The organism is Spirosoma arcticum (assembly GCF_054779955.1).
The window spans coordinates 346028-403698 of record NZ_BAAGXG010000003.1; the positions used below are offsets into that span (position 1 = coordinate 346028).

Genomic DNA, 57671 nt, shown 5'->3' on the forward strand with positions numbered 1-57671 from the left:
ATCATTGGAACAGGTTCGAACCGGTGATGTAATCACTCATCAAATTGTGAAAATAAGTCTCCTAATCTTCTTCGCCATCCTCTCCCTGCCGACGCTGGCCCAGTTCCGATACGCGCCCGACAAACCGCAGGTCGGTCAGACGGTTTCGTTTACCTACACGCCCCAGGGTACGCCCCTCGCTGCCGACAGCACCATTGAGGGTCGCTACGTGCGTTACGGAGCACCGGCGATGATGCACCTGAGCCGCCCAACCACGGCTACGTTGGTGCGGCAGGGCAACGACTTCGTTGGTGAACTGTATATCCCCAAAAAAGACGTGGCCGGTACGATGCTGCTTTTTCGGAACAGCAAACAACCGAAGCGTCTTGATCTGAACAAGAATCAATTGTACGTTATACCGATCTGCGATGCGACGGGCAAGTTAGTACCCCATGCATCGGGCGGACAGGCGTCGGTGTTCACGAGAACCAATTTCCTGTATGAAGCAGGAAGCCGCCCGGACCCGAACCGGGTTGTCGCCCTTTATGAGCAGGAACTCAAAGACAATCCTGACGGGCGACCGCTCTACTGGTCCGATTACCTCGCGGCACAGATCCGGCAGCGGAAACCGGGCTACGGACCAAAAGTCAAAGCAGGCATCGAATCGTATTTAGCATCGCGCCCAACGCCGACGGCCGCCGAACTGGCCGCAGCCGCTCAACTTTACGAAAGCATGGGCGACTTTGCCAAAGCCAACGTGCAGCGCGAACGGATGAAAACGCTTGACCCGGCCGGTTCATTGGTGCAGAAAGACCGCGCCATGGCCGTTCGCAGCCAACCCGACTGGACCCGAAAAAAAACCCTTTATCAAGCGTTCATCACCGAATTTCCCAACTCCTCGCACCTGCCCCTGCTGGCGGTGGGGATGACCGATGGCTATTTCAAGAGTAATGATATCCAGGGGTTGGTCGCCTTTGTTGAGCCGCAACCGGCTGCGCACATCGACGTGCTGATGCTGAACACAATGGCGTTTCAATTAGCCGACGAAAAGCGGTCGCTGCCCGAAGCCGAGAAATTGGTCAGCAAAGCCATGACCGTGCTGAAAACACAGTCCAAGCCGCGTGACGTAACGGGCAACTGGGATGAGGAAAAACAATCCCGGCAGCGGCAATTGATGAACACGCTCGCCCGGACGCTGGAGCAGCAGGGCAAATATCCGGAGGCCTACACCGCCTATCAGGCATTCATGAATCCCGACGATGTGGACAATAGCGACCCGCGCGTCAACGAGCGTTACTACTTTTGCGCCCTGCGCACCAACCACGCTACCGACGCGCAACCAATGGCCGAGGCCGCCGTTCAGGTGGGCAAAGCAACACCCCGCCTGAAAGCCGCCCTCCGCGAGTGGTACGCCAAACAACCCGGCCAAACCGACGCCAAAGCCGACGCGTACCTGACCGACCTTGAAGCGGACCTGCGGGCCGAGCAAAGCGACGAACTGCGTAAAATTCTTATTAACGAACCCGCTCCGGCCTTCTCACTCACCGACTTACAGGGTCGGACAATCTCATCGTCGGCGTTGAAAGGAAAGGTCGTCGTTGTTGATTTCTGGGCAACCTGGTGCGGGCCGTGCATCGCGTCATTTCCGGCCATGCAGCAGGCCCAAACGCGGTTTCAGAACGACCCGAACGTGCGGTTCCTGTTTGTGAATACCCGCGAAGGTGGCCCGTTGCAACGCGTCCATAATTTTATGGCGAAAAACACGTATCCGTTCGTTGTGCCCCTCGACACTCAGCAGCGCATGTCGAAAGCTTACAAAGTGCAGGGCATTCCTACAAAAGTCGTGATCGACGCCAAGGGGCGCGTCCGGTACCGCGCCATCGGCTACAACGGCAATCCCGAAACCACGGTCAACGAATTGACGCTGGTGGTGGAGATGCTGAAGCAGGGGATGTAGAGACGCATATTTGCGTCTCTACCCCTGCCCTTCCTTCTTACTCGCTTTGTTCGCTTGCTTAATGGTTTCGCCGATCATGTCCCACTGCTCCGGCGTGACGCTTTCGAGGTGACTGAACTCACCAGCCGCGAGCACTTCGCCCCCGTCGATGGTGATGCTCTCGCCGGTGATGTAGCCCGAATAATCCGACAACAGATAAGCGGCCAGGTTCGCTAATTCGCCGTGTTCACCAACGCGCTTGAGCGGAATGCGGCTCGTGGGGTCCATCATGCTGGCTAACGGTTCGGGAAAGAGCCGGTCCCACGCGCCCTTGGTCGGGAACGGGCCGGGTGCAATGGCGTTGAGCCGGATGCCGTACTTACCCCATTCAGCCGCCAGTGACTTGGTCATAATCAGGGCTCCCCCTTTGGCTACCGCACTCGGCACTACGTAGCCCGAACCGGTTGTGGCGTAGGTCGTGGAGATGTTCAGGACCGTACCTTTGATCTTGTTCTCGATCCAGTATTTGCCTACCGCCAGCGTGAAGTAGTACGTGCCGCGCAGTACAATGTCCACAATGGTATCGAAGGCTTTGTACGACAGCCGCTCGGTGGGGCTGATGAAGTTACCCGCCGAATTGTTTAGTAGACCATCAACCCGCCCGAATTTGGCAATGGTTTCGGCCAGCACATTCTCGATCTCCACCGGGTTACGCACGTCGCAGGCCACGGCCAGCACGGTTCCGCCAGTTACGGCCATCAACTCCTTCGCCGTTTCGTCGATGACAGCCTGACGGCGGCTGCAAATAGTGACGTTAGCCCCCAGTTCAAGCAGGTAGTGACTGATGGATTTACCGAGGCCCGTGCCCCCGCCCGTAACAATGATGGTCTTCCCCTTAAGCGCGTCCTCGCGCAGCATTCCCGTTGTCATGTGAAAAATTAGTGAAAGAGTGAATGAGCGAAAGAGTGAATGAGTGCTGTGTCAGCCGGTATGCCGGGCCACCGCTCTTTCGCTCATTCACTCTTTCGCTCATTAGTTTAATAGCCCCGATTCGTTTTCTTATTGAACTCAGCTTTGCGCCGTTCGAGCGTGGCCTGCATGGCTTCGCCGAAATCGACGGATTGCATTTGGCTGGAGTTCCAGACGGCTACGTACTGCATTCCGTCGTCAAGGTCTTTACCGATGCCGTAATTAAGCACTTCTTTGGCACCCTGCACGGCCGGGGCGGGGTTGTCGGCAATTTGCCGGGCCAGCGCGTGAGCCGCGTCGAACAGAGCGCCGGGCGTGTCGTAGACGTGGTTGACCAGGCCGGTTCGTTCGGCAAAAGCGGCATCGTAATCGCCACCGGTAAAGGCCATTTCGCGAGTGAAGCCTTGCCCAATGATGTGGGGTAAAAACTGTAGCCCGCCAATGTCGGGCGTGATGGCTAATTTGGCCTCGCGCAGACTGAATTTGGCCTCGCGCGAGCACAGCCGGATGTCGGCGGCAGCAATCATGTTCAGGCCACCCCCAATGCACCAGCCGTGCACGGCCGCGATAACGGGTTTCGGCGATTGGTGCATTTTCACGAAACCCGACTGCATGAACCGAATCTGCGCCATGAGTCGTCGGCGTTCGTCGGCCATTGGGTTTCCGGAGGCCATGCTGGCGATGCGGGGCAGCATCCGCGCCACGTCGAGACCGTAGCTGAAATGGTCACCACTGCCCCGAAACACAAGGCACCGAACGTCGGGCATTCGGTCGATTTCATCCATCAGAACCGGCAACTCGTCCCAGAACTCCGGTCCCATTGCGTTGCCCTTGCCGGGGCCAAGCAGCGATACAGTCACTACGCCATCGGCGGCATCAACAGCAAGGGATTGATAAGTGCGTTCCATAACAATAGTATGCCTGCATACGGTTTTCGTAAAGGTAGTAGAAAACCGGCCGTCAACGCAACTCTTCGAAAGAACTCACCCCGTCATCTGAATGGTGTACGGCCCGGTAAATTTAATTGTGCCTTCCAACCGAATTTTTTTCACCGTTACCGGCTGATTCACCGTCAGGGTGTGTCCGGCGTTGATTTTCACAGTTTCCGTAGCGAACGGCACCCGCCCCACCGTCCACAAATTACCGTTCATCCAGTCGCCGGAGGCCGTTGTTTCCACCGTGTCAGTGAACAGGGACACCGTTGGGAAGCGACGGAACAGCACCGCATTAGTCGTGCTTGGGGCCGTACCAAACCAGTCGTTGAGCACATCGGTATACACCCGCCGGAAGTCGATCTGCATCCCTACTTCTTTGTTGCCGTTTTGTCCCGTCAGGTTGCTCAAATCGGAATTTCGGCCGATGGTTCGGTGTTTAAGGTTGTTGCCGAACACAAACATCGGAGCCGCCACCCCGTGATCGGTGCCCCTGGAGTTGTTGGAGTTGGCACGTCGGCCAAATTCAGAAAATGTCATGCCAACTACGTTATCCGCAATGCCCTGCAAGGTCAGATCCCGCTGAAACGTGTCGAGCGCCGTCGAGAGTTTACCCAGTAAAGTAGCATGGCTCCCCACCGTGGTATCGGTGCTGTCGACCTGGCTGGCGTGCGTGTCGAACCCGGTCAGAGACACAAAATAGATTTTGGTTTTCAACCCACCGTGAATGAGCCGGGCCACAATCTTCAACTGGTCGGCCAGGGTGTTTCTATCGGTGGAGCCGGGGTAAGTCGCCAGGTTTCTACCCGCATCGGCGGCCCGCTTGATTTCGGTTGCGTACCCCACCGACAGGGACTGTTGCTCCCGGATGTAGGCAATCAGATCACCGGCATCGCAGCAGGGCAAATCCGTGGGCGAGGAGATGTCGCCCGACCCAACCAACTGATAAAAACTGTTCGGGTCATTCAGTGCAATTCCCATCGACTGCTGGCTGCCGAGCAGGGCCGTTGAGGTCAGGTACCCAATCTGAATGGCCAGCGGATCTTCCATCTGCTCGTTGGGGTAGCCAGTTGGGTAGCCTGGAAACCGGTCTTCAAGGTATCGCCCGGTCCAGCCCGACTCAACCGTCTTGTCCGCGTCGACGGCCGTCATCCAGATGTCCGTCGAGCGGTAGTGCGACTGGTCGGGGTTGGGGTAGGATACGGAGTGAATAATCGACAGCTTACCGGTGTTGTAGAGATCGCGCATACCGGTCATAGCCGGGTGCAAACCCGTTGCGGGGTTGCCGTCTAACCCCAGAATTTTGTTTTGCGGGATGGCGATATTGCTGCGCAGGGTGTTGTAGGCCGATAGCTGGTCGAGCGGAATAACGGTGTTTAGCCCATCGTTCCCCCCATTCAGGTAGACAATCACCAGCACCCGGTCGCTGTTGAGCGCCGTCGTGTTGAGCAACGACTGCACCAGGGCCGACTGCCGGTTCATGGCTTTCAGCCCAAAGCCCTCCAGCATAACGGGCAGCACACTTGCCGAAGCGGCCCGTAAAAAATCTCTGCGTTTCATGAAGTAAGCGGTGTAACTAATCAAAAAATGTGGTACTCGGCCATGCGGAGCATGTACTTCATCAGGTTCTGCAATCGGGCGGTTACCGCATTTTTCCGGTTGGCACTGGTTGGCGTAGTGCGGTACGCGTTCCACTCAACGGTCCAGGAACTGCGCGGAACGCCCTGCATCATAATCGTGTCGATCAGGAAATCCTTCTGCGACTGAAACAACTCGTTGGCGAACAGATTCTTGGCGAATTCATTCTGCACGTCGACGCAGGAGATGGCGGGTGTTCCGGTCACGTCCGAAAAGTTCGGTTGTAAGGCCGTTGCCCAGGCCAGGACGTCGATGCCCAATCGGTAATCGGGCTTAATCATGGTATATCGCCAGACGAGGATATCCGTGAAATCGTTTCGGAAGGCCATGGTCGTGTTGTTCACCCATATTTTTGAGTAGCCCGTCTGGTAATACGGCTCGTAGCCAAACACGCTTGGCTGCTCAATCAGGTCCATTTGCAGATCGCGCATCCGGTAATACACGAAATTGAAGTAGGCTTTGAATGCTGCGGAGTCCGTCGCCATATCGGGTACGGGCTGGTTAAAAAATCGCAGCGTTCCCACGGCCAGGTCAGCGGGCGATTTAATGATGGCGCCGATGTTGTGCTCAGCGAAGAAAACCTGGCTCGTCAGTAGTTTAACGATGACCGGCTCAATCGTGTAGTTAACGGCCGCGCTCGAAAACAACTGCGCCAGCGGCCCAATTACATTTTCTTCGATGTCTTGGGTCACGTTCGGATTAACGTACCAGCGGTAGAGCTTCCGGCAGATAAAGCGGGGCGTCTGGGGATGGTTGAGCAGCATCGTTACCAGGCTGTCCAACTCAGCCTGACCGGTGGTTGTCCCGGCCGGCAAGGTGCCCGCAGCGGGGGTTTTGATGAGGGTGTTGTTGTAATGAGCCGAAAACTGTTTGTCGGTTTTATCGTGCTTGCTGTCGGTAAACGTCGGGGCAATGCTGGTTGACCCATTTATGTAGTAGTTTGTGTATTTCCAGCCAGTCAGCACTTTTGCGGCCGCTTTTACGTCGTCTTCGGTGTAGTTTTTGTTACCCGCAAAATCAAACGCCCCCACCGCAAACAGCTCCTGAAGCTCACGGCCGTAGTTTTCGTTGGGTTTGCCCACCTCGTTTTCGTTGCCATTCAGGTAGCGCAGCATCGCTGGTTCTTTGGTGATCTCGGTCACCAGCGTCCGGAAACTACCCAGCGCGTTGTTGCGCAGCAGAAACAAATACTGGGTAATAAAACGATGGTCACTAACAGCCTCTCGGGTTGTCACGAAATGATTCTGCCAGAACAACGTCAGCTTGTCGAGCAGACTGGGCGGGGCCGTTTGGGAGGTCATCAAAGCTAACCACCAATAGCGCAGGTAATGACTGAATTCAGAACTACGGTCGCCACTAAACGGTTTGTCCAGATAAGGTTGTCCGAGGGTTGGTTTGGTTTCATTCAACTCAACCGGGGGCGGGGGTGCGTAATTGGCATTGTTGATGAGCTGCCTGACCGCCTGAGTAGCCGTTTGACCGGTGAAGTTGGTTATCTCCGTTTGGGTCGGGCCAAACGTAGCCCGGCGAAGCAGGTGGGCGGCCATTCGGGCCGTTAACGGTTGAGTATATAAATCTAAGTAAGGCATCGGGAAGACTACACCACAAAAACAGCGCTAAACGTGTTTCTGAGAGGCTGTTGCTCAACTGGATTTAATTTAATTGACTAATATCGAGTTGTAATTAAACTTTAGATATATAATTGATCGTCTATTTGTCGATTATAGTTCACTGTTGATGGTATGGCAGACAAGTCAATTTTCATGCCTATTTTTAGCACTCGCTACACCTTTGACAATCGGCTAACCCATCGGTTTTCAACTACGCATGCACTTCGATACCCTCGCCCTCCGCGCCACCCACCAGCCCGACTCCGTTACCGGAGCCGTTGTGCCACCCATTCACCTCGCCACCACGTTCGAGCGCAACAGGGCGAACGAACTGCCCGGCGATTACCTCTATGCCCGACCCAATAATCCCACCCGCGACGGTTTGGAACGTGCGCTTGCGATGCTCGAAGGTGGCGCGGTGGGTATGGCGTTTGGCTCCGGCCAAGCTGCGGCCATGACGCTGTTTCAGGCGTTGCGTCCGGGCGATCACGTGCTGCTTTCCACCGATGCATATTACGGGACGCCCGCTCTGCTCGAACAGGTGTTTCACCCGTGGGGGCTGACTTATTCCCGCGTCGACATGACCGACCTCAACGCCGTAGAATCGTCGCTTCACGAAAATACCCGCATCGTCTGGTGCGAAACGCCCTCCAACCCCATGCTCGCCATCACCGACCTGCTCACGGTGTCGCGGCTGGCCCACGAGGCCGGGGCTATCTGCGTCTGCGACAATACGTGGGCGACGCCCGTGTTACAGCGCCCCCTCGACCTCAACTGCGACGTAGTCATGCACTCAACCACGAAGTACATCAGCGGCCACAGCGACGTGCTGGGGGGTGCCCTGATTTTTAGGCGAAACGACGCGCTTGCGGAACGCGTCCGGGCCTTACAGGGATTGTCGGGTGCGGTGCCGTCACCATTCGATTGCTGGTTAGTGAGCCGGGGCATCAAAACGCTGGGCGTCCGAATGCGGGCGCAAATGGCTACCGCGCAGGCCGTTGCGGAGTTCTTAGACGGTCATCCCGCCGTTGACCAGGTGCATTATCCGGGATTAGCCAACCACCCCGACCGCGTCCTGATTCAGCAGCAAATGAACGGGCCGGGGGCCATGCTGTCGGTACAGGTAGCTGGTAGCTCGGCCGAAGCGCTCGGGTTTATCGGTAAACTAAACCTGTTCACACGAGCCACCAGCCTGGGTGGGGTCGAAAGCCTGATTGAACACCGGGCGAGTGTAGAGGGACCCACATCCGTGACGCCACAGAATCTGCTGCGCGTGTCCATTGGGTTGGAACACGCCGAGGATTTGATTGCCGATCTGGCGCAGGCGTTGGGGTGATTTCGCCCGTTGGATGCGTTTGGCTGACGCTCACTGGCCTGCTACCGGCTACGAAACTAAACCCTACAACCCGTGGTTTTGGAGCTATATTGAATCGACCAGCCATCATGAATATTGCCTTAATTTCAACTTCATCGCGCTCAACCAGCAACTCCCTGCGTTTTGTCAAGTACCTGAAACACGTATTGGCGGAGAGTGGTCAGCATGAGGTTTCTATTGTCACGTTTGAGCACTACGACATCCCGTTCGTGGGGCAAGGCTCCGTTAAGAAGGACAGCCTGACCGCTTTTCAGCAGGAACTCATCGGCGCGTGGGAAACCGCCGACCTGGTATTCTTTGCCATGCCCGAATACAACTGGACGGCTCCTCCGCAAGCGGCCAATACTATCCACCAACTCGGCGGACCGGCGTTCAAGCACCTGTTTGAAAACAAAGTTTTCGCGATGGTGGGCGTTTCCAACGGACGCGGTGGCCGCCAGCCAGCCCTGGATATGACGACTGTTTTGAACAAGATTATCAGTTTCACCAACAGCTACTCGATCATTTCGCCGAAGTTGTACGAATCCCACGAAACCGATAAAAACGTAGATGAAAATGGCCAGTTCATCGGCCACGAAGTTTACGAACGCACCGCCCGCGCTTTTGTCGATTACACGCTGAACGTAGCGCAACGGTGGACACAGCCGAGTTTAGTGGAAGCTAAATAGCGTTCTGCTCTATTTAAATTACAAAGCCCGAAGTTGACGCTTCGGGCTTTTTGCGTTATTTGCTCACTACACTACGGATTTTTACAACCCAATAACTATTGGCACTTTATGAAAAACGGCTTACTCTTCTTGTTGCTTTTCTTTATTCACCTATCCCTAAACGCCCAGGTCATCAGTGACTCCATGCTGATTGAGGAGCACTACCGGGTGTTTCATTTTAATAAGCCTCCTCAATCGTTGCGCCGTCCCAGTTTGATTTTCGTTCTCCACGGATCGGGCGGGAATGGCGCAGGCATGATGAACAGCACGCAGAAGATGGAACAACAGGCCGCTGCTCAAAACGCCCTGATTGTTTACCCAGACGGGTACAAGAAGTATTGGAACGAGTGCCGTAAATCCTCTCCGGCGCAGGCGAATACGGAAAACATAAATGAGCAGGCGTTTTTCAACGAATTAATCGGATACTTCAAAAAGCGATATCAAATCGACGATACCCGCGTGTTTGCCGTCGGCACGTCGGGAGGGGGACACATGGCCTATAAGCTTGGCCTGACAATGCCGACTACGTTTAAAGCCATTACGGCGATCATCGCCAATCTGCCCGACAGCACGAATATGGACTGTGCTCCATCGGGAAAACCCGTTGCCATCATGATTATCAACGGCACAGAAGATCCCATCAATCCATACAACGGCGGCATGGTTAAGCTGGGGAAAAACATGAGCATGGGCGTTGTGCAATCCACCGACCAGACACTCACGTATTGGGCAGGGCTGGCTCGCTATCAGGGTAAGCCTGCTCAGCAAAATCTGCCCGACACGGACCCGAATGATGGAAAACGAATTGAACGCTACACCTACCAGGCGGAGGGGAAACCTGAAGTCGTACTGCTGAAGGTGACTGGTGGCAAGCACGACTACCCCAATGATATTGATGTTCACGTGGAAGCGCTGACTTTTTTCATGCGGCAGATTAAGAATTGACACTGACCTTCTCCTGCGGCTCAATTTTCAAAAAATGCCGGGTAATCTATTCAGCAGAGAACTTGTAGCGTCGTCACCTTGCCGACCCAGTGGATTGACGGTGAACCAATTTGTCAACGTCAATGCTGAGCAAGGCCGACACTGTCCTAAACGAGGGGACGGTGTCGGCCTTGCTCAGCATTTGGGTTGCGGCTCTTTTGCAACTTACGCCAACGTCTTTCGGGCTTCGCGGTCAGGGTCGTTAGCCAGCGCGGGGGCGTCATCCAGAACCATCGTTTCCCCGTTTTGGGTGGTGTAGGGCTTCCAGTTGGGTAAACCACCCCCGTTGGGATTGCCGGTTTTGACGAAACTCAGAAAGGACTTAGCCATCTTTTCCGACAGAGCGCGGGGCCGTTTGCCGCCACCCGTGTGGGTCAGCATCAGATCGGTGTTGTAGAACCAGAAACAAATATCGTCGCAGTGGAAAGCCCGCATCCGGCCGTCGAACAGGGGCGGCTGCCAGCCAAACCAGGCTACGTACACGGGCGCTTTTTGCTGCGCGGCCTTTGCGTCGGCGGCTGCAACGGCATTCTTTCGGTTGGAAACAATCAACGCCCAAAGCTCGATGGGACGGGCCTTCGGGAAATTCTTCGCGTACGCATCCACGATATCACCGGCTTTTTCGCCAAAGCGGGGCTTGACTTTTTCTTTCACTTCGGCCAGCGAAATACTTTCTAAGGCCGCATCGGTCCGGCTGGGGCTTTGCTCATGGAAGGTCGAGCAGATCATCAGCGGAATGTCTGCCGAGAAGTGCGTAGCATCCTTGAAGAAAGCGCCCTCGTTCAGCGTTACGCCGTCGGCGACGGGGGCGTATCCACCGCGTTGCATGTTGAGCCGTTTGGCTTCGTCGGCCATTTTGTCGACGGCCCGGTTGGCAATGTCGATGTACTGTCGCCACGGAATCTGCTGGAGCTTGTCGATTTCACCGGGCTTCAGGCCCGCTTCTTCCATAACTTTTAACCCTAATTTTTCGGCGTATTCCCTGTTGGTCCCGGCCAGCGAACTGCCACTCAACGCCACCGCCTTATGAAACAGCCCTTTGGCCGATGGCATATTCATCAGAGTAGTCACTTTAGCTCCACCCCCCGACTGCCCGATGATGGTTACGTTATTCGGGTCCCCGCCAAAATTGGCAATATTGTTCTTGACCCATTCGAGAGCCGCTACCATGTCCAGATTGCCGACGTTGCCCGATGCAGCGTGGCCACCAGCTGCTTTCAGATGGGTATAGCCCAGCGAACCGAGCCGGTGATTGAGGGAGCAGAAAACGACATTACCCAGCCGGGACAGGTTTTCGCCGTGGTACCCATCCTGTTCAATCCCATTACCATTGGTGAATCCGCCCCCGTGCAGCCAAACGACTACCGGACGCTTTTGCGAATCCAAGGCGGGCGTCCAGACGTTGATTTTCAGGCAGTCCTCCGACACGTCGTCGTAGTTCCAATGGTCAACAAACGAGGCATAGGGATTGGCATAGCGCTTTTCCATAATCTGGGGCGCGGAGTTTCCCCACCACAGGGCGGGACGAACGTCAGTCCAGGCAGTGGGTTTTTGGGGCGGCATGAACCGGTTCTTCCCCGACGTATCAGCTCCGTACGGAATGCCTAAGAACTGATGAATACCCCGCAGAATAAAACCCCTAACCTTTCCATGTTCCGTGTTGGCAATGGCGATAGTATCGCCCACGAACAATTGTTGCTCGTCGCCGGTTGGCTTTGCCGCTTTAGGGGGGCGCGAATCAGCAGCGGTAGATGGGTGCGCCACGCTCAGACCGGCCACGCCAACGCCCAGTGATTGTAAGAAATTACGTCTTGACGGTTTCATTGTTGAAATATGATTAAAGGTTGAATAGCCCCAACCCCCTAAAGGGGGCTTACTCCGACAGTGAGCGAAGCCCCCTTCAGGGGGTTGGGGGTAAGGATGAAGACATGTTAATCCTGTCGAAAAAACAGTAAAAGACACTTACGTCAGCTTCTCCTTGAAAAAGTCAACCGTACGTTTCCAGGCAAGTTCGGCAGCGGCTTTGTCATACCGGGGGGTTGTATCGTTATGGAAGCCGTGATTTGCCTTGGCATACATGTGGGCCGTATATTCTTTCTTGTTCGCTTTCAGAGCCGCTTCATACGCTGGCCAACCCTCGTTAACCCGAGTATCCAATTCGGCGTAGTGCAACAGCAGCGGAGCCTTGATTTTGGGCACATCGTCGATGGCTGGCTGGCCGCCATAAAACGGAACCGAGGCCGCTAAATCGGGAATCCGCACGGCCATCATGTTGGCAATCCCCCCGCCAAAGCAAAACCCGACAACGCCAATTTTACCGTTGCAATCCTTATGCCCTTTCAAGTAATCGTAGGCCGCGATGAAATCCTCTGACATTTCATTTTTGTCCCGTTTGCTTTGCAACTCACGGCCTGCATCGTCCGTACCAGGATAGCCGCCCAGGGGGCTTAATGCGTCCGGCGCAATGGAAATAAATCCGGCCAGCGCGGCTCGCCGGGCCACATCAGCAATGTGCGGATTTAAGCCCCGGTTTTCGTGCACCACCACAATGCCGCCGAGTTTGGTTTTGGCATCGGCGGGCATCGACAACAAGGCTTTAATGGTTCCGCCCCCTTTGGGCGACGGATAATTAACGTAGTCCGATTTTAAGCGCGGGTCATCGGGGTTGATTTGGATCGTACCCTGGTAATTGGGCATGATAAAACTCATCAGTGACGCGACGGTAAGACCGCCTACGGCATAGGTCGATAGCTTTTGCACAAACTCCCGCCGGTCGATGCGGTCGTGGGCGTAGTCATCATACAGGTCAAAAACTTCTTGTTTGATGTCCTCCTTGTTGATTTCGTTCATGGTCGTCTGCGTATGTTTTTACTTACCTGTAATAATCCTATCCGTAACCGGTTCTACTCACTGCAACAAAAGAAGCAGGGTAACACAGAGTGCAAGCAACTCATATCGCCCTTCCCGAAATTCGGTGGGTGGCAGACCAGTGTGTTTATTGAAAATGCGAGTCAAGCTGAGCCGGGGGAAGTCTTTGTGCCAATGCCATGACAATCGACCCACCCATAGCGTGAAGAAGTAGGCGGAGATGGGAGTACTTAAAAACGAGTAGTGGCCGGTCTTACCGAACTTTATGAAGTACATTTTACCGGCCACTATGCGCTACTTTATACCCTTGCTCTTACTGGCCAGTCTCATTGGCGAGGCCGCTCCCCGCCCCTTTCAACGGACCATTACCTCACCCAACGGACGCATTGCCTTAACTGTTGCCGTAACGGATAGTACCCGCTATGCCGTTACCTATGCGGGACAACCTCTGGTTAACTGGTCGGCCGTGGCCATGACCCTAACCAATGGGCAGTCAGTAGCGGTTGGAGCGGCCGTACGCCGAAGCCGCGTTCGTTCCGTGCGGGATAGCATAGTGCCACCGGTCGTTACCAAACGCCGATTGATTACCGATCATTTTACGGAGCTAACGTTGGAGTATAAAGACAACCACGCTCTCCTGTTTCGCGTCTACGACGATGGCGTAGCCTACCGTTTTCAGACCAGCTTCCCGGACTCGATTACGATTCGCCACGAAACGGCCCGCTTCGCTTTAGTCAACGATCCAACGGTTTACTTTCCGGCGGTTCAGAAGCGTACGGACGCCGACCGGTACCATACGTCTTTTGAAGAGTTGTACTCGATTGTGCCGCTGAGCCAGATGCACGATACGGTGCTGGCCTTCTCCCCTATTTTAATCGCCGGGGCGGCCAACAGCCCCCGAATCGTCATTACCGAGTCCGATCTGGACGATTATCCGGGTATGTTTTTGGCCAAAGAGGGGCAGGCGCTGAAGGGCGTTTTTGCCCCGGTTCCCTTGTCCGAACGCATGACGAATGGCGAGTTTCCACAACTGATTGTTACCCGCCGGGCTGACTTCATTGCCCGGACCGGGGGCAAACGCCTGTTTCCGTGGCGGGTGCTGGTCATCGGTACGGACACGACCTTACCCGAAACCGACTTGGTGTACCGGCTGGCCGCACCAAGTCGATTGAGCGACGTCTCCTGGGTGCGTCCGGGCAAGTGTACCGACGAGTGGATCACGAACATCAACCTCTTCAACGTACCATTCCGGGCGGGCATCAATACTGCCACGTATAAATTCTATGTTGACTTCGCCAAACGGTTTGGGCTTGACCGGATCTTGCTCGATGCGGGCTGGTCGGACTATAAAGACCTGTTCAAAATCAACCCCGACCTGAACATGACTGAGCTGGCTGCCTACGCGAAATCGCAGGGAATCAGGCTAAGCATGTGGACGCTCTGCTCGACGCTGGACCGCCAGCTGGAGCCCGCGCTAAAGCAGTTCAACGACTGGGGCGTCGATTTCATCATGACTGATTTCATGGATCGTGACGACCAGAAAACGGTTCAGTTTTACACGCGAATTGCCGAGGCCTGTGCCCGCCACCGGATCATGATTATGTTTCACGGTGCCTATAAATCGGCCGGGTTTGAACGCACCTGGCCCAACGCCATCACGCGGGAGGGTGTTTTAGGATCTGAATTCAACATCTGGAGCCACAAGGTTTCGCCCGAGCACGACCTGTTACTGCCGTTTATCAGAATGGTTAGCGGGCCAATGGATTACGAACCAGGCTTGCTGGAAAACGCCACAAAAGCCCAATTCAAGCCCATTGCCGGCAAGGTTATGTCGCAGGGAACCCGCTGCCATCAGTTAGCCATGTTTGTCGTATACGATAGCCCCATGCCCATCTTTTCCGGTAACCCGGCACAGGCTTATTTAGAACCGGCCTTCATGGAATTTCTGGGCACGATTCCGGCCGCTTTCGACGAGACCCGGGTGTTGGCTGCGCAGTTAGGGGATTATATCGTCACGGCCAGACGACGGGGCACCGATTGGTACATTGGCGGCATTACCGACTGGACGGCGCGGGATCTGACCCTACCGCTGGACTTTTTAGGCGCTGGAACGTTCGAGGCTACGCTTTGTACCGACGGTCTCAACGCCGACCGGAACCCCGTCGATTACCAGCTAACGGCGAAGACCATTCGGGCGAGTGATCCATTGATAGTACACCTGGCACCGGGTGGTGGATTTGTTGTCCGGTTGCGCAGGAAATAGTGTACAGAGCTTAAAAGTCTTAAAATCAGCATTTTATGCTCTGTAGCGAATTGACATGAAAAGATCCAACGAGCCGTGGCACAGGTCGGTAAATCTACAGATCTCTCACTGTTTCGTGAACGTTGCCGTAATCAGCCCCACCCGACCGGCCCAGGTGGTGTTTTGGCCCTGGTTAGCCGGGGTTACGGCTATCTGGGGCAGGTTGCCAATGCTACCCGTTGTTTGAAAACCCAGTACCAGCCGGTTAGCGCTTACCTCGCGAATGGTAAGCGGGTAATTAGCGTAGGTCGTGTAGCTGTAAGCCGGTTGACTCTGTGCGTTGGGCAGTACCGTACCGTGGAAAACAAAGTCGTAGTTCCAGCGGGTCAGGGCACCCCGCGCGTAGGTGGGGCGGGCCACGCGCAGCACCGACGCGCCATCGGCTCCGGTGGTCAGGAAGAAATTACCCTGCTGGCGGAGGCCCCGGTTATGGGTAAAAAACGTGTCCACGCGGGCGGTGGCCACCGTACCGATGTGGAGCGTATCGGTGAAGGGCATGATCACATTGGCGCGGGTCGGCACCAGCAGCGGGGCCGTAGTGGGGGTCAGGGTAATGGTGGTATCGCGCTGACCGGGAATAAGGCCCACCTGATACTTAATCTGAAGCTGAGTGGGCAGCCATACCCCACGCAACTGGGTCTTAAGGGCTTCGTCGCCGGTGGCCAGCGTAGGCAGCGAGTCGTCCTGACAGGCCAGCAACGCGAACAGGGTGAAACTAATGAGCAGTGTTTTCATCGGGATTGCCGGTTATGTGATCTCGTTTTAATCGTTTTGGACCATCTGTGGATTGCGATCCAGCACCACCTGCGGCACCAGAAATACCGTAAAGCGGCTGTTCCAGGGAACAGGCTGGCAGCTCGCTACGGCGCAGTCAGCCCCGTTGGGTGAGCGCTTACGATCTTCCGGATCGACCGACTCGCGCCGACGTTTAAGGTCATGAATCCGCTGTCCTTCGGTAAATAATTCCCGCACCACCTCGGTCCGTATTTCGTCGAGTAGTACGGTAGCCGCTGCGTTCAGAGCGGGCAGGCCAGCCCGCTGCCGCACCGCGTTGAGGTCGACGGCTGCCAGAGCGAAATCATTCTTCCGGGCCGCCATCTCGGCCCGCATCAGCACAAACTCCGCCGACCGGTACAGGAGGATATTCGAGTTAACGCCCTGCGCCGGTCCGGGGTTGGTTGTGCCCTGAGTGCCCCACTTCCGACTAAACCACAGGCGGTTCGGACTGTTCCAGAGCGTGGCTGCGGTGGTGGCCTGGCTGGTGTCGATCAGGTTCCGGTAGCGCAAGTCGCGGCTCCGGTCGAAGTTGGCGAGGGTTTTGAACCACTGACTCATGCGCAGGTTCGGCCCGCTGGTGAGCGCATCAACGTTGGCTAATTGAGCAGGTGTGTAGGGCGATTGCAGCACGTAATGCGTCCGTAACGGTGCGCCGGTAATGGTTTGCACGTTGCGCCCCACCACGTTGACCAATTCAAAAATCACCTCGTCGCGGGTGGCCGAGTTGGTCGTTGGTGTGATGCCCGTGCGCTGAAAGACACTGGCCAGCATCTGATTACCAGCCACTAAAGGAAACCGGTAGCCAGTGCCCGTACCCAGCAGCCGGTTACAGACGGCTAAGCAGCTATCAACATTATCCTGCTGGAAATACACGCGGGCCATCAGCGCCAGTGCCGCGTATTTGTTGGCTCGGGGCTGGTAGTCGGGCAGGTGGCGGGCGGGGTAATAGTTCTCAGGTAGCAGCCGCTCGGCAAGCCGAAGGTCGGTCAGCACCGAGTCATAAGCCGCCCGGACGCTCAGACGTGGATAGGTCAGATCGCCAAAATCCGACAGCGAGCGATAGGCCGCAATGGGACCGGGGTGGCTGTTGTCGGGCGTGTGGCCCCAGGGATACGCCAGTAGGCGCATCTGCTCGAACACGCACATGGCCCGGATAAACCGCGCTTCGCCTTCGAGCCGGTTGCGCTGCTGGGTAATATCGCGCCGGGGGTCGGTTATGCCCGATGTCTGCACCTGCCCGCTTTGCAAAATCTCCAGCACGTTGTTGGCGTTGTTCAGACCAAACGTGCTCCACTGTAAAAACTCGGCCTGGAAGCCGTAATCCTCTTCTCGGTGCGTCCAGGTATACACCCGCGACGGTCGGCCGGGCATATTGCGGAAGCTGGCGTTGTTGATCGCCACCAGATCGGCGAACGATTCGCCAATGACGAGCGCGTTACCGCCAAAAGCCGCGTTCCGGGCAACACCCGCGTAGGCACCCGTGGTCAGAATCTCTAATTCCTGAACGGTTTTGACGTTCTGCGCCTGAATCAATTGTTTGGACGACACCTCGTCGAGGTACTTTTCGCAGCCAGCGAGCGTGAGCAGTGCGAAGATCGGAAGTAGGTATTTCATAAGTATAGAGCTGATAGGCCCGTGTTTCTAAGTCGTCTGGCCGTTTATAGGCTTGTCAGGCAGGAAATTAAAAGCCGAAATTCAGGCCAATCAGGTACGTTTTGACTTGTGGCAAATCGTTATTTGTTAGGCCCGGCGACAGGTTGGCATCGCCATTGGTCGACGCCCCGCTGTTTCGGAACACCTCCGGGTCCCAGCCCCTGAATTTGGTAACGGTGAGCAAGTTTTGCCCCGTCAGCGTTACGCGCAGGCTCCTGAGCCGCAGTTTACGAGCCGTTTCAAGGGGCAGGTTGTAAGCAATCTGTACGTTCTTGAGCCGGGCAAATGAGCCATTGTGCAGGAAGCGCGTTGACTCAACGCCCCGCACGTTCGACGCCCACTGTAGCCCATTCAGCGACGCGTTGTCGCCCCGGCGAATCGCCTGCTGCACATCACCAATGCCAGGAATGGTCCGGCGCAGCACCTGACCAGCAACGGGATAACTCTGAACGCGTTCGCCCTGGTCATAAATCCAGTTGCCAACCTGGTAATAGATCAACGCACTCAGATCGAACCGGCCCACTTCCAGCGTGTTGGTTAGCCCGCCGAAGAAGACGGGATAGGGCGTGCGGTTATCGAGGATGAGCTGGTTATTGCCCGCCTGGTTGGTGATCGTGCCGTCCCAGAGGTTACCCGTCCTGACAGTCTGACCGTTGTTGGAAAAGACCGAGCGGTCGCGTTCGTAGAAGAATTCGTTGCCCGTTACGGGGTCAAAACCCGCGAACTGCACCATGTAATAATTACCCAGCGGATAGCCCGGCGTGGCAATGTTCGGCCCGTTGACGAGTTGCGACGGGAAGTTGAGAAAGGGAGCATCATAGGTACTGAGCACCCGGTTTTCGTTGCGGGCAATATTGAAATCGGTGGTCCAGCGCAGGCTTTTGCGGTCGATATTGCGCGAACTCAGGCTCACCTCAACGCCCCGGTTACGGACCGAGCCGAGGTTAATCGTCATCACATTATTGATCGTACCGGCCAGTGGCCCCAGCGAGTAATCGAGCAGCAGCCCGTCGGACACCTTATTGTAATAGTCGATGGTGCCGCTCAGGCGTTGGTCCAGCAGTCGAAAGTCGGCCCCAATGTCGAGCTGGTGGGTCGATTCCCAACTCAGGTCGGTGTTACCGGGGCTGGTGAATTGCCCACCCTGCACACCTCCGTAGATCGCTGCATTGTAGCCAACATACGTAAAAACTTTCTGCCAGGAGAAATCCCCAATATCAGCGTTTCCTGTCAGGCCGTAGCTGGCGCGAAGTTTTAGAAAATTAACCACCGACGAATGGTTCAGGAACGATTCATCGCTAACCACCCAGCCAACCGATGCGCCGGGGAAGGTAGCCCAGCGCTTGCCCGGTCCAAAGCGGCTCGACCCGTCAGTGCGGGCACTGATTTCGAGCAGATACCGGTCACGGAAGGCGTAATTGATCCGCCCAAAATAGGATACAAAACGGAAAGAAAGCTGGTTGTCATAGACCACTGTTCGGGCCGTGTCGAGGCCACGGCTGGCCCCCTCCGGTACGTTCTCGGTAATGTAGGTGGCATTGTCGGAGCGGGTGCTTTGCAGGTTGTTGCCCACCAGCAGGGTCAGCCGGTGGTCTTTGCTCAACGTACGGGTATAGCTGATTAAGTTGTTAATATTGAACGTCCGGTTCCCGATGTTCTGGTTATCAGCGCGCCCTTTACCGCCCCGTTCCGCTCCGGCAATACCCGCCGGAAACAGCGTTAGATTCAGCAGCACATCACTGCGGGTGCGCTGGAAATCATAGCCCACTTCAGTCCGGATACTCAGCCCGGCTACCGGTTTCAGGTCGATGAAGCCGGTATTGGTGCTGCGGAATGTGGTGGCTACGTTGCTGTAGTTGTTGCGAAAAAAAACGGGGTTCGTGCCGATGCTGAAGGTATTATTGGTGCCGTTGGCAATGCCGTTGAACAGCGAACCGTCAGCTAATTGCACCGGGTAGGCGGGTAAGGCCGCGCCCAGCGCCGTCCGGTACGAACTGCCGATGGGAACCGTGTTGACCTCAACCTCATTAGCCGACAGGTTTATCCCCATCGACAGAAATTTAGCGGGAATATACGTCAGGTTGGCCCGGCCGCTGACCCGCTGAAACGACTGCCCCACCACGATCCCGTTTTCGCCCCGGTACGAGCCGCTGACGTAGGCCCGCAGCTTATCGGTACCCGCGCTGACGCCCAACGTGGCCTGCCGGAAACGGCCCGACCGCAGCACCTGATCGAGCCAGTTCGTACTGGTGTTGTAAAGCGTGGTCGAATCGGCCAGCAACGGGTCGAGGGCCGGGGCCAGCGTACCGCGCAGGATACCCGTGGGCAGCAGACTGGCTAAATTGGTCGATTGGGGAGCCAGGCCAGCCCGCACGTTGTTGCGGGCTGCCTGCTTCAGAATGTTCAGGTGATCGACCCCGTTATCGACCAGATCGACGCGGTTGGTAGCCGTGTTCACGCCCTCCTGGTAGCTGACGTCGAACTTCGGTTTGCCTTTCACGCCCTTTTTGGTCGTAATGAGCAACACGCCGTTGGCCGCCCGCGACCCAAACAGGACCGACGCCGACGCGTCTTTCAGGATTTCCATGCTTTCAATATCGTCGGGGTTCAGTTCCGACAGCGGGTTCATGGCCACGCCCCCGGCTCCGAAAGCCCCCGTCAGCACCGGCACCCCATCGATCACGATCAGTGGCTGCGAATTGGAATTGATGGAGGCCACCCCCCGCACATTGATCCGCACGGCCCCGCCGGGCGTGCCGCCCGCCTGCGTAATCTGCACGCCGGGTGCCCGACCCTGGAAAGCGATGTCGGGACTTGCCGCCGTGTTAAGCCGGATGTCGGCCGCTTTGAGCGACGAAATGGAGCCGGTGAGGTCGCGGGTGCGCTGCTCGCCGAACGCAACGACCTGCACCTCGTTGAGCGCCCGTTCGTCGGGTACTAACTGCACAGTCAGGCTGGTTTGGCTGCCGGGGGTAATTTCCTGCGGCACGTACCCCACAAAGCTGAATATCAACGCAACGCGCTCATTGGGCAGGGTAAGCCGGTAGTTACCCCCGCCGTCGGTCGTGGTGCCCCGGCTGGTACTTTTAATGGTGATGTTCACACCCGGCAGCCCTTCGCCGTTGGCGGCATCGGTTACCCGGCCGGTAAGGGTCCGGTCCTGGTTCGAGAGAATGATCTGGGTACCAACCACTTGGTACGTCACGTCGACGGGTTTCAGCAGCGATGTCAATACTGCCGATAGCGGTTGGCGAACCGCCACGACCGATGGCTTCAGTTGCCGGAACTGCTCGTTGCTGTAGACGAATGTATACTTAGTTTGTTCCTCCAGGTCGCGCAGAATCAAATCCAGCGTCCGGCCTTCCGACGACAGGGTCACGATGGGGACGTCGGTGCGTTGTTTGGGCGACACTAAGGCACTGGTACTGGCCACATCCTGCGCCGATAACGCCGAACTGAGTCCTGACAAAACCAGCAGCCAGCGGGTAAAGCAATTTTTCATGGATTGGTTGATTTAGGAAACTGCTACAGATAACGGGCTTATTGACCAGCGCAGCCGGGGCCTTTGATGGTCACCCGTGTCGGGGTTAACTCGTACTGAAACCGGTTGGTCATGGCAATTAAGGTCATCACTTCCCGCAAACTCTGGTTCTGAAACGTACCCGTCAGCGGACACTGGCGCAGGGCTTCACCTTCGAGCGATACGGGTGTACCGTACCAGCGTTCGAGCGTTTTGGCAACCTCGCCCATCGGCGTGTTGCGGAACACTAATTTCGACTCCGTCCAGGCAATCTGATTAGCCGCTACCGTTGGCTGCGTAGCGACAGATCGTCGGTTCAGTGACTGAATGGCCCGCACGTTGGGCAGCAGGAACAGAGTATCGGTTTTCGTAGAAGGCAACTGACGACTGGCCGACGCCGGTTGGCCGGTGGTTACTGGCTTGGGGACAAATGCCACCCGGCCCGTCACGACCGACGTTTCAACGGTGCTGTCGCCGGGGTAGGCCCGGATGTTGAACGACGTACCCAGCACCCGCACTGAACCCGTAGCTAAGCGAACAACAAACGGCTGTTTTGGATTGTGCGTAACGGTAAAGAACGCTTCGCCTTCCAGCGTTACTTCGCGCAGGGCACCGGTAAACGTTTTGGGGTAACTCAGGTGGCTGTCGGCATTGAGCCAGACCGTGCTGCCGTCGGCTAAGTGAATCTGTGAACGGGTGCCTTTGGGGTTGGTTTGCTGGACAACCGGCAGGGCGTCGGGGGAAGATCGCAACTGCTGCCAGCCCCAGACCCCAATGAGCAGGGTCACCGAAGCCGCTGCGGCCCAGCCCGACCACCGCCGAACCGACCAGAGTGGCCGCGCCGGTGTTTCGTCTACTGGGGGTGGCTCGCTTTCAAGGCGACGCTGGAGCCGTTGGTAGGCGGCTGCCACGTCCAGCGGCTTATTGGCTGGTCTCGCGTCCGGCGTCAGCCAGAACCGGCGCAAATTGTCCACCACGGGCTGCTGTTCGGGATGGGCCGACAGCCAGTCGTTGAATTCGCGTCGTTCCGTATCGTTTGCTTCGTCGGCGAGTACTTTACCAATCAGCGTCCAGTTGATAGAATCGGGCATTGCGTTGGGGTTTCACCAGCAAAGACAGGTTTATCAGACCCAACCCGTAAGCGATTCGGTAAAATTTTCAGATTATTTTCTACGATTCCGATAAAAAGCGCAGCGCAGCGGCCAGTTTGCGCAGGGCAATGCTGATTTGGGTTTCGACGGTGCGCGGTGACAGAGACAGCAACTCGGCCACTTCCCGGTACGAAAAGCCTTGTTCTTTCACCAACTGAAAAATCAACCGGCACTGCGGGGGCAGAGCCTCAACGGCCGCTTCGACGCTCCGCTGCGTTTCCCGGAATTCCAGTTGCTGCTGCGGATTGTCGTCATCCCCGGCGGTATCCGGCACGGATGGGTCATCGACGTGGATGAATACGGACTTGTTTTTCTGGAGATAATTCAGGCAGTGGTTGCGCGTGGTAGTGAACAGATAGGCGCGGAAATTGAGAATTGCGAGGAGGGTGGTACGCAACTGCCAGATCTTCAGAAACACGTCCTGCACCACTTCTTCGGCCGCTTCCCGACTTTTTACGTAGAACACGGCAAACCGCATCAACTCCGGGTAGAATCGCTCAAACAGCCACCGGAACGCCCGTTGATCGTCCTGCCCGGCCAGTTGGCTCAGCCAGTCCCTAAGTTGCTTATCCGTATCGTTCACCCGGATGATTCTTGTTTCCTGCTATTTATTCGCATAATAATGAAAAATAGCGGACAAGTGTGAATGGCTTGCGGACGACATGGGCAAAAAGAGGATGACCGGGTGCTAACTCAGTTGTGAGGGTTAGTACAGTTCCACCAGCGTATCAACGGCGAGTCGATTGTCTCATCACTGAACCGTATAACCTCGTTTTTTCAATTCTGAAGCCGTCAGGTTAACGATGTTCACATCCAGTCGGATGGGCGACAGGGGCGTGTCGGTAGAATCAGTCTTAACCGACACAATCGCGTCGATCACGTCCATTCCTTTGAACACCTGACCAAATACGGTGAACTTATCATCCAGCCGGGCCAGGCCTTTCTTGTTCTGCACGATGTAGAACTGACAGCCTGCCGATAATTTATCTGGATTATTATCACGTCCGGCTCCAACGGCCCCGTATACGTGCCGGATTGTGGGGACGAACTCCGGTTTGAGCAGGTAAGGCGACCCGGAAAATCCTGCCGGTGTATCGGGGCAGCCGCCCTGCGCAACGAAATCGTTGATAACCCGGTTAAACGTCAGGCTGTCCCAGTAAGCCTGGTTAGCGAGTTTGATGAAACTGGCTTTGTGGCGGGGCGTTTCCTCATAAAGCCAGAAAAGCACCTCTCCCTTGCTGGTTTTAATCTGACCAACCGGATACGTTTTTTTGGGCTTTGGAGCGGTCCATAACGAGAAGGCAGTGACTACTAAGAATAAGAGGTGTGGCATAGAATTGACGGTTAACGGCTTCTGGCCGGAGTTTATTTATACCAGTTTCGCTTCCTTTTGATACAGCCCTACGAGCGTGTCGACGGCGTAGTCGATTTCGTCGGCGGTGTTGTACTTCCCGAAGGAAAACCTTACGTAGCCACGCTCCTGATCCAGGCCCGGCAGCGCCGACAGCACGTGCGAACCCACGTTGGAACCACTCGAACAGGCTGACCCACCCGACGCCGAAATTCGCGCAATGTCTAAGCTAAACAACAGCATATCACTCAGCTCCGAAGCGGGCAAGCTCACGTTCAGGACGGTGTATAAACTGTTTTCCACGTCGGCCGAGTCGCCGTTGAACCCTACCTCGGGCATCTTCTCGCGCAGTTGAGCAATCATCCGGCGTTTCAACCCCGTGATGTGCTGCCGGTGGTCGTCCATGTCGCGGTAAGCAATTTCCAGTGCTTTCGCCAGTCCCACAATGCCGTACACGTTTTCGGTGCCGCCCCGCCGGTTGCGCTCCTGTGACCCGCCGTACATGAACGGGTGGATATTGGCCCGCTCCGCGTTAACGTACAAAAAACCAACGCCTTTGGGACCGTGAAATTTATGGGCCGCTCCCACGATGAAATCGACCGGCAGCGTTTGCAGATCGTGCCGGAAGTGACCCATTGTCTGCACTGTATCGGAATGAAAAATAGCGTCGTGGTGGCGGCACAACTCCCCTATCCGGTGCATATCCAGCAAATTACCGATCTCGTTATTGCCGTGCATGAGTGACACGAAGGATCTCGGAAAGCTACCCAGTAACTGCTCCAAATGCGCCAGATCAACGTGCCCCTGCTCATCCACGTTGACCATACTTAACCGCACCGTACCCTGTTTGGCTAAGTGTTCGAGCGTGTGCAATACGGCATGGTGTTCGATTGGGGACGTGATGGCGTGGGTAATGCCGTAGGTTTCGATGCTGCTTCGGATGGCAGTGTTGTCGGCCTCGGTCCCACCCGACGTAAAGAAAATCTCGGCGGGTGATGTGTTCAACAGCGACGCGACCGTTTTACGGGCCCGCTCAATAGCGGTTCGCACCATCCGGCCGTGGCTGTGAATGGACGACGGATTGCCAAACTGCTCGGTCATCAGCGGCAGCATGGCGTCGAGTACTTCAGGATCAAGCCGGGTCGTGGCGGCATTATCGAGGTAAACGGGAGTGGGCGCGGTCATTATCAGGTCGTTGTTGGCCAGAATCATCGACGCAAAGGTACGGCGAACGGGCCTGTGAATGAAACACTATCCAACTTCGCATCGTTTCCATCCCACCACTACGCTGCACACTATGGACTATTCGCAGGCCGCCGGGCTGATCTACACCGAACTCGCCACCTGGGGCCGTACCGTCGTTCGCTACGTGCCTAAGCTGGCCTTAGCCATCCTGATTCTGGTCCTGTTCTCGTTTCTCTCGCGCTGGATTAGCCGGTTGATCATGCGCGGCTTCGACCGGTTCAGCGACAATTATTCAGTTATCAACCTGACGGGGGCGGTTGTGCGGGTGCTCGTTGTGGCACTGGGTTTGTTTATCGCCCTGAGCGTACTGGAGCTGGACAAGGCCGTAACCTCGCTGCTGGCCGGGGCCGGTGTTATTGCGCTGGCGGTGGGCTTCGCGTTTCAGGACCTGACGGCCAACTTTATTTCGGGAACGATGATTGCACTGGCCCGGCCCATTCAGGTCGGCGATGTGGTTGAAACGAACGGTTTTACGGGTAAAGTGCTCGACGTCAAGCTGCGATCCATTCTGCTCGATAATTTTCAGGGACAGACCATCGAGATTCCGAGTAAAGACATATTTCAAAAACCCATCACGAACTATTCGCGCACCGGCCAACGGCGAATTGAACTAAGTTACGGCATCTCCTACATCGACGACCTGACCGAAGCCCAGACGGTAGCGATTCAGGCCGTTCAGTCATTGCCATTCGTCCACCCCGACAAGCCCGTCGAAGTGCATTATCGAAGTTTCACACTCGACAACGTGCAGGCCTACGTCTGGTTCTGGATCGACCAAACGAAAACCAATCCGTCCGTAGCTACGACTGAAGCGATCAAAGCACTGAAAACCGCCTTCGATCAGAACGACATTCTGATGATGTTTCCACCCCACACGTTTGACCTGAAAAAGCGGAAACGGGAGGAACAGGAGCATCAGGCGACGAGCACACGCGCTCCTATCGCATGACGCTGCTCAGAATCTGCTTCAGCTTCTCATAATCTGGCCCTTCAATAAAACCGGCTACCTTACCGGCTTTGTCAATAATGACGAACGAGGGAATGGTCGAAACCTGATACTTATCGTGAAATCCGTACGCATCCGGCACAGGCATAAACAGCAGCGTTTTCGTGTTCAGGTGATCAGCTACCTGCGGCTGGCCGCTATTCAGGACGCCCAATACCACGGGGCTTGTTTCGGACTGGTAAGGACGCACAACATTGCCAAAGTCCACCGCCTGCTTATCGCCCCAAAACGGTTTCTCTAAACTAATCCAGAAGCTAAGAACCACTACATTACCCAGCAGATCAGTCGAACGGTACGTTTTTCCATCTAAGCCCGTCATTATGAAAGGCGCAATCGGCTGGCCTACTTTGGGCTGCTTCGCCGGATCGCGGTCATAGAAGCGGTGCGTCACCTTTTCGTCAGCTGTGGTGGGCCGGATCATGTAGGAGGTTGGTTTGCCGTACTCGTCGTAAACAGGCTCCAAATAATACGCATACGGATCGTTTTTCATCCGTTGCTGGTATTCCTGGAACGAAACACGCTGGCCTGTCTTTTTGTCGAACAGGGGCGTATTTTCGTTGATCCGTCTTTCGGTACGAACACCGCCCGTGTGGGTTGTAACCTGTGCCTTTACTGCCGCTACCGAAAGGGCCAAAAACAGCAACATAACGAACGCAGCACTACTTAGTTTTCGATAAGAAAAGGTCATACTTGTAACGTTTGATTTTGGCCAAAAATAGCCTTCAATTTTAAGGAATGGGAATCAATCGGACGAAACTTTCCCTCGTTGCAACGAGTTAGCGCTGCTACACTCAACTCCTCAAATGCGCTTGATAACTACCCGTGCTGGCCTACCGTTTCTCCTGCTCTTTTCGCTGACAATCACTGCTCAGACCTACCGCCACGAGGTTCGCCACCGGCCGGTGTTCTGGTCGGAAGTTAATTTGGCGTATCGAACGGCGGGCAAATGGAGTTTCCAGCTCGATCACCAGTACCGGCGGCAGGCCGAAGACAACAACGGCCGCGACCTGAACGTTTTTCGCTACCCGCTTCAGCAGGTGTTCCGCCCCTGGATTGGCTATCAGATCTCGAAACCCGTGCGGCTATCCCTGTCGCCCATTGGCCTGTGGTGGACTTGGAGCCGCCCCAATGATCGTCAGCCGACAACGTTTTTTCAGGAAGTTCGCGTCATTCCGCAACTTCAGATCACCAAACCGGCTGGCAACGGCGAGTTCATCACCCGGTTTCGCACCGAACTCCGGTGGCCGTCACGCACGGACACCCTGTCCAATACCTACGTGTTTCTGTCCGACGGCGAGTCGCAGCAAGTGCTGGCCGACCGGTTCAACGTCCGGTTGCGGGCCATGGCCCGCTGGATCAGGCCAATCAGCGGAACGAATTCGGGCTGGTACACCCACCTGAGCCTCGAACCAATGGCGGTGGTGTCGAGATCGGTTCAGCGCTTCGATCAGAACCGGACGTACGTGGCAGTAGGCCGACGACTGCGGGAAAATCTACGCCTGGAACTGGGCTACCTGAACCAGTTCTCAATTCAAACGAATGAAACGGAGCGGCTGCGAACATTCCGGCTGAACCACGCCCTGCACGTACTCGTCTACCTGGAAAACCGCCGTCGCTCAAAAGCCGGATCGGATTCGGGGCCGGAGTAATAATTCGATGTTATGAACAGCGCAGGCGTAATTGAATGACAGCTACTTTTTCTTTAAAATGCGCAAAACAATCAAGTTAAATCAATACTTTCATAGAAATGAAGTTAACTTAGTTGTTCAAAACGCAAGCTCCCATGAAAGCAAGAGTATTGATTATCCTGCTCAGCATATCGAGCGTGTCGCTGAATCTATGCGCACAACAGAAAACGGCACAGACCCGAACGGTCTACGTTCCGCAAACAATATATCAGGGTCCACTTATCGACTATAAATATCACGATGGCGTTGCTGAACTACGGGACGGCACAATTCTGAGAGGTCGTTTTCAGGCTAATGGCCGATCTGCCTTTGTATACCGTGCTGATAGTCGGGCTACACGGCGAAAAATAGGCGCGTTGATGATTCGGCGGCTGGCGTTAGCGGGTGCTGACACGTTGGTTACGGACCGAAAAGACTCCACCATATTCACTCGGTTTGCAAGTCGCCTGTATCGACAATTAACAGATGGGGCAACGATGGTGATGGATCGGGAATTAACCGTCGATGAAGACCGCGGAAAAATAGGGACCAGTTTATACGTAGTGGACGAGAACGACGATCTGCACAAATTCAGGTCGCTGAAACAACTCAACGACTGGTTCTATACCTATCAGGAACAATCCGGCAAGAAAGTGTCCGATGCGTTCCTAAATAGAAACGAAATTGTAAAGGCAGTAGCTCAATTGAATAAAAAGTAGCCATAAAAAAACCGTTGTACTGAGTGCAACGGCTTTTTTATGCGATCAGAATGGGCGCTACTCCTCTTTCTTATACTGCTGAATAATCTTGTACAGTGCCTTTTGCTTTTCCAATTCCGGGAAGAACTCGAACAACTGAACGTGCCCGTCGTAATCGAGCGAAAGTGCCGCTTCCAACTGAATCAGTGATTCGCGATACTGCCCGGCATGAATCAGATACACCACAGAGCGATAATATAAATCGGCTTCGGTTGGCAGGTCGCTGATGCCCATCTGCACAATGTCGTTGGCCCGTGAGAAATCGCCCTGATCGAACGGAACGAGCGACCACGTCAGGTATACGTCCGGGTTGTCGGCGTCCACTTCGGCAGCTTTCTCGAACGCTTCCACGCTCGACAGCACGTTGCCCATTTTGTACTCCGTCTCAGCCAGAGCGAGGTAATATTCGCCGTTTTGGTCGTCGAGTTTAACGGCCTTTTGCAGAAACGGCAATGCTTCGGGCCACTTGCCGGACTCGCTTAAGCAAACCCCAATACCGTACCACGCTTCGTCCCAAAGCGCATCCAACTTAATGGCGGCCCGGTACTCTTTGATGGCTTCGGGCAACCGGTCCTGCTTTTCTAAGCTGGCTCCGAGGTGACAAAACGTATCGGCGGTGGCTTCTTCGTGCTTCAGCGTTTCGCGGTAACAGCCTTCCGCCTTCTCAAACAGCCCCAGATTCATGTAGGTGTTGCCGAGGTTAAAATGCGCCGACGCAAAATCATCCTTGATAATAACGGCGTAATCGTAGGCTTCGGCGGCTTCGGCGTAGCGGGCCAGTTTGCTGTAGGCGATGCCGATATTGTACCACGCATTGTACGAATAGGGATCGGTGTCGATCAGTTGCTGATAATACGATAGGCTGTTTTCCAGTTCGCCCGTCACATCCAAGCAGAACGCCAGTTCATACAGCGCGTTTTCGTTGTTGATATTCAGCGCAATCGACTTCTTATACTCCGTGATGGCCTCACTGTATTTGCCCCAGTTTTGGTAGCTCTGACCCAACTGAAACAGGATGTCATCTTTTTCTTCGGCGCGGTCGAGCAGTTCGCTCAGCACCTGAATCGACTCCTCGTAGCGACCGGCCATGTTCAGCACCGAGCCTTGCATAAACGGCACGTCGAGGTCGCCAGGGTTAAACAGCGAAGCCCGCTCCAGTAACTCCAGCGACTCATCGAAGCGCTGAAAATTAGCCAGAATCTGGGCTTTGTCGAGCATCAGCTCCAGCGCATAAGGAAAGTTTTCAAGGCCTGCTTCGGCGGCTTTCAGCGCCTTGTCTAAATCGCCGTGGTTGAGGTAATGTTCAACCATCTGCTCATAGACGTCCAGGTCGAAAAACTGACTTTGTTGCTGGTCCAGCATCTGCTCAAAACGCCGGATTGATTCTTTTATGTCACCTTCTCGTTCTTCGAACTCTTGCTCCATGCTATTGCCTCTACAAAATGTGGGGGGCGGATAGGGGCCGCGCCAAGGGGGCGGTTTATCCTTTGGCCCTTCAATATAAAACTATAAAAGCGAAACGCCAAGCCGCTACCCAAAAAATTACGCACCGTTTGGGGCCGACCCGAGGGCGTCGGCCACGCGCCGAAGCGTCTCACGTAGCGGGCGGTACTGATAACCAGTCACCTGCTCAATTTTATGCCCATCGAATCGGTAGTGCGAACTCGCCGACCGGGCCGTTTCGCGGGTGATGAGCGGTGCCCTGCCCGTTAGCCACGACCGCACGGCTTCAAGGGGCCACAGTATCCGCGTCAGCAGGGGCGGCACCCGAACGGTGGGTGGCCGTTTGCCAATGGCGCCTGCTATGTCGTTTAACAAGGTACGGTACGGAATGGTGCCCCCGTTCAGGATGTAGCGCTGTCCCGTCACGTCCGACTGCATGAGCCGATAGAGCGATTCGGCCACGTCGAGCACATCGACGTAGCTCACCAGACCGTCGGTATAAAATGGCCGCTCATCGTGCACGTACTTGATGAGTTGCAGGCTGCTCCGGGTCCAGTCGCCCGCGCCGAGCACGACGGTTGGGTTCACCATTACGGCGTTCAGCCCCTCGGCCACGCCCCGCCACACTTCGAGTTCGGCGCGGTACTTGGATTTGGCGTAGTTCGAGTTCAGGGGCGAGGCTTCCCACTTCTGCTCCTCCGTAATCATGGCTGGTTCGCCAACCTCCTCCCCTTTCGCTACCGGCTTGCCCAACGAGGCTATTGAACTGACGTAGCCCAGCTTTCGGACGCCTGCTTTCAGGCAAACGTTCACGACGTTGGCTGTCCCTTCTACGTTGACCTTTTCCATCTGGTCACGATCCTTCGGCACGAACGACACAATTGCAGCCGCGTGGATAACGTCAGTGTCAGGAGTGATGGCCGCTTCAAGCGACGGAATATCAAGAATATCCCCCACGTGCCAGGTGACTTGGTCAACGACATCGGATAACATGCCGTACCCACTTCCTTCTCGGTGCAGCACCGAAACCGCGTGGCCGTTGGCGAGGTACGTCCGAGCAATGTGCGAACCGACGAAGCCGGTTGCCCCTGTAATGAAGACGGCGTTAAGCGGGGACGAGGTCATGCAGGATGCGTTCGAGGGTAAGAAAGCCGGGGGCCTGCCGGGCGTTGAGGTCGGTAAGGAGTTGCAGGTAGTTTGGATCAGTTTCGATGGTGGGCAGCTTTGTCTGACGCCTTAGCAACTTCACAGTCGGCGAGAATCCATATGCCTGCATGTCAATGCCTACTCTTTCAGCGTTCCAGATCAGAAAACTTTCAATAGCTTTATCAATAACGATCAGATATTGCTGACGAATGAAGTTTTCACGGAGCACAATTCTATTTCCTTGTTCAACAACAGTGAAGCTTCTGAAAAACCCGTTGCAGCGGGTATCCAAGTCATCATCATTATCGACTATGCCTATCAGTCGATACTCATCAGCCTTCACCGACAACATTGTGTTGGCAACCTCCGGGCAACCGAGACAATGAATACTGCATGAATGGTCGGGTACAAAATAGCGAAGAAGTGCCGTATCAGCGTGACATTCGGGGAGGTACTGGACAGCGCGTTCAGGCATTCGGCTCGTAACGGCTAAGGTTATAAAACAAGTCGATACTCAAATCCTCAGCCTCCTGCAATTCCTTCGGCGTCAATTGCCGGACACAAGTCTGGTAATCTTTGTAGTAGGTTATGAACACCGACAGTTGAGACTCGTCGAGTTCACGAATGAATGTTTGCAGCAGATAGGGGCTATGTGTCGAGATAAAGAACTGATTGTCTTCGCTATCCACAATTCGATGCGCCATTGCCTTCACGTACGGCGGGAATGAATGCACCTCCGGCTCCTCAAAAACGATGACTGAGTCTTTATTGGACTCAATAGCGGTGATATAGAACATGAACCGCCGGAAGGTATCAGCAATGGAGAAAAAAGGATACTGAGTGACGAAAGGGCCGTTTTTTTTCTGTAGTATAAATTCCTGCTTCTCATCGTAAAGTACAAGTTCTAATTTTTGCTCTACAAATAGTTTGGCAAACTCACTCCACAACTCTTTCTCTCTCCTGATTACCTCGTATAAGTTAGGACCATTGGGGGGAAGCAAAGAATCTGAATACGAATTATTAAATTCAGTAATATTAGCAAAATCATATTTTTTCACAGGACTTGCACCAGTTTTCTCAAATCTTTTACTGTCATTATAATTTCTGCGGTACGTACCATCACTTCTTACTGTCAGGAACACCTTAGCTCTTTCTTGTTCAATCTCAAACTGACGCCCTTTATCTCTTTCCATTAATTCATAATCCAGCTTATCTAATAACCTGTATTTGAATTCTGGTTCATCGACTAAAATGGGATTTATATCAAAAAGCGTTGCAACATCCTTATCAGTTTCTACTTTGATAAATGCCTTACGTGCTTCACTATCATAAAACAATTGTTTAATTTCTTTATAGCGAGCCATACCTTCCATAAACTTCCCTCCACTATACCCCGCCCCCAACAATCCCAACCCCTCCAGAATATTCGATTTGCCAACGTTCGGTTTGCCGATGAAGACGTTCACCCGCTTGCAGTCGAGCTGCAGGTCCTTGATGGACTTGAAGTTTTTGATTTCAACCCAGTTAAGGAAATTATTCATATTCGGCGTGGTGTTCTCCATGACGGCCCGGCTTTGCTGATTTCGTAAACATAACAACGTTCGGGCCCGAATCGCTAATTTTGCGCCATAATTCCCGGTTTATGACCCTCGAAAATCCCCAACGCTATACCGTTACGGCGGCCCTGATCTACGCCAACGGGCCGATTCACATCGGTCACTTAGCCGGATGCTACCTGCCTGCTGACATCTACGTCCGCTACCTCCGCTCAACCGGCAAAGACGTTGCCTTCATCAGCGGCACCGACGAGCACGGAGTACCCATCACCATAAAAGCCAAGAAAGAAGGCATCACACCTAAAGAGGTTGTCGATAAATACTACGGTCAGATCAAACAGGCGTTCAGCGACTTTGGCATCTCATTCGATATTTACTCGCGGACGTCGAACCAAATTCACCATGAAACGTCGCAGGCGTTTTTCACCAAACTCTACGAGAAAGGCGATTTTGTGGAGGAGGTGACGGAGCAGTATTTTGATGAAGTTGCCAATCAGTTTCTGGCTGACCGCTACATCGTTGGGACGTGCCCCGTTTGTGGCAATCCGAATGCGTATGGCGATCAGTGCGAACGCTGCGGAACGGCCCTCAGCCCCACCGAACTCATCGAGCCACACTCCACGCTATCCGGCTCCAAACCCGTGATGCGAGCCACCAAAAACTGGTTCCTGCCCCTCGACCGGATGCAGCCCGACATCGAAAAATACGTTTACAGCCATACCGAGTGGAAAACGAACGTAGCGGGGCAGTGCCAGTCGTGGCTGAAGGAAGGCCTGCGGCCCCGCGCTATGACCCGCGACCTCGACTGGGGCATCAGTGTTCCGCTGCCCGACGCCGAAGGCAAAGTGCTGTATGTCTGGTTCGACGCGCCCATCGGCTACATTTCGATGACCAAAGAATGGGCCACTGAGCAGGGCCGCGACTGGGAACTGTACTGGCGCGACGAACACACCAAGCTGGTTCATTTTATCGGTAAGGACAACATCGTGTTCCACTGCATCATTTTCCCGGCGATGCTGATGGCAGAAGGTTCATTTATCTTAGCCGACAACGTGCCCGCCAACGAGTTTATGAACCTCGAAGGCGATAAAATCAGTACGTCGCGCAACTGGGCAGTCTGGCTGCACGAGTACATGCAGGAGATGCCCGACAAGCAGGACGTGCTGCGCTACGTACTGGCCGCCAACGCGCCCGAAACCAAAGACAGCGAGTTTACATGGAAGGATTTCCAGACGCGCAACAACGCCGAATTAGTCGGCATCTTCGGCAACTTCGTGAACCGGGCGGTGGTGCTAACCCAAAAATTCTGCGATAATAAAGTGCCCGTCCGGGGTGACCTGACCGACTACGACCGGCAGATATTGGACGAACTGGCCCTGTTTCCCGACCGCATCGGGCAAGCCATTGGGCATTATAAATTCCGGGAAGCATTGGGGCATCTGATGGACCTGGCCCGACTTGGCAACAAGTATTTAGCCGAAACCGAGCCGTGGAAAGTCATTAAAACCGACCCGATTCGGACGAATACCATCCTGAACATGGCACTGCAAATCGCGGCCAACTTAGCCATCGTCTGCGAACCGTTTCTACCATTCACGTCCCAGAAGCTATGCGATCAACTCAATATCGTGGACCGGCTCGACTGGCAGAACGCGGGCCGCGCCGACCTGCTCGTTGCCGGTCACGAGCTGGGCGAAGGAGCACTGCTGTTCGCCAAGATAGAAGACGATGAAATTAATACTCAAATTCAGAAATTGCTCACTGCCAAACGCATGAACGAGTTAGAAGGGACCGACCATCCGGCGAAAACCGTACCCGAACTGAAACCCGAAATTGTGTTCGACGATTTCGCTAAAATGGACATCCGCATCGGCACTGTCACCGAAGCCGAACGGGTTCCCAAAAGCGACAAACTGCTGAAATTAAAAGTCGATGATGGGATGGGCGGACGGCAGATTCTAAGCGGCATCGCCAAGCATTTTACGCCCGAAGACATAATCGGTAAGCAGGTGACGTTTCTGGCGAACTTAGCCCCACGCAAAATGATGGGTCACGAATCGCAGGGCATGATTTTGATGGCCGAAGACCGCGACGGCAAGCTGTCCCTCATCGCCCCCGGCGACGCCGTCTGGAACGGTGGTGGCGTGTCGTAGCGGTTATTTTGGTGATCTCTCCTTATTCGAACCGCAGGTGCTTCACCGATTCCCCGGAGGATTCGAGTTCAAGCAGGGCGTCGATGCCGATTTCTAAGTGCTTGTTTACGAACTGACCCGTTACGCGCTTATCACTCTCTTCGGTCTTGACGCCTTCCGGCACCAATGGATTGTCGGATACTAACAGAAGAGCACCGTGAGGAATGGAGTTGACGAATCCGACCGTGAAAATCGTGGCCGTTTCCATGTCGATGGCCATGGCCCGAATTTCGCGCAGGTACTCTTTAAACACCTCGTCGTGTTCCCAAATGCGCCGATTGGTCGTGTACACTGTGCCCGTCCAGTAGTCGAGTTCGTATTTTTTGATGGTGGACGACACCGCCCGCTGCAACCGAAACGAGGGCAGAGCCGGAATTTCGGGGCGCATGTAGTCGTTGCTAGTGCCCTCACCCCGAATGGCCGCGATGGGCAGAATCAGGTCGCCAACCTGCGTTTTTTTCAGCCCGCCACATTTACCCAGAAACAGCACCGCTTTCGGATCAATGGCCGAGAGCAGGTCCATAACCGTAGCGGCCATCGCACTGCCCATCCCAAAATTAATGATGGTGATGTTGTTGGCCGTTGCGGTTTGCATAGCCCGCCCCATCCCAAAAATCTCAACGTCAAACTTCGTCGCGAACAGTTCGACGTAGTTGATGAAGTTGGTCAGCAGCACGTATTCGCCGAATGTTTCGATGGGTGTACCGGTGTAGCGCGGCAACCAGTTGAGAACGATTTCTTCCTTTGTTTTCATTTTCAAAGAGCGAGAGTGTGAAAGAGCGAAAGAGTGAAGTAGCCAGCAGAATTGAACGCAATAACCCACCGCTCTTTCACTCATTCACTTTTTCGCTCATTATCTTTGGGTCATGGTCGTGTTAAACCTGCCCACATTTGATTGCAAAACTAAACAGATCGAAGGGAAACCGTACATTTTCGATTTGTTACGCCGGAAGTACGTCCGGCTATCACCCGAGGAGTGGGTACGGCAGCACATCGTCAATCTGTTGCTAACGCATTACGCCTATCCCAAAGCGCTCATCCGGTCGGAGGGTGGCCTGACGCTCAACCAAACCCAGAAACGAACCGACGTCGTGGCCTTCGACCGGCAGGGACAGCCGTTTCTAATTGTCGAGTGCAAGGCCCCGCACATTCCCCTGACCCAGTCCGTGTTCGATCAGATTGCCCGCTACAATCATGTCCACCGGGCGCCTTACGTGGTCATCAGCAACGGCCTGACGCACTACTGCTGCTGCGTAAACCACGAAACGGCCGAAATTCAATTTCTGGACGATTTCCCTGCGTTTGTCTGAATGGCTTACTCCAGCACCACGCACCCCCAACCCGGCACCGTTGCCCGGCCATCGTTGAACGATGCGCCCTCAGCCGTGACAAACACGATGCCCCGGCACCAGCTTTCGTCAGGCGAAAACACCACGTTGATCGGCTGACCCGTCAGGTTGTGGACAACCAGAACCCGGTCACCCGTTACCGAACGCCGGACAAAGGCAATAATACCCCGTTGCCGGATGCCCATTTGTTCCAGTCGACTCAGGTTGTCGTTCAGTACGGGGTGGTTGTTCCGGGCGTGAATCAGGCGTTTGTAATGTGCGAACAGCGAGTTAGAATCGGTTTGCTGCGTGGCCAGCGGTCGGACGGTTTGGCTGGTAGTGTAGCGCCCCCGTCGCCAGCTCGTGCGCTGCCGGTCGCGGGCGCGAACGTCCCACAGAAACGGCTCCCGAATATTCTCGTCCGGCTTCAGGCCCAGCATTCCAATTTCTTCGCCATAGTACAAATATGGATTACCCGGCAGCGTCAGCAGAAGATTAGCCGCCACTTTCAGGCGGTTGAGGTCGCCTTTCAGCGCACTGCCAATGCGGTTCTGGTCATGATTCGACAGCATAATCGCGTCGATAAACTTCGGATTGACGTCCGCAAACGTTTGGTGAACCTGGGCCAGAAACCGGATCAGATCCTCCGTGTCGTCGCCCCGACGAACCACTTCTTCGATGGCTAAGCCCAAATCGAAGTTGAAGTTGGCCCGCAGTCCCCGGAAGTACGGGGCGATGCGTTCGGGCCGGGTCCACACTTCCCCAACGGTATAAACACCAGGCTTAGTCGCTTCGACCACCTGGCCAAATTCTTCCCAAAACTCATGGTTTTTCGGTTCTTCAAAATCCCGGTACAAATGGCGGGCCGCATCGAGTCGAAAACCATCGACGCCCATGTCATTCAGCCAGTAACGGACAATGTTGAAAAACTCCTCACGTACCGGCCGGTGATCGAAGTTCAGGTCGGGCATTCCACTCCAGAACATACCGTAATACTTTTCGACCGGTTTGCCGTTGTGGTGGGTGGTCCTGGCTACCGAGTGCCACGGATTACGTTCGCCGGAGTCGGCGGTGATGTCGCGATTGGCCAGATTTCTTGCCTTAATTTCGTCGGGCGTGAGCCATTTGTAATAGTGCCGGTATGGATTATCCGGTCCCTCGCTGGCTTCGCGAAACCATGGATGCTGACTGCTGGTGTGATGCAGCACAAGGTCAATAAGTACAGCAATACCCCGCCGGTGCGCTTCGGCGACGAGCCGCCGGAAATCGTCGGTTGTGCCGTATTCGGGGTCGATGCTGTAATAGTCAGTGACGTCATATTTGTGGTAGGACGGTGCCGGATTTATGGGCATCAGCCAGATGGCCGACACGCCGAGGTCCTGCAAATAGTCGAGGTTGGCCGTAACGCCATTCAGATCGCCAATGCCGTCGCCGTTGGAATCGGCGAAGGAGCGAACAAAGATTTCGTAGTGAACGCCGGTGTGGCCGACAGGCAATGAGTGAGGTCGTGAATTGGTAATGGCGGGGGCAGATGGTTTGGTATTCGCTGGAGTCATTCTGACAAATAGATTATCGTACAGAAACGACGAACGCACCCGTTCAGTTTATCGGCTAATGAGATTCACTTTGTTGGTCGATCCGCCCGACATTTAACCCATCCGATTATGTTTCATCAGAAACAGCAAAAGCAGCCAATTATAGCTGCTTTTGCTGTTTCCCAGAGAATGAGTACTTACTGCTTCGTTAGTGTGTACGTGTAGTTACCGGGCGTGTTTAGATTCAAGACAACAAGGTACTTCCCTGCTGAGGGCACTATAATGTTGTTATTCTCACCACCGTAATTTAGCAAACCATCGGCTCCCGTATCACCAAAGTTGATGTTCCAGGCGTTAATTGACCACTACCAAATAAGGTGTTGCCGAAACAGTCGTTACCGTCAAATACACCCTATTGCTAACATCGTTGCCGGGCCGATTGAGGGCCGCCATCAGTCTACCGTTTCAGCACCTTCACTACCTGCTGCCGCTCGCCCTGCTGTACCCGCAGGAGATATATACCCGACGGGAACGACTGCAGGTCGAGCGGCTGGCGAAGCGCCGTCGCAGTTTTCTGACTTCGAACTGTCCGGAGGGTTCTGCCCCCGGCATCGCGCAGGATAAATTCGACCGCTCCCCGGTATGGGCTGCTGAGGTCGATCATTACTTCCGTGTCGGCGGGATTCGGCGAAACCAGGATCTGCCCATCAGCCTCCGGTTCAAGGGCCGTCACCACGTTCGAAATGGCTCTAAACGGCACCAGTCCGGCTTCGGGCATGGGCAGTTTGGTGGTCGAATACAGGTAGAATGCACCCGGTTCCAGCGTCACGCTTTGGTTAGCATCCGACACACTCACCTCCTGCCCTGAGAAGAAATCATACCATTTACCCGTTGCTGGAAAGCCCACGTTGCTGGTTTGCGGCTTAACGTCGAAGTTGCCGATCAGAAATACCGTACCCGATGCACTGCGCAACGTCAGACGCTTGACCACCCCGCCAAAATCGGTCGTAAAGTCGGCGCTCGCGAAGGCAGGAACGGTGGTTTTGAGTTTTATCAGTTCCCGGTACACCCCGAATAGCTTTCGCCGGTCGGTATCCTGATAGTGTTCCCAGCGCACGGGCTTGGCGGCCGTTCGGCAACCGTCGTTAACGGTCGTGCCGTCGGCGCAGGTGTTGATGCTCAGGTCGTAGCCCAGTTCGCCGAATTGCCAGATCATTTTCGGCCCCGGCACGGTCAGCAGAAAAGCAGCGGCCAACTTGGCCCGGTCGAGGGCAGTGGGCAACGACTTGATGTTATAATCACCCTGAGCCACCCCATTCTGACGCAGGTCGTACACTAACCGTTCCTCGTCGTGGCTTTCGGCATAACCGATCAGGTTTGGCCCCTTGAAACCTCGCTTCTGGTACGAAATGCCCTCAAAATTACCCTGCGCCGAGCGGGTAGCGCCCCGGTAGTCGCCGTTGTGATTGCCCCACAGCATCATGCCGTAGTCGGCGAGTTCTTTCTCTTCCTGATTGTCGGCAAAGTGCTCCAGAATGACGTAAGCCGTGGGGTCGACAGTACGAATCTGATCGTAGATACGTTTCCAGATGGCTACCCGGCTGGGGTCATAAACGCCCCAGGCCGCCACGTCGCCCCCGGTGTTTTTCTGGGTAAATCCCTTGGACAGGTCGAACCGGAACCCATCAATTTTGTACTCCTGTAACCAGAACCGGCACACGCGGTCTACAAACGCTTTGGTATCGGTGCTTTCGTGGTTGAAGTCGAAAAAGACGCTGAACGGGTGCGTCGCCTGCTGGTTAAAAAATGGGCTGTCGGCCGAGGGTCGGTCGCCCGCCCAGTACATTTTCACGTACGGGAATTCGTAGTCGGCCTGATTGAGCACCATATCCAGCACCACCGCAATTCCTTGTTTATGAGCCGCGTCGATGAAGCGTTTGAGGGCATCTTTGGTGCCGTATGCTTTGTCGGGCGCGAAGTAGAACGTCGGGTTGTAGCCCCACGAATCGTTACCCGAAAACTCGTTAATCGGCATCAGCTCGATGGTATTGATGCCAAGCCGCTTCAGGTATGCCAAACTGTCGGTGAGCGTCTGGTAGCTGCGGTTCTGGACAAAATCGCGCACTAACAGTTCATACACGACCATCGTGTTGACGGTGGGCCGCTGAAGACCAGTCGTCTGGAACACAAAGGGAGCCTGCCCCGGCTGTAGAACAGACACCGTGTTGCCCTGCGCTTTTTCGGGAAACGTCTTTAGGTTGGGATACGTAGCCGCCGTAATGAATCGGTCGTTATTGCGATCCAGGATCTTCTCGGCGTACGGATCGGCCACGCCAATAAGCCCGTCGACGAGGTACTGAAAGGCCGTTTCATTGGTCGTCAGGTCAGCCAGTTCGATCCAGTAGCGGTTACCGTCGGGGGTGCGGTTCATCAGGTAAGCCGGGGCGGTGGTCCAGTTATTGAACTCGCCGAGCAGATACACAAACTCCTTTTTGGGCGCATACAGCACCAGAATGGCTTTGTTGGTGGCGACGTAGTTGATGCCATCGACTACGTTGGCAGGCAAGGGCGCAATGGTGGGTTGGGGCTTCACGGTAAAATAAAACGTGTCGGCGACGGATTCGGGGGGCACAACGGAGTTGGTCGCTTTTAAAATTACCGTGCGCCGAACGCCCCGCTGCGCACCAGTGGGCACCGCAGCCCGCAGGGTATCCTGACTAATGGTCGTTGCCACAGTTTGCCCATCCACCGTCAGCGTCATGGTCGTTCGTTGGGAAGTTCGGTAGCGCACCGTCAGCGACTGGTCGGGATCGACGTAGAATTCTTTTTGCGTGGGTGCGAGCCGCAGCAAATCCAGCCCACCGGCGTAGATGCGAACGAACAAGTCCTCGGTCTGGGCCTTTCCATCGCCACTTTTCAAGAGCAAACCTAACCGCCGGATGGGTACGTTGGCCGGTACGCCGAAGTAGGTGCGAGGCACGAGCCTGATCTGCCAGCGGTCGTTGCCGAGGGACGTCATCTTGCCTGGTGCGAACGGCTTTGAAAAATCGGTTTGCCCGGCGGGTTGAAACTCAAAGGCCTCGCCCGTTTCGGTGCGCCCTGCCCCCGACCACAAGTAAACGTCGTCTGTTTTACCCAGCAGCGCTTTGGCTCGATCATCCTTAGCTAATTTCAGATCGACGATGAGCGTTACCTCGGCATTGGCAATGGGAAAAGCGGGTAGGGTTGTTACGACGGGAGCGTCGGTTTGGCCAAGCGCGGGCAGCAACAGGCAGCAATACAGGAAGATAGTTTGATAAAGTGTGCGCATCGGGCTTTACGAAAAGAATAGTAGCGTAAACTTACGTGACCGTCTCCTGTTTTGATACCGTTACAATGCCCAATAAAATTAGTGCACAGGCGATAGTTCAGGGTGTACGAGTAACTTTCTGATAAAGCAGTTAGTGTGCCAAACTTACCCGCACGATTTACTATAGTAGTGATGGTAGATCGAGGCCATGTTCTCCGACCAAACGGGTTCCTCACGTTGATGAGCACCCGCGAAAACACAACCCCAACTGCCTATGATTTTGCGTCGACAACGTATTGGTTCAGCGCTTGATAGACCCGGTGCGTGGGTAGGCCCATAACGGTGTAAAAAGAACCTTCGAGCCGTTCGATACCGACTAATCCAATGAAGTCCTGCGCCCCATAGGACCCGGCTTTGTCGAACGGTTTGCACTCCCGAATGTAATACGTGATCTCGTCATCGGTCAGGGGAGCAAAGAGCACCGTGGTTTCGTCAGTGAAAGAAATAGTTTCGGTCGGGGTCAGGATGCACACGCCCGTTCGGACCCGGTGCGTACGGCCCGCGAGCGCCCGCAGCATCCGGCGGGCATCGGCTTCGTCCTGCGGTTTGTTCAGAATCTGACCGTCGAGAATCACGACGGTGTCGGCGCAGAGTATGATCCGGTTGCCCAGGTCCGGGCGGAATTGGTCGGCTTTCTGACGGGCGAGGTATTCGGCCACCTCATCGGGAGGCATGGTGGGCGGGAAAGCTTCGTCGGTGGGGCGGGTTTCGACGGTAAACTGAAATCCTGCATCGGTCATGAGTTGCCTCCGGCGGGGCGACCCCGACGCCAGCACGAGCGGGTAACATAATGGGCGCATTCGGCAAAGGTAATAGTGTTGCGTCGATGCTAATTAACTATGATTGGGAAGACGACCAGAACAACGTCACCGAATTTATAATCGATCATAGATACTGTCTGAATCGGCATAGCCCGCTAAAAAATTCCGGGCTGTTTCCTTGTTCCAGTCAGCGTCGTCAGCAGCAGGTTTCTCGGATGCAACAGTGACGTAAGGGATGGTCTTTAAAATATTATGAATGTTTGCCGTTGAGGCTCATCGATCTCCAACACAACTGTCATCTGTGCGTCATTTCAGGGGAGTACGATTGGTCAAAAGTAATGTTTTTTGACGAGATAGCTGATTTCAAAAGCAGCCTTGCAATCCGGCCCGGTTTTTCGTATATTAGCCTGATTCAACCGAGCCACGTAGGCGACGCACGCAATGAATTTCAAACTAACCTCAGATTTTGTACCCACGGGCGATCAGCCAGCCGCTATTGAGAAGATGGTGAAGGGCATTCGCGAGGGCGAACCAGCACAGGTATTACTCGGCGTGACTGGTAGTGGTAAAACATTCTCCGTAGCCAACGTCATTGCCCAGACCAACCGGCCCACGCTCGTGCTAAGCCACAACAAAACGCTGGCAGCCCAACTCTACGGTGAATTCAAGCAGTTTTTCCCCGAAAACGCCGTCGAATATTTCATCTCGTATTACGACTACTACCAGCCCGAAGCGTACATCGCCACGACGGGTACGTACATAGAGAAAGATCTTGCCATCAACGAAGAAATCGACAAGCTGCGGCTGGCGGCCACGTCGGCCCTGATGAGCGGTCGGCGCGACGTAATTGTGGTGGCGTCGGTGTCGTGCATCTACGGCATGGGCAACCCCGAAGAGTTCAAGCGCAACGTGGTGCGGATCGGCGTGGGCGAGCGGATGAGCCGCAACCAGTTTCTGCACCAGTTGGTGAGCATTCTCTACAGCCGTACCGAGGGCGAATTCGCGCGGGGCAACTTCCGCGTCAAAGGCGACACGGTCGATCTGTACGTCGCCTACGCTGACTTTGCGTACCGCGTTATTTTCTTCGGCGACGAGATCGAAACCATTCAGCGCATCGACCCCGGCACGGGCAAAAAACTGTCTGACGAGACGCTGGTGACCATTTTTCCGGCTAACCTGTTCGTCACGGGCCGCGACACGCTGAACGGGGCCATTGACCAGATTCAGGACGATATGGTGTCGCAGGTGCGGTATTTTGAATCAGAGTTTCGCGAACAGGAAGCCACGCGCATTCGGGAGCGCACTGAGTTCGACCTCGAAATGATGCGCGAACTCGGTTACTGCTCCGGCATCGAAAACTACTCGCGCTATTTCGACAAACGCCTGCCCGGACAGCGGCCGTTCTGTCTGCTCGATTACTTCCCTGACGATTACTTGATGGTTATTGACGAAAGCCACGCCACGATTCCACAAATTCGGGCGATGTGGGGCGGTGACCGCTCCCGCAAAACGGCCCTCGTGGATTATGGTTTCCGGTTGCCTTCGGCGATGGATAACCGCCCGCTGACCTTCCAGGAATTTGAAGATCTGACGGGGCAATCCATCTACGTATCGGCCACGCCGTCGGACTACGAGCTGCGCCGGAGTGAGGGCGTCGTGGTGGAGCAATTAATCCGCCCAACCGGCCTGCTCGACCCCGAAATCGAAGTGCGGCCGAGCCTGAACCAGATTGACGATCTGCTCGAATCCATCGACAGCCGCATTAAAGCTGGGGAACGCGTGCTGGTGACAACGCTGACCAAGCGCATGGCCGAAGAACTAACCAAATACCTCGACCGCGTGGGCATCAAAACGCGCTACATTCACTCGGAAGTGAAGACGCTCGACCGCGTCGAAATTCTGCGCGACCTGCGGCTGGGCCTGTTCGACGTGCTGGTGGGCGTCAACCTGCTGCGCGAGGGACTTGATCTGCCCGAAGTGTCGCTGGTGGCCATCATGGACGCCGACAAGGAAGGCTTCCTGCGCGACATCCGGTCGCTGATTCAGACCATTGGCCGGGCGGCCCGGAACGTGAACGGCAAGGTGATTATGTACGCCGATGTGATGACTGGCTCTATGCAGAAAGCCATTGACGAAACCAACCGGCGTCGGGCCATCCAGTTGGAGTACAATACCGACAACGGCATCACGCCCAAAACGATATTTAAGTCGAGGGAGGCCATTATGGGCCAAACCAAAGTTGCCGACTCGAAGGTGAAGCAGTTCTACGTCGAGCCGGACGAGATCCGCATCGCAGCGGACCCCATTGTGCAGTACATGGGTAAAAACGACCTGGAGAAAGTCATTTACGAAACACAGGTGAAGATGGAGCGTGCCGCCAAAGACCTCGACTTTCTGGAAGCCGCCCGTCTGCGCGACGAGTTATTCCAATTGCGTGACAAGTTGAAGAAAGAAGCGGTGTAAGTGTTACAAGCAAGTGAAACCACAAGGATTCATTAGCGTTTTTGCTTGTTTTTACCGTACAAGTTTTCTACATTTGCAATGGTCAGGGAGAGATCCCAGGCCCCTACCTTGAGGTGATGCAGGCAACTGTGTCACCTCATTGCATTTTGTCTTCTATGTGTCTATCGCGTATTTCTTCAGGCGTGAACTGGTAAATGTGATTGTTAACTATCAACCACACGGTAAGCACATTCTGAGCCCGGTGTACGTGTTGTCTCAGTCCTTGAATCAACTCGTCTCTGGTAATATCACTCATTACGTGGATTAGAATATGGTTAGCCTGCTTTTTTGCAATACGAACTTCGCGTTCGATAGCCGATGCGGTAGGCGTGTAATTGTGTTTGAACTCCACGACAATATCCTGTTCAATAAAATAAGCGTCTGAATTTTTCGTGTGTGGGGTATTATCAATTGGCAGCAGACGCACTTTGAAACCTTGTCTGGCCAGAATGATAGCCGTTTCTATGTTCTTGGCGGCTTCATGTGACGGGTGGGTTACGTGCATCTCTACGTAACCTCCTGATGGCTCGGTTTCATTTTTGCGCAGGTCAGGATATACGAGTGGGTAATAGATACTGGACAAGTCTGCTTTCAAAATACGGTGGGGTTTGAACCGGCAAGTTATCTAAACCTGCTAACTTACGGCTCGTCAGACCTAATCCACCAAACCAACCATGAAACGCGTTCTCATCATCCTCGGTATCATTGCCGCCGTGCTGCTTGTCGCTTTTTTTGTCCTACGCACCGTTACAAAATCGAACAGCCCCGAAGCCGTCGCCCAGACCAATCAAAACGGACTGAGCGTGAAAGTCGATTACTGCCAACCATCCAAAAAAGGCCGGGCAATCTTCGGGGGTCTGGTTCCTTACGGTCAGGTGTGGCGGACGGGAGCGAATGAAGCAACCATCATCACCCTCAATCAGGACGTAACTTTTGCCGGGCAACCGCTGAAAGCAGGCGAATACACGCTCTGGACCATTCCCTCGCAGCAGGGCTGGATTGCCATTATCAACCGGAAAACGGGTCAGTGGGGCACTAACTACGACCAAAGCAACGATGTGTTTCGGGCACCGATTGTGTCGCGGCCGCATAGCCCGGCGGCTGAACAGTTCACGATTAGTTTTGCCCCCGCCACAAGTGGTACTGATATGATTCTGGCCTGGGACCAAACCGAAGCCGTTGTGCCGATTCGCCGGTAAAGAATGTGTAATGGTCAATGCAGAATGAATAATGACCCTCCGGCGACACATTATTCATTCGGGGCCACCCGTGCGGTGCATTGACCATTATACATTCTTTACCGGCGGAAGCCCTCCGCCATGAACTTCAGCGCGTCGGGCAGGCCGGTGCGCCAGTAGGTCCAAGTGTGCGCGCCGTCGCGGACGCGGTACTCATGCGGAATTTTGCGGTCGAGCAGGGCGATGTGTAGTTGCGCATTGCCAACCGACAGGGCATCGTCATCGCCACAGTCTACGTACCAACGTACTTTAGCAAGGTCGTTCTCGGGGGCCGATTTAGCTAAGTTGATCGGGCTGTTGCGTTTCCAGGTAAGGGTTAGCCGGTCCAAGCCTTTCACAGGACCGCTGAACACCGGGGCGAACTGGGCGTTGTACCGCTCGTCGGGTATGGCGGCAAACACCTCGTCGGTACGGGCCGAAGCACTCAACGCTGCGCATGACCCGAACAGGTTGGGGTGGTGCATGGCCAGCACGAGTGAACCAAATCCACCCATCGACAGACCGGATATAGCCCGGTATTCGCGCTGGGTGCGGGTCCTGAAGGAGGAATCAATGTGCGGAATCAATTCCTGCACAAACATATCTTCGTACCGAACTTTATTCTGGTAATCATTCACGTAGAACGTCGCGCCCCCGTTGGGCATCACAATAATCATGGGTGGCAGTTCGCCCGTTTTTATTTTATCGTCAGCAATGCGGTCGGCTTCGCCAAACTGCACCCAACCCGTTTCGTTGTCGCCGTAGCCGTGGAGCAGATACACGACCGGATATCGCCGGTTCGACACGTAATAGTCGGGCGGTAGGTAAATCGAGTAGTTGACGGCCTGATTCAGCAGCGAACTATTGAAGCGCAGGCTTTCGAGCAGCCGCGCCTGTGGAGCCGCTACCACCGGCACCGGGCTATTCGTTTGCGGAGCGGTTAATTGAGCGCGACGGCGCGACTGAGCCGACGCGGTGACTACTGAAATGGATAGCAACGCACAGATAAGTGCAGCACGGATAGACATGAATGGTAGAATTGAACTAAATTACTCGCACACTCTATTCAACGTGTTCGTTGTCCAAAAACGCTTATTTTCTGTCATCTTTTAGTCAGGTTTCTACCAAAATACAAACGCCCCGACTGTTTATAGTCAGGGCGTTTAAACGGTATAATTTACGGCCTGTTACTTGTTGGCCGTAATGGCAAAGCGGTCTCCGCCATCGGTGAAGTCTAAACTAAAGTCGGTTCCATTAATTGAACCCACCCGTGTACTCCCATCCAGGATATCATAATCTCTTCCACTGGCTTTGCGTATAGTAGCCGGACCGGTATCACCCGTGGTCACTCGCCCGTTCACCGTCACGTCGATTCGAAACCTGATTTCAGTATCACTTGACCGAGTTACGATAACAGACGCCGAAATACCAGAATTAGGCAGAGTAACATCTAAGTTTTGGCTTTCATCAACAAGCCGGGTCACCTGATACGTCCCCGCCAATTCCGGCTCCGGGTCTTTATCTTTCTTCAGTTTATCGAAGATACAAGCGTTCATTAGCAGCGTTAGGGCGATCAACAACGATGCCTTGGCTGCGCTTCTGTTCAATTGAATTGCATTCATAGCTGAAAGTATTACGTTGCTTAAAGAAGATATGCCAAAACAATTAACCCGCCGATGACGACACCAGCAATCAAACCGCCCAAGGCAAGGCCCCGGCCTTTGAAACGATCTGGCTCACGTTTGATGCGCGATAGGCTAATTCCGCCAAACACAATGGCAGCCGCTACCAATAATAGCCCACCAACGCCAATCAACAGCGCAACCGCACCCGAAGCCAGGGATACAATGGCAAACGGATCGGTACGGGGACCATTGTTTTGCCGGTTGGTTGGACTGTCGTAACTCTGACGACTACCCGACGAATTGTTGTTGGACTGCGTCGGCGATGCATTAAACCGCTCAACCTCGCCGTTGGAGTACTTGATACTCAGCACGTCGCGCTTCGAGATGGTGTAGTCGGGGCCGTCCTGCCGGTCACATTTCTTGTATTTAATCTCATTAACACCCACTTCCTTTATTTTGGCGTCAATGACGTCGCCGTTACGCAGCACAATCTGGTCGCAGCCGGGCGGGACCGATTTGTGAGACATCATCCGCTTCATGCGGTGCCAAACCGTCGACCGGCCCACCTCGACGTGAATTGCTGGCTCGACCGACGGCGTAGTAGCAACTGACTCATAAACGGGTGTAGTGGTCGGTTCGGGCAGGCTGGTAACGGAAGCCGTAACCAACGGGTCGGCCACGGGGTCAACTGTGGGGACTGTTGTGGCCAATCGCTGAGCAGCCGGATGGGCCGTTGGGGCGAAATAAGCCTGTGGGGCACGCTGGCAGGCCGAAAAGCCGAAAACGAACGCCAAGAGGATGACAAAATGAGCAACTTTGTATTGAGTAAAACAGATCATAAAAGGACGATTTTGCTTAGTACGGCGCGAAGGTAGATATACTTTGTTTTATTTTGTCGAAATCCACGGCTGACTTAGGATACAGTTAACTCTTTGATTAAATGGTCCACAATCAATCCAGCAATCTTTACCCAATGCGCGAACTGGCTGCTCCAATTCAGAACATTGGATAAATTACGGATGATTTCCGTATCTGTTTCCTTAACTTGCTTCTTCGTCATAAACCACCTGAATCAGTAGACTTCCCATAGCCGACAATAGGTAAATTGATTACATTTGGGCACCAACACGTGTAATGGTAAACTCAAATGCCTTACATTCGATGATACACAACCTTATTGTTCAAACGACCCATTCAGCATGGCCAAATTGATTATCGTGGACGACGAAAAAAGTATTCGGGCGGCACTACGCGATATCTTAGAGTATGAAGGCTACGACGTGGACGAAGCCAAGGATGGCGAAGAAGGACTGAATATGATTATGCGTACAAGCTACGATGTAGCCTTGTGCGACATCAAAATGCCTAAAATGGATGGACTGGAGCTGTTGCAGGAAGTGAGCAAAGCCAGCAAAAGCACCCAGTTTATCATGATCTCTGCCTTCGGCAACGTCGAAAACGCCGTAGAAGCCACTAAACAGGGGGCCTTCGACTTCATTACCAAACCACCCGATCTGAACCGGTTGCTCATCACGGTTCGCAATGCCATCGAACGTGCTAAATTGATGCAGGAGACGAAAACACTCAAAAAGCGAATTTATAAACTTAATGAGATTGTTGGCGAGTCGGAGCCGATTCGGAAGGTGAAAGACACCATCAACCGTGTAGCCGCCACCGAAGCCAGGGTGATGGTGATGGGTGCAAACGGTTCGGGCAAAGAGATGGTGGCTAAGCAGATTCACGAAAAAGGCAGCCGCGCCAGTATGCCGCTCGTGGAGGTTAACTGTGCGGCAATTCCCAGTGAACTAATTGAAAGTGAACTGTTTGGCCACGAGAAAGGGGCCTTCACGGGGGCCGTAGCCCGACGCGTTGGCAAATTTGAGCAGGCCGACAGCGGTACCTTATTTCTCGACGAAATTGGCGACATGAGTTTGTCGGCGCAGGCCAAAGTGCTGCGGGCGCTGCAGGAAAATAAAATTACCCGCGTTGGGGGCGACAAAGAAATAAAAGTCAATGTGCGGGTTATTGCCGCTACCAACAAAGACCTTCGGCAGGAAATCACAAACGGTAACTTCCGCGAAGACCTGTTCCATCGGCTAAGCGTAATTGTCATTCACGTGCCGCCTTTAACCGAACGACGCACCGACATACCGCTGCTGGCCGATAAGTTTTTGCAGGACATCGCCACCGAATACGGCTCTCCGCTGAAAGACATGACGCCCGAAGCCATGATGTACCTTCAGTCGTTGCCCTGGACGGGTAATGTCCGCGAACTGCGCAACGTCATTGAGCGGTTAGTGATCATGTGTGGCGACCAAATCACGCTGGACGATGCCAGGATGTACGCGTGATGTAGAGACGCAACACCTTGCGACTCTACATCATCAACAGATTGCACCCCCGCACGTCGGAATTGTCGAAGCGGCCGATAACCCGGAAATTCCCCTTTTCGCCGACGTACTGCCCTAAATCCTGCGTTTCGATAAATGAGCAGGAATCCAGATTAGCCAAATCCACGACGTTAATGCCGCCGGTCTGGCGCGACCCGGTGCGACGCTCGCCGGTCTGGCGCGACCCGACGGCATCTGCGGTGTGAGAAACTTGGGCAAATGGATCGTTAATATCGCGCAGAAACACGCGCAGGGTAGGACTGGGACAAAACACGCCCTCTCCCATTGAGTAGGCCTGCGAGAGAAGCTCAGTCATGCCGTATTCGGAGTGAATTGTCGACACGCCCAGTCGCCCGATTAGCAGTTCGTGTACCTCCTCACGCAACAGTTCCTTCCGCCGACCTTTCATCCCGCCCGTCTCCATCACAATCAAATTCGGATTCTGGCTCAGAAAGTGCAGGTCGCGCCCCGACTCGGCCCAATCCAACAGGGCAAACGTGACCCCGATGAGCAAAATTTGCCGACCGTCCGGCTGTTCAGTCAACTGCCTGAGCCGGTTGGTCAGTTCGCCGACGTTGTTAAGAAAGAAATTCTCCGATACATCAGTGGCTGGCCCTACACTGGTTGGCAAGTGCCCGGTCTGCTCCATAAATCGCCGAACCATATACACCAGCGACGAGTTATTTCGTTCAAGATACGACGGCAGCAAGGCCAGAATATGGACGTTTTGGAGTGGGCCATACGCTTGTTCAAAAATCCGGGTGCTAACGGCATCGTACAGGTCCGGGTCAGGCACAACGTGGTGGCTGGTATCTTGTCCGGTGGTGCCGCTGCTGGCAAATGTGAGCCAGTCGGTCGGTGCCCTGCCTGATGGAGTAAAGCCGGTCAGGATGGTGTGTTTTTTGAAGAAGCCAATGGGCATAAACGGCACCTGACGGATGTTTGTGAGTTGCTCCGGATGAACATTAAGACACTGTAGATACTGCCGGTAAACGGGGTTATGGGTAGCCTGGTAGCGGAAGATCGCCAACGCCAGCGGCTCGAACGACTCGCAGTCGACGGTCAGAATTTGCTGCCGGAGCAATTGCCGCATTTGGGCGACCTTAGGCGAAAGAGTTTGGAGAAAAGACAAAGTTAAAAACGCGTTTATTGCAACACGAGTACAACAGTATGCAACGGCAACAAATTCAACCGTACCTCTTCGCGCTGGGCATGTCCTTAGCGCTGTCGGCCTGCTTTACCGAGCCGAATTTCCCGGATAAACCGGAAATCAGTTTTATTGAGATTCCTAAATATCCCTTAGAGGCCGGGCGGGGCGTGGGTAAAGGGAAGCGGGATTCGGTCGTTATTAGCGTTAATTTTAAGGATGGCGACGGCAACCTCGGTAATGACATTCCCGTGGCGAAAGGGGATTCGACCCGATACGCGTCGAACGGGGGCTGGGGAAATTACCGTATTCGCACGTTTCGATTAGTAAACGGGAAGTACGAAGAGGCACCGGCCACGGTCGAAAATTTCCTTCTCTTTCCCGATCTTGCCAAAGGGAAACCCAAAGGACCAATCTCGGGGCCATTACATTACAGTGTAACGTTCCAGTACGGCACCAGTTTTCGGATCTACCCGACCAAATTCAGAGTCACCATCCGCGACCGAAACCTAAACGAAAGCAACGAGATCGAAACGGACACCATCAACCTACCGTTTCCGAGGTAAAGAAGAAGTCATAAGTCTGTCAGCCACTTATGACTTCTTCGACTTACTGACTTATGACTTTTATTCGCTATTCAGCACAATTCGGAACGTGGTACCCTTGCCTACCTCCGAACTTTTGACGTAAAGTCGCCCATTGTGGTACTCCTCCACAATTCGCTTGGCTAATGTCAGACCTAAGCCCCAGCCGCGCTTTTTAGTGCTATACCCCGGGTTGAACACCTTCTGCATGTTGGCCTTTGAAATGCCCTTGCCCGTATCGGTGATGTCGATGGCTACTTCCTGGCGGGGCAACGCGGTCATGCTGAGCCGGAGTTCGCCCACCCCTTTCATGGCGTCTACCGCGTTTTTGCAGATGTTTTCGATCACCCACTCAAACAGCAGCCTGTTCATTTTGATGGTCTGGTGTGCGGGCAGTTGACTAACTACGCTCATTTTCACTTTGGTCGAAATCCGCTTCAACAGATAGTCTGCCAACTGCTGCACCACCTCATTCACGTTTTCGTCTTTGAGCGTGGGGATCGAACCGATGCTCGAAAAACGCGCCGTGACGGTTTCTAACCGCTGAACATCCTTCTCGATCTCATCCGTAATGGACCCGTCATACTGCGCCGGGTCGGAGCGCATGTACTCCACCCACGCCATCAGCGACGACATGGGCGTACCCAACTGATGCGCTGTTTCTTTGGCCAACCCTACCCATACCCGGTTTTGCTCCGCCCGGCGCGACGAACTGAAGGCTAAGTACGCCAGCACACCCAGCGCCGTCAGAATAGCCAGCAACGCGTAGGGAAAGTACGTCAATTGCCGCAATAGATCGGAGTTGTTATAATACACTAATCCGCGTTCACCGTTGCCCATATTCACGAGCAGCGGATCGTGTTTTTTGCGCATTTCCGTAATCGTTTGCCGCAGAAATCGCTGTGCTTCCTCCGCACTGTATTCGGGCGGAACGGTGATGTTGAGCGGCATCGAGATCTCTCCGTTCGAGTTGACGTAAATGGCCGGAATCGTACGGTTGGCCTGTAGGATTTGGGTCGTCACAAAGTTCAGATCGCCGGAATCGGCGTGCGTCGTGTCGGTTAGAAACGCGATACTCTCTGCATACAACTGAACGTACTGCTCTTCCCGCGCTTCCAATTTGTGGATCAGCCGGTTGGTGTATAACAGAGAGCCTGTTCCAACCAGCAGCAGATTTAGCGCTACAATGATCTTCAGAATATTATTCTGATTATAAATATCAAATGACTTCAGCATAGTATCGCAATCGTATCGCACGGGCTGTTTACCCCAACCGCCGATTTATCGACTAAGCCGTTAGTGGCCAACAGCTTTTTTATAGTACAAATGTAATCGGTGAAAACCCTGTTCTGTCCTGGCTACGCCACGTAATCAAGCGCACGGTTGTCTCCGGTAGGTAAACGCTAAAAATCAGGTTGATGGTGCAAAGCAGGCCGTTCAACCACTATATCGTACGGTTGACCGAGTAGTACAGAACGTCTTACGGCTAACTAATGTTATTTTGTAAATAGGATTGTGGCAAGAAAAGCATCGCTCTATTTGGACCTGTTCTAAATAACAAAACCGTTTACACAGAGCGTTTTCATGTCCGGCGATTGTAGCGTATTTTTGTACTTGCTAAAGGCTCTTTAGCGTGTTTTATTCGCGATGTTAGATACGTTCAAATCAATTAGTTTATCCCACAAAACGGCTCCTCTCCGGGTGCGTGAACTAATTGCACTCAACGAAGATGAAGCCAAGCGATTGATGCTTCGCCTGCGCGACTTTTTCGGCCTGACGGACCTGCTTGTCGTTTCCACCTGCAACCGCACGGAGGTGTACTACGCCACCGAGACGACCGCAACCGCCGTTGACCTCAACCCCGACGTTGCCCGGTTACTGCTCATTGAAAAGGGCCTGACCGATACTGATGCGTACCTGCCTTACTTTCAGTTTTTCGACGCGCACAATGCCGCCGTTCAGCACTTGTTCGAAGTCTGCGTGGGTTTGCACTCGCAGGTGGTGGGCGATATGCAAATTCCCAATCAGGTGAAGCAGGCCTACCAGTGGTCGGCAGATCTGGACATGGCCGGGCCATTTCTGCATCGGCTGATGCACACGATTTTCTTTACGAACAAGCGTGTTGCTCAGGAAACGTCGTTCCGCGACGGGGCCGCGTCGGTGTCTTACGCAGCCGTTGAGTTGATTGACGAACTGGCTGGCAACCAGCCAAATCCGGCCATATTAGTGATTGGGCTGGGCGAAATCGGTACTGACGTTTGCAAAAATCTGGAGTCGCGCAAACTCAGTAACATTACCCTCTGCAACCGCACCCACGCCAAAACCGAGAGCATCGCGCAGCAGTATGGCTTCCGCGTAGCCGACTTTGCCAACCTGACCGACGAAATAAGCCGGGCCGACGTAATCATTTCGTCCATCACGCGCGACGAACCGCTGATTACCCCCGAACTGCTGAAGACGCTTAGCGTACTGACGTACAAGTATTTCATTGATCTGTCGGTGCCCCGCAGCATCGATGCGGCCGTTGAGCAGATTCCGGGTGTGCTGGTCTATAACATCGACCACATTCGCAGCCGGGCCGACGAAGCGCTCAATCAGCGACTGGCGGCTATTCCGCAGGTCGAAGCCATTGTTGCGCAGGCCGTTGCCGAGTTTGGTGACTGGTCGAAAGAAATGATCGTTTCGCCAACGATCAACAAACTCAAAAATGCACTGGAGCAGATCAGGAAAGACGAGATTGCCCGGCATCTGAAGCACCTCACGCCCGACGAGTCGGAAAAGGTTGACAAGATTACGCGGGGCATCATGCAGAAGATCATCAAGCTGCCCGTGCTACAGCTCAAGGCCGCCTGCAAACGGGGCGAGGCCGAAACACTTATCGACGTGCTGAACGATCTGTTCGACCTGGAAAATCAAACCAGCGACGAGCCGAACCCTGTTCACTAATTACCAATAGAATCAACCAAAAAACGCCCGAACCAGTCCTGGTTCGGGCGTTTTTGATTCGAGGTAGAGCAAACTAATCCCGCACACTACTCAAGTACGTCTTGTTGCCGTTTTTATTGATGTAGTACTTACCACCACGCGGGCCGGTCATTACCTTCTCATCGTTGGGGCCTTTCATGGAGCGGTCAACGGGGGCGTTGTAGTCGGCGGGGGCAGCCTTTTCTTCTTTTCGGGCCACTTTCATATCCGCCTTAGCCGTTTTTTTGTCGGCTTTCGCCATTTTCATACCCGCCTTATCGCCGGTTTCTTTCGCTTCTTTCTTGTCGGCTTTCGCTTCCTTCTTGTCAGCCTTCGCTTCTTTAACGGCTTTTTTCTCAGCGGGACTCATGGCGGCAATTTTATCCGCTTTGGCCGCTTTCTTTTCCGCTTTTGCTGTTTTCACCGCGTCTTTATCGCCAGCCTCTTTAGCATCTTTCTTGTCGGCTTTCGCCATCTTTTTTTCGGTTTTGGCGCGCTCTTTCTTCGCCTTATCGTCCTGAGCCATGCCATTAATCGCTACCAATACGCTAAGTACTAAGCTCAGCGCTGCCAGTGTCTTTTTCATAGTACCGTATTTAATTTAGGGTGAGCGATTACAACTGGTGAAATCGTGGTGAAATATGGTACTTAAAACAGATAAACGCCAATAAGTCAGTCCAAAATTTTTATGTATATTTGGTAGCAGTTCTCTTTTTTGCAATGACTACAGCCGACGCTCTCACCAATAAACAACCACTTGCTACCCGTCCGGCTCTGCACAGCCCCGCCGATTACCTGAAGCGCTACTACGGCTACGACGTTTTCCGGCCCATGCAGGAAGACATCATTAAGTCCGTCGTGGGCGGGCGCGATACGGTCGTGCTGATGCCAACGGGGGGCGGCAAATCAGTTTGTTTTCAGATTCCGGCGCTCATGCTGCCCGGCGTTACGGTGGTGGTTTCGCCCCTGATTGCGCTCATGAAAGATCAGGTTGGTGCCTTGCACATGAACGGCATTCCGGCGGCTTTTTACAACAGTACCCAAACGGGCCGCGAGCAGCGCGATATTGAAGATGAGTGCATCAGTGGCAAACTCAAACTGCTCTACGTTTCACCCGAAAAACTGCTCACGGAATCGTTTTTTACGTTCCTCAAACACATCACCGTTTCGCTTTTCGCCATCGACGAAGCGCACTGCATCTCATCGTGGGGGCACGATTTCCGGCCGGAATACACGCAGTTACATGTGCTAAAACAGCAGTTTCCCAGCGTACCCACCATTGCGCTGACGGCCACCGCCGACAAACTCACCCGGCACGACATTGCCACTCGGCTCGGCATGAACGACCCAGCCGTGTTCATTTCTTCGTTCAACCGCCAGAACCTGAGCCTGCAGGTGCTGCCCGGTCAGAATCGCATTGGGCAGATTATCAAGCTGCTCCAGCAGAAACCCGATACGTCGGGAATCATCTACTGCCTGAGTCGCAAGTCGACCGAGTCGCTGGCGGCCAAGCTTCAGGAAAAAGGATTCAACGCGGCTTTTTACCACGCCAAAATGGACCCCACCGACCGCACTCGAACGCAGGAAGCGTTCCTGCGCGACGACGTTAAAATTATGTGCGCGACCATTGCCTTTGGAATGGGCATCGACAAATCGAACGTGCGGTGGGTGATTCATTACAACATGCCCAAAAACATCGAGGGCTTTTACCAGGAAATTGGGCGGGCCGGGCGCGACGGGGCAGCGGCCCAAACGGTGCTGTTTTACAGTTTTGCCGACGTAGCGACCTACAAAGAGATGCTGGCCGAAAACAACCCGGCCAACCTCGGGCTACAGTTAGCCAAGCTGGAACGGATGCAGCAGTATGCCGATGCCCACACCTGCCGCCGTCAGATTCTGCTTTCCTATTTTTCGGAAGAACTGCCCGAACCCTGCGGCAACTGCGACGTTTGCCGCGATCCACGCGTGACCTTCGACGGAACGGTGCTGGCCCAAAAAGCGCTGTCGGCGATAGTACGGGCGGGCGAACGCGTACCCATGAATCTGCTCATCGACATCCTGCGCGGCTCCCGCAGTCAAGCGGTGCTACAGGGCGGCTATGACCAGATCAAGACCTACGGCGCGGGTCGCGACATCCGCTTCGACGACTGGCGAAATTATATACACCAGCTTATTAACATTGGGGTGATTGAAATTGGCTACGATCAGCATTACGCCCTGCGCCGGGGTATTCTGGCCGATCAGGTGCTGAAAGGTACGCGCAAAATAGACCTCGTCCGACCCGATGACGCGCCGAAACTGGTCGTCGAGAAAACAAAAACAAAAACCGAAGCAACCCGCGACGACCTGTTCGAGCAGTTGCGGGTGTTGCGCAAACAACTTGCCGACGAGCAGAACGTGCCGCCCTACGTTATTTTTACCGATACAACCCTGGAAGACATGGCCCGGCAGCGGCCCACTACGCCCGATACGCTGCGCAACGTGAGCGGGGTGGGTGAACGCAAGCTGCAACTCTTCGGCCGAAAATTTTTGGACATCATTGTCGGGTATGTTCGGGCAACGCCCGGTGCGGGGGCGTCTACGCTGGGAACGGCACCGGCCGAGCGACGCGTTCGGGGCAAGGCTCAGGGCGTGGAAAAGCCGAAAGGAACGACCCAGCAGCAGACGCTGGAGTTGTATGCCAAGGGTATGACCATTTCGGAAATTGCTACCGAGCGTCAGCTCACCACCGGCTCCATCGCCAGCCACCTCGTTCAGTTAGCTAAATCGGGGTATGATCTGAATTTAGAGGAAATTCTGAGGTCGTTTGTCAACCCGGCCGAACGCACTGAGATCGAGCAGGCTATTCGGACGGTGGGAATGCCTGAAGGTCGCCTGAAGGGTGTTTTCGATCACCTGGAGGGACGGTACGATTATGGCAAACTAACGCTTGTAGCGGGTCTTTTCGACCAATAAAATCCAAATTCTGAGCAGGCCGTTGGATAATTCTTAGAATGACGGTTTGGTATGTAGCAGATAATCAGCTACATTCGTGTTCCGTCGTATGACAAACCCGTTACTTTGGTGCGGGTTTCGTCGTCTTATGTGCTACCCAAATTTCGGTATTTTGATTAAAGAAATAAGTTTTTCACTGTTCATGGCTGCTCTTAAGCCGGGTATTGCCCTGTCAGGCGTCGTTGCCGCCCCAGCGGCCCGGCTGGCTCCCCGCCTTCCCGTATTTGGGCGCGATACGAACCGGACGCCGGTAACCCCAAACGCCTTGGATAACCCCGCACTATTAGTCGTTGACTCGACAAAACGGGTGTTCCCTATTTATTTCTGCGGAGAGGAAGTGCCGGTCGATGATCCGCGCGTGTCACGACGATGGCTGCAAACGCTTCGCACGTATGGCGCACAGCAGGAATGTCTGTTCGACATGCGCCGTCGGGCATCAACGTTTTTTCCGATTATCGACCCCATCCTGCGGAAGTACAAAATTCCTCGTGATTTCCGGTTCATGCCCCT

General features: G+C 54.4%; 46 protein-coding genes (2 of these 46 running past the window's edge). 17 read left to right on the forward strand and 29 right to left on the reverse strand.

Annotated features, from left to right (window positions below):
• Positions 1-1936, forward strand: the 3' portion of a protein-coding gene (locus tag ACYVHB_RS08685; protein WP_461051308.1) for a redoxin family protein. 257 nt of this gene lie to the left of the window's left edge; the window shows 1936 of its 2193 coding nt (coding positions 258-2193); its start codon lies off the left edge, out of view; it ends in the stop codon at positions 1934-1936.
• Between the two features lie 18 nt (positions 1937-1954).
• On the opposite strand, the gene ACYVHB_RS08690 is transcribed toward ACYVHB_RS08685, so the two are convergent.
• The 4 genes from ACYVHB_RS08690 to ACYVHB_RS08705 all read right to left on the reverse strand — a co-directional run bounded on the left by ACYVHB_RS08690 (position 1955) and on the right by ACYVHB_RS08705 (position 7043).
• A complete protein-coding gene (locus tag ACYVHB_RS08690; RefSeq protein WP_461051309.1) occupies positions 1955-2845 on the reverse strand; it encodes an SDR family oxidoreductase in 891 nt (296 codons plus the stop codon).
• Between the two features lie 107 nt (positions 2846-2952).
• On the reverse strand, positions 2953-3792 hold the full coding sequence (locus tag ACYVHB_RS08695; RefSeq protein ID WP_461051310.1) for a crotonase/enoyl-CoA hydratase family protein: 840 nt from the start codon (positions 3790-3792) through the stop codon (positions 2953-2955).
• Positions 3793-3867: 75 nt separating this feature from the next.
• Positions 3868-5376 carry a DUF1501 domain-containing protein gene (locus ACYVHB_RS08700; RefSeq protein WP_461051311.1) on the reverse strand — a complete coding sequence of 503 codons (1509 nt, stop codon included), beginning with the start codon at positions 5374-5376 and terminating at the stop codon, positions 3868-3870.
• 20 nt (positions 5377-5396) lie between these two features.
• Entirely contained in the window at positions 5397-7043 is a 1647-nt protein-coding gene (locus ACYVHB_RS08705) for a DUF1800 domain-containing protein (RefSeq protein WP_461051312.1), read from the reverse strand.
• A gap of 238 nt (positions 7044-7281) precedes the next feature.
• Here ACYVHB_RS08705 and ACYVHB_RS08710 point away from each other — a divergent pair, with 238 nt between their 5' ends.
• The 3 genes from ACYVHB_RS08710 (at position 7282) to ACYVHB_RS08720 (ending at position 10091) form a co-directional block, all read left to right on the forward strand.
• Positions 7282-8400 (forward strand): trans-sulfuration enzyme family protein, encoded by a 1119-nt coding sequence (locus ACYVHB_RS08710; RefSeq protein WP_461051313.1) that lies wholly within the window; start codon positions 7282-7284, stop codon positions 8398-8400.
• A 107-nt stretch (positions 8401-8507) separates the two neighbouring features.
• The gene (locus tag ACYVHB_RS08715) at positions 8508-9107 is read left to right on the forward strand and encodes an NAD(P)H-dependent oxidoreductase (RefSeq protein ID WP_461051314.1); all 600 of its coding nucleotides are present in this window, start codon (positions 8508-8510) and stop codon (positions 9105-9107) included.
• Between the two features lie 108 nt (positions 9108-9215).
• Positions 9216-10091 (forward strand): CE1 family esterase, encoded by an 876-nt coding sequence (locus ACYVHB_RS08720; protein ID WP_461051315.1) that lies wholly within the window; start codon positions 9216-9218, stop codon positions 10089-10091.
• A gap of 204 nt (positions 10092-10295) precedes the next feature.
• Here ACYVHB_RS08720 and ACYVHB_RS08725 read toward each other — a convergent pair whose 3' ends face one another.
• Positions 10296-11954, reverse strand: coding sequence for a carboxylesterase/lipase family protein (locus tag ACYVHB_RS08725; RefSeq protein WP_461051316.1), 1659 nt, complete (start codon positions 11952-11954; stop codon positions 10296-10298).
• Positions 11955-12092: 138 nt separating this feature from the next.
• Complete coding sequence (locus tag ACYVHB_RS08730) at positions 12093-12980, reverse strand: dienelactone hydrolase family protein (protein WP_461051317.1); 888 nt, start codon at positions 12978-12980, stop codon at positions 12093-12095.
• 283 nt (positions 12981-13263) lie between these two features.
• Between ACYVHB_RS08730 and ACYVHB_RS08735 the strand changes: the two genes are divergently transcribed.
• Positions 13264-15261, forward strand: a complete 1998-nt coding sequence (locus tag ACYVHB_RS08735) for a glycoside hydrolase family 97 protein (RefSeq protein WP_461051318.1) — start codon at positions 13264-13266, stop codon at positions 15259-15261.
• A gap of 105 nt (positions 15262-15366) precedes the next feature.
• Here the strand turns inward: ACYVHB_RS08735 and ACYVHB_RS08740 are convergent, their stop codons facing one another.
• The 7 genes from ACYVHB_RS08740 to ACYVHB_RS08770 form a co-directional block, all read right to left on the reverse strand.
• Positions 15367-16035 carry a hypothetical protein gene (locus ACYVHB_RS08740; RefSeq protein ID WP_461051319.1) on the reverse strand — a complete coding sequence of 223 codons (669 nt, stop codon included), beginning with the start codon at positions 16033-16035 and terminating at the stop codon, positions 15367-15369.
• A 27-nt stretch (positions 16036-16062) separates the two neighbouring features.
• On the reverse strand, positions 16063-17691 hold the full coding sequence (locus ACYVHB_RS08745) for a RagB/SusD family nutrient uptake outer membrane protein (protein ID WP_461051320.1): 1629 nt from the start codon (positions 17689-17691) through the stop codon (positions 16063-16065).
• Between the two features lie 67 nt (positions 17692-17758).
• Positions 17759-21232: a SusC/RagA family TonB-linked outer membrane protein gene (locus ACYVHB_RS08750; RefSeq protein ID WP_461051321.1), complete on the reverse strand. Its 3474-nt coding sequence runs from the start codon at positions 21230-21232 to the stop codon at positions 17759-17761.
• A gap of 38 nt (positions 21233-21270) precedes the next feature.
• Positions 21271-22341 carry a FecR family protein gene (locus ACYVHB_RS08755; protein ID WP_461051322.1) on the reverse strand — a complete coding sequence of 357 codons (1071 nt, stop codon included), beginning with the start codon at positions 22339-22341 and terminating at the stop codon, positions 21271-21273.
• Between the two features lie 79 nt (positions 22342-22420).
• Positions 22421-22984: an RNA polymerase sigma-70 factor gene (locus ACYVHB_RS08760; protein ID WP_461051323.1), complete on the reverse strand. Its 564-nt coding sequence runs from the start codon at positions 22982-22984 to the stop codon at positions 22421-22423.
• 168 nt (positions 22985-23152) lie between these two features.
• Positions 23153-23734 carry a peptidylprolyl isomerase gene (locus ACYVHB_RS08765; RefSeq protein ID WP_461051324.1) on the reverse strand — a complete coding sequence of 194 codons (582 nt, stop codon included), beginning with the start codon at positions 23732-23734 and terminating at the stop codon, positions 23153-23155.
• 36 nt (positions 23735-23770) lie between these two features.
• Positions 23771-24937 (reverse strand): cysteine desulfurase family protein, encoded by a 1167-nt coding sequence (locus ACYVHB_RS08770; protein WP_461051325.1) that lies wholly within the window; start codon positions 24935-24937, stop codon positions 23771-23773.
• A 58-nt stretch (positions 24938-24995) separates the two neighbouring features.
• On the opposite strand from ACYVHB_RS08770, the gene ACYVHB_RS08775 reads away from it, so the two are divergent.
• Positions 24996-25946 carry a mechanosensitive ion channel family protein gene (locus tag ACYVHB_RS08775; protein WP_461051326.1) on the forward strand — a complete coding sequence of 317 codons (951 nt, stop codon included), beginning with the start codon at positions 24996-24998 and terminating at the stop codon, positions 25944-25946.
• Here ACYVHB_RS08775 and ACYVHB_RS08780 read toward each other — a convergent pair.
• On the reverse strand, positions 25936-26691 hold the full coding sequence (locus ACYVHB_RS08780) for a TlpA family protein disulfide reductase (protein WP_461051327.1): 756 nt from the start codon (positions 26689-26691) through the stop codon (positions 25936-25938). The genes ACYVHB_RS08775 and ACYVHB_RS08780 overlap by 11 nt on opposite strands.
• A gap of 115 nt (positions 26692-26806) precedes the next feature.
• On the opposite strand from ACYVHB_RS08780, the gene ACYVHB_RS08785 reads away from it, so the two are divergent.
• Together ACYVHB_RS08785 and ACYVHB_RS08790 are read left to right on the forward strand one after the other, a co-directional pair.
• On the forward strand, positions 26807-27652 hold the full coding sequence (locus ACYVHB_RS08785; RefSeq protein WP_461051328.1) for a DUF2490 domain-containing protein: 846 nt from the start codon (positions 26807-26809) through the stop codon (positions 27650-27652).
• Between the two features lie 134 nt (positions 27653-27786).
• Positions 27787-28389, forward strand: coding sequence for a hypothetical protein (locus ACYVHB_RS08790; protein WP_461051329.1), 603 nt, complete (start codon positions 27787-27789; stop codon positions 28387-28389).
• A 57-nt stretch (positions 28390-28446) separates the two neighbouring features.
• On the opposite strand, the gene ACYVHB_RS08795 is transcribed toward ACYVHB_RS08790, so the two are convergent.
• The 4 genes from ACYVHB_RS08795 to ACYVHB_RS08810 all read right to left on the reverse strand — a co-directional run bounded on the left by ACYVHB_RS08795 (position 28447) and on the right by ACYVHB_RS08810 (position 32579).
• Positions 28447-29853, reverse strand: a complete 1407-nt coding sequence (locus tag ACYVHB_RS08795; RefSeq protein ID WP_461051330.1) for a tetratricopeptide repeat protein — start codon at positions 29851-29853, stop codon at positions 28447-28449.
• A 117-nt stretch (positions 29854-29970) separates the two neighbouring features.
• Positions 29971-30996 (reverse strand): NAD-dependent epimerase/dehydratase family protein, encoded by a 1026-nt coding sequence (locus tag ACYVHB_RS08800; RefSeq protein ID WP_461051331.1) that lies wholly within the window; start codon positions 30994-30996, stop codon positions 29971-29973.
• Entirely contained in the window at positions 30977-31246 is a 270-nt protein-coding gene (locus tag ACYVHB_RS08805) for a hypothetical protein (protein WP_461051332.1), read from the reverse strand. The genes ACYVHB_RS08800 and ACYVHB_RS08805 overlap by 20 nt, the downstream gene beginning before the upstream one ends.
• A gap of 238 nt (positions 31247-31484) precedes the next feature.
• Positions 31485-32579, reverse strand: a complete 1095-nt coding sequence (locus ACYVHB_RS08810; RefSeq protein WP_461051333.1) for an AAA family ATPase — start codon at positions 32577-32579, stop codon at positions 31485-31487.
• A gap of 80 nt (positions 32580-32659) precedes the next feature.
• Between ACYVHB_RS08810 and metG the strand changes: the two genes are divergently transcribed.
• Positions 32660-34726 (forward strand): methionine--tRNA ligase, encoded by a 2067-nt coding sequence (gene metG, locus ACYVHB_RS08815; RefSeq protein WP_461051334.1) that lies wholly within the window; start codon positions 32660-32662, stop codon positions 34724-34726.
• Positions 34727-34748: 22 nt separating this feature from the next.
• Here metG and ACYVHB_RS08820 read toward each other — a convergent pair whose 3' ends face one another.
• Positions 34749-35519 carry an AMP nucleosidase gene (locus ACYVHB_RS08820; RefSeq protein ID WP_461051335.1) on the reverse strand — a complete coding sequence of 257 codons (771 nt, stop codon included), beginning with the start codon at positions 35517-35519 and terminating at the stop codon, positions 34749-34751.
• A gap of 112 nt (positions 35520-35631) precedes the next feature.
• On the opposite strand from ACYVHB_RS08820, the gene ACYVHB_RS08825 reads away from it, so the two are divergent.
• On the forward strand, positions 35632-36075 hold the full coding sequence (locus tag ACYVHB_RS08825; protein ID WP_461051336.1) for a type I restriction enzyme HsdR N-terminal domain-containing protein: 444 nt from the start codon (positions 35632-35634) through the stop codon (positions 36073-36075).
• Between the two features lie 5 nt (positions 36076-36080).
• Here ACYVHB_RS08825 and ACYVHB_RS08830 read toward each other — a convergent pair whose 3' ends face one another.
• The 3 genes from ACYVHB_RS08830 to ACYVHB_RS08840 form a co-directional block, all read right to left on the reverse strand.
• Positions 36081-37649, reverse strand: a complete 1569-nt coding sequence (locus ACYVHB_RS08830; protein ID WP_461051337.1) for an alpha-amylase family glycosyl hydrolase — start codon at positions 37647-37649, stop codon at positions 36081-36083.
• Positions 37650-38085: 436 nt separating this feature from the next.
• Positions 38086-40938, reverse strand: coding sequence for an alpha-amylase family glycosyl hydrolase (locus ACYVHB_RS08835; protein ID WP_461051338.1), 2853 nt, complete (start codon positions 40936-40938; stop codon positions 38086-38088).
• Positions 40939-41189: 251 nt separating this feature from the next.
• Positions 41190-41777: a Maf family protein gene (locus tag ACYVHB_RS08840; RefSeq protein ID WP_461051339.1), complete on the reverse strand. Its 588-nt coding sequence runs from the start codon at positions 41775-41777 to the stop codon at positions 41190-41192.
• Positions 41778-42179: 402 nt separating this feature from the next.
• Between ACYVHB_RS08840 and uvrB the strand changes: the two genes are divergently transcribed.
• Positions 42180-44201 (forward strand): excinuclease ABC subunit UvrB, encoded by a 2022-nt coding sequence (gene uvrB, locus ACYVHB_RS08845; protein WP_461051340.1) that lies wholly within the window; start codon positions 42180-42182, stop codon positions 44199-44201.
• A 136-nt stretch (positions 44202-44337) separates the two neighbouring features.
• Here uvrB and ACYVHB_RS08850 read toward each other — a convergent pair whose 3' ends face one another.
• Positions 44338-44835 (reverse strand): hypothetical protein, encoded by a 498-nt coding sequence (locus ACYVHB_RS08850; RefSeq protein WP_461051341.1) that lies wholly within the window; start codon positions 44833-44835, stop codon positions 44338-44340.
• 79 nt (positions 44836-44914) lie between these two features.
• Here ACYVHB_RS08850 and ACYVHB_RS08855 point away from each other — a divergent pair, with 79 nt between their 5' ends.
• Positions 44915-45439 carry a DUF2911 domain-containing protein gene (locus ACYVHB_RS08855; RefSeq protein ID WP_461051342.1) on the forward strand — a complete coding sequence of 175 codons (525 nt, stop codon included), beginning with the start codon at positions 44915-44917 and terminating at the stop codon, positions 45437-45439.
• 98 nt (positions 45440-45537) lie between these two features.
• Here the strand turns inward: ACYVHB_RS08855 and ACYVHB_RS08860 are convergent, their stop codons facing one another.
• From ACYVHB_RS08860 to ACYVHB_RS08870, 3 genes are all read right to left on the reverse strand, one after another.
• Positions 45538-46485 carry an alpha/beta hydrolase gene (locus ACYVHB_RS08860; protein WP_461051343.1) on the reverse strand — a complete coding sequence of 316 codons (948 nt, stop codon included), beginning with the start codon at positions 46483-46485 and terminating at the stop codon, positions 45538-45540.
• A 159-nt stretch (positions 46486-46644) separates the two neighbouring features.
• Complete coding sequence (locus ACYVHB_RS08865) at positions 46645-47079, reverse strand: hypothetical protein (RefSeq protein WP_461051344.1); 435 nt, start codon at positions 47077-47079, stop codon at positions 46645-46647.
• Between the two features lie 20 nt (positions 47080-47099).
• On the reverse strand, positions 47100-47921 hold the full coding sequence (locus tag ACYVHB_RS08870; protein ID WP_461051345.1) for a DUF4190 domain-containing protein: 822 nt from the start codon (positions 47919-47921) through the stop codon (positions 47100-47102).
• A gap of 360 nt (positions 47922-48281) precedes the next feature.
• On the opposite strand from ACYVHB_RS08870, the gene ACYVHB_RS08875 reads away from it, so the two are divergent.
• Positions 48282-49433, forward strand: a complete 1152-nt coding sequence (locus ACYVHB_RS08875) for a sigma-54-dependent transcriptional regulator (protein WP_461051346.1) — start codon at positions 48282-48284, stop codon at positions 49431-49433.
• A 25-nt stretch (positions 49434-49458) separates the two neighbouring features.
• On the opposite strand, the gene ACYVHB_RS08880 is transcribed toward ACYVHB_RS08875, so the two are convergent.
• Entirely contained in the window at positions 49459-50604 is a 1146-nt protein-coding gene (locus tag ACYVHB_RS08880; protein ID WP_461051347.1) for an acyl transferase, read from the reverse strand.
• Positions 50605-50642: 38 nt separating this feature from the next.
• Between ACYVHB_RS08880 and ACYVHB_RS08885 the strand changes: the two genes are divergently transcribed.
• Complete coding sequence (locus tag ACYVHB_RS08885) at positions 50643-51185, forward strand: hypothetical protein (protein WP_461051348.1); 543 nt, start codon at positions 50643-50645, stop codon at positions 51183-51185.
• A 60-nt stretch (positions 51186-51245) separates the two neighbouring features.
• Here ACYVHB_RS08885 and ACYVHB_RS08890 read toward each other — a convergent pair whose 3' ends face one another.
• Positions 51246-52439 (reverse strand): sensor histidine kinase, encoded by a 1194-nt coding sequence (locus ACYVHB_RS08890; RefSeq protein WP_461051349.1) that lies wholly within the window; start codon positions 52437-52439, stop codon positions 51246-51248.
• A gap of 411 nt (positions 52440-52850) precedes the next feature.
• Here ACYVHB_RS08890 and hemA point away from each other — a divergent pair, with 411 nt between their 5' ends.
• A complete protein-coding gene (gene hemA / locus ACYVHB_RS08895) occupies positions 52851-54149 on the forward strand; it encodes a glutamyl-tRNA reductase (protein WP_461051350.1) in 1299 nt (432 codons plus the stop codon).
• A gap of 73 nt (positions 54150-54222) precedes the next feature.
• Here hemA and ACYVHB_RS08900 read toward each other — a convergent pair whose 3' ends face one another.
• Positions 54223-54753: a hypothetical protein gene (locus ACYVHB_RS08900; RefSeq protein ID WP_461051351.1), complete on the reverse strand. Its 531-nt coding sequence runs from the start codon at positions 54751-54753 to the stop codon at positions 54223-54225.
• Positions 54754-54887: 134 nt separating this feature from the next.
• Between ACYVHB_RS08900 and recQ the strand changes: the two genes are divergently transcribed.
• The gene (recQ, locus tag ACYVHB_RS08905) at positions 54888-57122 is read left to right on the forward strand and encodes a DNA helicase RecQ (RefSeq protein ID WP_461051352.1); all 2235 of its coding nucleotides are present in this window, start codon (positions 54888-54890) and stop codon (positions 57120-57122) included.
• A 181-nt stretch (positions 57123-57303) separates the two neighbouring features.
• A protein-coding gene (locus ACYVHB_RS08910) for a lytic transglycosylase domain-containing protein (protein ID WP_461051353.1) crosses the window boundary here: on the forward strand, positions 57304-57671 show its start. The gene runs 742 nt beyond the window's last position; 368 of the gene's 1110 nt are visible here — the first part of the coding sequence; its start codon is at positions 57304-57306; the stop codon falls past the right edge of the window.

Bases quoted from the DNA above. Each gene is read 5' to 3' on its own strand.
- ACYVHB_RS08690 (WP_461051309.1), bottom strand. From the start codon at position 2,845: ATGACAACGGGAATGCTGCGCGAGGACGCGCTTAAGGGGAAGACCATC.
- ACYVHB_RS08695 (WP_461051310.1), bottom strand. From the start codon at position 3,792: ATGGAACGCACTTATCAATCCCTTGCTGTTGATGCCGCCGATGGCGTA.
- ACYVHB_RS08700 (WP_461051311.1), bottom strand. From the start codon at position 5,376: ATGAAACGCAGAGATTTTTTACGGGCCGCTTCGGCAAGTGTGCTGCCC.
- ACYVHB_RS08705 (WP_461051312.1), bottom strand. From the start codon at position 7,043: ATGCCTTACTTAGATTTATATACTCAACCGTTAACGGCCCGAATGGCC.
- ACYVHB_RS08710 (WP_461051313.1), top strand. From the start codon at position 7,282: ATGCACTTCGATACCCTCGCCCTCCGCGCCACCCACCAGCCCGACTCC.
- ACYVHB_RS08715 (WP_461051314.1), top strand. From the start codon at position 8,508: ATGAATATTGCCTTAATTTCAACTTCATCGCGCTCAACCAGCAACTCC.
- ACYVHB_RS08720 (WP_461051315.1), top strand. From the start codon at position 9,216: ATGAAAAACGGCTTACTCTTCTTGTTGCTTTTCTTTATTCACCTATCC.
- ACYVHB_RS08725 (WP_461051316.1), bottom strand. From the start codon at position 11,954: ATGAAACCGTCAAGACGTAATTTCTTACAATCACTGGGCGTTGGCGTG.
- ACYVHB_RS08730 (WP_461051317.1), bottom strand. From the start codon at position 12,980: ATGAACGAAATCAACAAGGAGGACATCAAACAAGAAGTTTTTGACCTG.
- ACYVHB_RS08735 (WP_461051318.1), top strand. From the start codon at position 13,264: ATGAAGTACATTTTACCGGCCACTATGCGCTACTTTATACCCTTGCTC.
- ACYVHB_RS08740 (WP_461051319.1), bottom strand. From the start codon at position 16,035: ATGAAAACACTGCTCATTAGTTTCACCCTGTTCGCGTTGCTGGCCTGT.
- ACYVHB_RS08745 (WP_461051320.1), bottom strand. From the start codon at position 17,691: ATGAAATACCTACTTCCGATCTTCGCACTGCTCACGCTCGCTGGCTGC.
- ACYVHB_RS08750 (WP_461051321.1), bottom strand. From the start codon at position 21,232: ATGAAAAATTGCTTTACCCGCTGGCTGCTGGTTTTGTCAGGACTCAGT.
- ACYVHB_RS08755 (WP_461051322.1), bottom strand. From the start codon at position 22,341: ATGCCCGATTCTATCAACTGGACGCTGATTGGTAAAGTACTCGCCGAC.
- ACYVHB_RS08765 (WP_461051324.1), bottom strand. From the start codon at position 23,734: ATGCCACACCTCTTATTCTTAGTAGTCACTGCCTTCTCGTTATGGACC.
- ACYVHB_RS08770 (WP_461051325.1), bottom strand. From the start codon at position 24,937: ATGACCGCGCCCACTCCCGTTTACCTCGATAATGCCGCCACGACCCGG.
- ACYVHB_RS08775 (WP_461051326.1), top strand. From the start codon at position 24,996: ATGAAACACTATCCAACTTCGCATCGTTTCCATCCCACCACTACGCTG.
- ACYVHB_RS08780 (WP_461051327.1), bottom strand. From the start codon at position 26,691: ATGACCTTTTCTTATCGAAAACTAAGTAGTGCTGCGTTCGTTATGTTG.
- ACYVHB_RS08785 (WP_461051328.1), top strand. From the start codon at position 26,807: ATGCGCTTGATAACTACCCGTGCTGGCCTACCGTTTCTCCTGCTCTTT.
- ACYVHB_RS08790 (WP_461051329.1), top strand. From the start codon at position 27,787: ATGAAAGCAAGAGTATTGATTATCCTGCTCAGCATATCGAGCGTGTCG.
- ACYVHB_RS08795 (WP_461051330.1), bottom strand. From the start codon at position 29,853: ATGGAGCAAGAGTTCGAAGAACGAGAAGGTGACATAAAAGAATCAATC.
- ACYVHB_RS08800 (WP_461051331.1), bottom strand. From the start codon at position 30,996: ATGACCTCGTCCCCGCTTAACGCCGTCTTCATTACAGGGGCAACCGGC.
- ACYVHB_RS08810 (WP_461051333.1), bottom strand. From the start codon at position 32,579: ATGGAGAACACCACGCCGAATATGAATAATTTCCTTAACTGGGTTGAA.
- metG (WP_461051334.1), top strand. From the start codon at position 32,660: ATGACCCTCGAAAATCCCCAACGCTATACCGTTACGGCGGCCCTGATC.
- ACYVHB_RS08820 (WP_461051335.1), bottom strand. From the start codon at position 35,519: ATGAAAACAAAGGAAGAAATCGTTCTCAACTGGTTGCCGCGCTACACC.
- ACYVHB_RS08825 (WP_461051336.1), top strand. From the start codon at position 35,632: ATGGTCGTGTTAAACCTGCCCACATTTGATTGCAAAACTAAACAGATC.
- ACYVHB_RS08830 (WP_461051337.1), bottom strand. From the start codon at position 37,649: ATGACTCCAGCGAATACCAAACCATCTGCCCCCGCCATTACCAATTCA.
- ACYVHB_RS08835 (WP_461051338.1), bottom strand. From the start codon at position 40,938: ATGCGCACACTTTATCAAACTATCTTCCTGTATTGCTGCCTGTTGCTG.
- ACYVHB_RS08840 (WP_461051339.1), bottom strand. From the start codon at position 41,777: ATGCGCCCATTATGTTACCCGCTCGTGCTGGCGTCGGGGTCGCCCCGC.
- uvrB (WP_461051340.1), top strand. From the start codon at position 42,180: ATGAATTTCAAACTAACCTCAGATTTTGTACCCACGGGCGATCAGCCA.
- ACYVHB_RS08855 (WP_461051342.1), top strand. From the start codon at position 44,915: ATGAAACGCGTTCTCATCATCCTCGGTATCATTGCCGCCGTGCTGCTT.
- ACYVHB_RS08860 (WP_461051343.1), bottom strand. From the start codon at position 46,485: ATGTCTATCCGTGCTGCACTTATCTGTGCGTTGCTATCCATTTCAGTA.
- ACYVHB_RS08865 (WP_461051344.1), bottom strand. From the start codon at position 47,079: ATGAATGCAATTCAATTGAACAGAAGCGCAGCCAAGGCATCGTTGTTG.
- ACYVHB_RS08870 (WP_461051345.1), bottom strand. From the start codon at position 47,921: ATGATCTGTTTTACTCAATACAAAGTTGCTCATTTTGTCATCCTCTTG.
- ACYVHB_RS08875 (WP_461051346.1), top strand. From the start codon at position 48,282: ATGGCCAAATTGATTATCGTGGACGACGAAAAAAGTATTCGGGCGGCA.
- ACYVHB_RS08885 (WP_461051348.1), top strand. From the start codon at position 50,643: ATGCAACGGCAACAAATTCAACCGTACCTCTTCGCGCTGGGCATGTCC.
- ACYVHB_RS08890 (WP_461051349.1), bottom strand. From the start codon at position 52,439: ATGCTGAAGTCATTTGATATTTATAATCAGAATAATATTCTGAAGATC.
- hemA (WP_461051350.1), top strand. From the start codon at position 52,851: ATGTTAGATACGTTCAAATCAATTAGTTTATCCCACAAAACGGCTCCT.
- ACYVHB_RS08900 (WP_461051351.1), bottom strand. From the start codon at position 54,753: ATGAAAAAGACACTGGCAGCGCTGAGCTTAGTACTTAGCGTATTGGTA.
- recQ (WP_461051352.1), top strand. From the start codon at position 54,888: ATGACTACAGCCGACGCTCTCACCAATAAACAACCACTTGCTACCCGT.